Source organism: Arthrobacter sp. SPG23, assembly GCF_000876655.1.
GTDB lineage: Bacteria > Actinomycetota > Actinomycetes > Actinomycetales > Micrococcaceae > Arthrobacter.
In genome coordinates this window covers 1-55,565 of the sequence record NZ_JYCN01000007.1, presented here as the reverse complement: position 1 = coordinate 55,565, position 55,565 = coordinate 1, and the positions used below count along the sequence as shown (strand labels likewise).

Annotated in this window: 54 protein-coding genes, 2 tRNA genes and 1 riboswitch; of the genes, 28 read left to right on the top strand and 28 right to left on the bottom strand. The window is 67.1% G+C overall.

Annotation, left to right across the window (positions count from 1 at the left end; all coding sequences use genetic code 11):
• Positions 1-57: 57 nt before the first annotated feature.
• Positions 58-1,890 (bottom strand): phosphoenolpyruvate carboxykinase (GTP), encoded by a 1,833-nt coding sequence (locus tag TV39_RS03075; protein WP_043478217.1) that lies wholly within the window; start codon positions 1,888-1,890, stop codon positions 58-60.
• Positions 1,891-2,168: 278 nt separating this feature from the next.
• Here TV39_RS03075 and TV39_RS03070 point away from each other — a divergent pair.
• Positions 2,169-2,242, top strand: a tRNA-Arg gene (locus TV39_RS03070).
• 150 nt (positions 2,243-2,392) lie between these two features.
• Here TV39_RS03070 and TV39_RS03065 read toward each other — a convergent pair.
• Positions 2,393-3,121 (bottom strand): FadR/GntR family transcriptional regulator, encoded by a 729-nt coding sequence (locus tag TV39_RS03065; RefSeq protein WP_043478214.1) that lies wholly within the window; start codon positions 3,119-3,121, stop codon positions 2,393-2,395.
• A 173-nt stretch (positions 3,122-3,294) separates the two neighbouring features.
• Here TV39_RS03065 and TV39_RS03060 point away from each other — a divergent pair, with 173 nt between their 5' ends.
• From TV39_RS03060 to TV39_RS03045, 4 genes are all read left to right on the top strand, one after another.
• Entirely contained in the window at positions 3,295-4,752 is a 1,458-nt protein-coding gene (locus tag TV39_RS03060; RefSeq protein WP_043478211.1) for a dihydrolipoyl dehydrogenase family protein, read from the top strand.
• Positions 4,753-4,913: 161 nt separating this feature from the next.
• A complete protein-coding gene (locus TV39_RS03055; protein WP_043478208.1) occupies positions 4,914-5,621 on the top strand; it encodes an ABC transporter ATP-binding protein in 708 nt (235 codons plus the stop codon).
• The gene (locus tag TV39_RS03050) at positions 5,618-7,654 is read left to right on the top strand and encodes a YhgE/Pip domain-containing protein (protein WP_043478205.1); all 2,037 of its coding nucleotides are present in this window, start codon (positions 5,618-5,620) and stop codon (positions 7,652-7,654) included. Before TV39_RS03055 ends, TV39_RS03050 begins: the two co-directional genes overlap by 4 nt.
• The gene (locus tag TV39_RS03045) at positions 7,651-8,268 is read left to right on the top strand and encodes a TetR/AcrR family transcriptional regulator (protein WP_043478202.1); all 618 of its coding nucleotides are present in this window, start codon (positions 7,651-7,653) and stop codon (positions 8,266-8,268) included. The genes TV39_RS03050 and TV39_RS03045 overlap by 4 nt, the downstream gene beginning before the upstream one ends.
• Positions 8,269-8,813: 545 nt before the next feature.
• Here TV39_RS03045 and TV39_RS03035 read toward each other — a convergent pair.
• The 6 genes from TV39_RS03035 to TV39_RS21300 form a co-directional block, all read right to left on the bottom strand.
• Positions 8,814-9,911, bottom strand: a complete 1,098-nt coding sequence (locus tag TV39_RS03035; RefSeq protein ID WP_043478197.1) for an EamA family transporter — start codon at positions 9,909-9,911, stop codon at positions 8,814-8,816.
• 45 nt (positions 9,912-9,956) lie between these two features.
• Positions 9,957-10,793 carry a hypothetical protein gene (locus TV39_RS21305; protein WP_052500472.1) on the bottom strand — a complete coding sequence of 279 codons (837 nt, stop codon included), beginning with the start codon at positions 10,791-10,793 and terminating at the stop codon, positions 9,957-9,959.
• Positions 10,794-10,927: 134 nt separating this feature from the next.
• Complete coding sequence (locus TV39_RS03025) at positions 10,928-11,455, bottom strand: SixA phosphatase family protein (RefSeq protein WP_043478194.1); 528 nt, start codon at positions 11,453-11,455, stop codon at positions 10,928-10,930.
• A gap of 57 nt (positions 11,456-11,512) precedes the next feature.
• Positions 11,513-11,716: a dodecin family protein gene (locus TV39_RS03020; RefSeq protein WP_011690525.1), complete on the bottom strand. Its 204-nt coding sequence runs from the start codon at positions 11,714-11,716 to the stop codon at positions 11,513-11,515.
• A 303-nt stretch (positions 11,717-12,019) separates the two neighbouring features.
• Positions 12,020-12,892, bottom strand: a complete 873-nt coding sequence (locus TV39_RS03015; RefSeq protein ID WP_043478191.1) for a winged helix-turn-helix domain-containing protein — start codon at positions 12,890-12,892, stop codon at positions 12,020-12,022.
• Between the two features lie 542 nt (positions 12,893-13,434).
• Complete coding sequence (locus TV39_RS21300) at positions 13,435-14,052, bottom strand: hypothetical protein (RefSeq protein ID WP_052500471.1); 618 nt, start codon at positions 14,050-14,052, stop codon at positions 13,435-13,437.
• Between the two features lie 397 nt (positions 14,053-14,449).
• Here TV39_RS21300 and TV39_RS03005 point away from each other — a divergent pair, with 397 nt between their 5' ends.
• The 5 genes from TV39_RS03005 to TV39_RS02985 all read left to right on the top strand — a co-directional run bounded on the left by TV39_RS03005 (position 14,450) and on the right by TV39_RS02985 (position 19,595).
• The gene (locus tag TV39_RS03005; protein ID WP_043478189.1) at positions 14,450-15,190 is read left to right on the top strand and encodes a response regulator transcription factor; all 741 of its coding nucleotides are present in this window, start codon (positions 14,450-14,452) and stop codon (positions 15,188-15,190) included.
• 3 nt (positions 15,191-15,193) lie between these two features.
• A complete protein-coding gene (locus TV39_RS03000) occupies positions 15,194-16,726 on the top strand; it encodes a HAMP domain-containing sensor histidine kinase (protein WP_043478186.1) in 1,533 nt (510 codons plus the stop codon).
• Positions 16,727-16,873: 147 nt separating this feature from the next.
• A riboswitch (cyclic di-AMP (ydaO/yuaA leader) is annotated at positions 16,874-17,048 on the top strand.
• Entirely contained in the window at positions 17,048-17,821 is a 774-nt protein-coding gene (locus TV39_RS02995) for a hypothetical protein (protein ID WP_043478184.1), read from the top strand. Its footprint overlaps the riboswitch before it by 1 nt.
• Positions 17,822-17,979: 158 nt before the next feature.
• A complete protein-coding gene (locus TV39_RS02990; RefSeq protein ID WP_144406292.1) occupies positions 17,980-18,528 on the top strand; it encodes a hypothetical protein in 549 nt (182 codons plus the stop codon).
• A 140-nt stretch (positions 18,529-18,668) separates the two neighbouring features.
• Positions 18,669-19,595 (top strand): dolichyl-phosphate beta-glucosyltransferase, encoded by a 927-nt coding sequence (locus tag TV39_RS02985; protein WP_082049454.1) that lies wholly within the window; start codon positions 18,669-18,671, stop codon positions 19,593-19,595.
• A 16-nt stretch (positions 19,596-19,611) separates the two neighbouring features.
• Here the strand turns inward: TV39_RS02985 and TV39_RS02980 are convergent, their stop codons facing one another.
• The 5 genes from TV39_RS02980 to TV39_RS02960 all read right to left on the bottom strand — a co-directional run bounded on the left by TV39_RS02980 (position 19,612) and on the right by TV39_RS02960 (position 22,834).
• Complete coding sequence (locus TV39_RS02980; RefSeq protein ID WP_043478179.1) at positions 19,612-19,980, bottom strand: DUF7793 family protein; 369 nt, start codon at positions 19,978-19,980, stop codon at positions 19,612-19,614.
• 67 nt (positions 19,981-20,047) lie between these two features.
• Positions 20,048-20,752, bottom strand: coding sequence for an HAD-IA family hydrolase (locus TV39_RS02975; protein ID WP_043478176.1), 705 nt, complete (start codon positions 20,750-20,752; stop codon positions 20,048-20,050).
• Between the two features lie 44 nt (positions 20,753-20,796).
• Positions 20,797-21,174: a glyoxalase superfamily protein gene (locus tag TV39_RS02970; protein WP_043478173.1), complete on the bottom strand. Its 378-nt coding sequence runs from the start codon at positions 21,172-21,174 to the stop codon at positions 20,797-20,799.
• A 136-nt stretch (positions 21,175-21,310) separates the two neighbouring features.
• Positions 21,311-21,946: a uracil phosphoribosyltransferase gene (upp, locus tag TV39_RS02965; RefSeq protein ID WP_043478170.1), complete on the bottom strand. Its 636-nt coding sequence runs from the start codon at positions 21,944-21,946 to the stop codon at positions 21,311-21,313.
• A gap of 12 nt (positions 21,947-21,958) precedes the next feature.
• Positions 21,959-22,834, bottom strand: coding sequence for a phosphatase PAP2 family protein (locus TV39_RS02960; protein WP_043478166.1), 876 nt, complete (start codon positions 22,832-22,834; stop codon positions 21,959-21,961).
• Between the two features lie 43 nt (positions 22,835-22,877).
• Here TV39_RS02960 and tadA point away from each other — a divergent pair, with 43 nt between their 5' ends.
• The gene (gene tadA / locus TV39_RS02955; protein ID WP_043478163.1) at positions 22,878-23,381 is read left to right on the top strand and encodes a tRNA adenosine(34) deaminase TadA; all 504 of its coding nucleotides are present in this window, start codon (positions 22,878-22,880) and stop codon (positions 23,379-23,381) included.
• Here tadA and TV39_RS02950 read toward each other — a convergent pair.
• Genes TV39_RS02950 through TV39_RS02940 form a run of 3 tightly spaced genes read right to left on the bottom strand, consistent with a single transcriptional unit; the run spans position 23,362 to position 25,925 of the window.
• A complete protein-coding gene (locus TV39_RS02950; protein WP_082049452.1) occupies positions 23,362-24,486 on the bottom strand; it encodes a glycosyltransferase family 4 protein in 1,125 nt (374 codons plus the stop codon). The two genes, tadA and TV39_RS02950, sit on opposite strands and share 20 nt — an antisense overlap.
• A gap of 8 nt (positions 24,487-24,494) precedes the next feature.
• A complete protein-coding gene (locus tag TV39_RS02945; RefSeq protein ID WP_043478160.1) occupies positions 24,495-24,893 on the bottom strand; it encodes a 6-pyruvoyl trahydropterin synthase family protein in 399 nt (132 codons plus the stop codon).
• 3 nt (positions 24,894-24,896) lie between these two features.
• Positions 24,897-25,925, bottom strand: coding sequence for a dehydrogenase (locus tag TV39_RS02940; RefSeq protein ID WP_043478157.1), 1,029 nt, complete (start codon positions 25,923-25,925; stop codon positions 24,897-24,899).
• 105 nt (positions 25,926-26,030) lie between these two features.
• On the opposite strand from TV39_RS02940, the gene TV39_RS02935 reads away from it, so the two are divergent.
• Positions 26,031-26,117, top strand: a tRNA-Ser gene (locus TV39_RS02935).
• Positions 26,118-26,426: 309 nt separating this feature from the next.
• Complete coding sequence (locus TV39_RS02930) at positions 26,427-27,032, top strand: dihydrofolate reductase family protein (RefSeq protein ID WP_043478155.1); 606 nt, start codon at positions 26,427-26,429, stop codon at positions 27,030-27,032.
• A 78-nt stretch (positions 27,033-27,110) separates the two neighbouring features.
• On the opposite strand, the gene TV39_RS02925 is transcribed toward TV39_RS02930, so the two are convergent.
• A complete protein-coding gene (locus tag TV39_RS02925) occupies positions 27,111-27,752 on the bottom strand; it encodes a hypothetical protein (RefSeq protein ID WP_043478228.1) in 642 nt (213 codons plus the stop codon).
• 29 nt (positions 27,753-27,781) lie between these two features.
• A complete protein-coding gene (locus tag TV39_RS02920; protein ID WP_043478151.1) occupies positions 27,782-28,558 on the bottom strand; it encodes a type 1 glutamine amidotransferase domain-containing protein in 777 nt (258 codons plus the stop codon).
• A gap of 158 nt (positions 28,559-28,716) precedes the next feature.
• Here TV39_RS02920 and TV39_RS02915 point away from each other — a divergent pair, with 158 nt between their 5' ends.
• The 3 genes from TV39_RS02915 to TV39_RS02905 all read left to right on the top strand — a co-directional run bounded on the left by TV39_RS02915 (position 28,717) and on the right by TV39_RS02905 (position 30,416).
• Positions 28,717-29,292, top strand: a complete 576-nt coding sequence (locus TV39_RS02915; RefSeq protein WP_043478148.1) for a hypothetical protein — start codon at positions 28,717-28,719, stop codon at positions 29,290-29,292.
• Entirely contained in the window at positions 29,276-29,719 is a 444-nt protein-coding gene (locus tag TV39_RS02910) for a hypothetical protein (protein WP_043478145.1), read from the top strand. The genes TV39_RS02915 and TV39_RS02910 overlap by 17 nt, the downstream gene beginning before the upstream one ends.
• Positions 29,720-29,828: 109 nt before the next feature.
• The gene (locus tag TV39_RS02905; protein ID WP_043478142.1) at positions 29,829-30,416 is read left to right on the top strand and encodes an adenylate kinase; all 588 of its coding nucleotides are present in this window, start codon (positions 29,829-29,831) and stop codon (positions 30,414-30,416) included.
• A gap of 13 nt (positions 30,417-30,429) precedes the next feature.
• Here the strand turns inward: TV39_RS02905 and TV39_RS02900 are convergent, their stop codons facing one another.
• Positions 30,430-30,774 carry a hypothetical protein gene (locus TV39_RS02900; protein ID WP_043478140.1) on the bottom strand — a complete coding sequence of 115 codons (345 nt, stop codon included), beginning with the start codon at positions 30,772-30,774 and terminating at the stop codon, positions 30,430-30,432.
• A 225-nt stretch (positions 30,775-30,999) separates the two neighbouring features.
• Between TV39_RS02900 and TV39_RS02895 the strand changes: the two genes are divergently transcribed.
• The 4 genes from TV39_RS02895 to TV39_RS22310 all read left to right on the top strand — a co-directional run bounded on the left by TV39_RS02895 (position 31,000) and on the right by TV39_RS22310 (position 33,755).
• On the top strand, positions 31,000-31,218 hold the full coding sequence (locus TV39_RS02895) for a hypothetical protein (RefSeq protein ID WP_043478137.1): 219 nt from the start codon (positions 31,000-31,002) through the stop codon (positions 31,216-31,218).
• 211 nt (positions 31,219-31,429) lie between these two features.
• Positions 31,430-32,068 (top strand): hypothetical protein, encoded by a 639-nt coding sequence (locus TV39_RS02890; protein WP_043478133.1) that lies wholly within the window; start codon positions 31,430-31,432, stop codon positions 32,066-32,068.
• Positions 32,069-32,272: 204 nt separating this feature from the next.
• Positions 32,273-32,989 (top strand): YcnI family copper-binding membrane protein, encoded by a 717-nt coding sequence (locus TV39_RS02885; protein WP_442853478.1) that lies wholly within the window; start codon positions 32,273-32,275, stop codon positions 32,987-32,989.
• Positions 32,990-33,089: 100 nt separating this feature from the next.
• Positions 33,090-33,755: a DUF4232 domain-containing protein gene (locus TV39_RS22310; RefSeq protein ID WP_200890935.1), complete on the top strand. Its 666-nt coding sequence runs from the start codon at positions 33,090-33,092 to the stop codon at positions 33,753-33,755.
• A 36-nt stretch (positions 33,756-33,791) separates the two neighbouring features.
• Here the strand turns inward: TV39_RS22310 and TV39_RS02875 are convergent, their stop codons facing one another.
• Positions 33,792-34,262 carry a DUF4383 domain-containing protein gene (locus TV39_RS02875; protein ID WP_043478128.1) on the bottom strand — a complete coding sequence of 157 codons (471 nt, stop codon included), beginning with the start codon at positions 34,260-34,262 and terminating at the stop codon, positions 33,792-33,794.
• 128 nt (positions 34,263-34,390) lie between these two features.
• Here TV39_RS02875 and TV39_RS02870 point away from each other — a divergent pair, with 128 nt between their 5' ends.
• The 3 genes from TV39_RS02870 to TV39_RS02860 all read left to right on the top strand — a co-directional run bounded on the left by TV39_RS02870 (position 34,391) and on the right by TV39_RS02860 (position 41,916).
• Positions 34,391-35,902, top strand: a complete 1,512-nt coding sequence (locus TV39_RS02870; RefSeq protein ID WP_043478125.1) for an FAD-dependent oxidoreductase — start codon at positions 34,391-34,393, stop codon at positions 35,900-35,902.
• Positions 35,903-36,110: 208 nt separating this feature from the next.
• A complete protein-coding gene (locus TV39_RS02865; protein WP_144406293.1) occupies positions 36,111-41,072 on the top strand; it encodes an ATP-dependent helicase in 4,962 nt (1,653 codons plus the stop codon).
• Complete coding sequence (locus TV39_RS02860) at positions 41,065-41,916, top strand: Fpg/Nei family DNA glycosylase (protein ID WP_043478121.1); 852 nt, start codon at positions 41,065-41,067, stop codon at positions 41,914-41,916. Before TV39_RS02865 ends, TV39_RS02860 begins: the two co-directional genes overlap by 8 nt.
• 21 nt (positions 41,917-41,937) lie before the next feature.
• Here the strand turns inward: TV39_RS02860 and yczE are convergent, their stop codons facing one another.
• Positions 41,938-42,579 (bottom strand): membrane protein YczE, encoded by a 642-nt coding sequence (gene yczE / locus TV39_RS02855; protein WP_043478220.1) that lies wholly within the window; start codon positions 42,577-42,579, stop codon positions 41,938-41,940.
• Positions 42,580-42,640: 61 nt separating this feature from the next.
• On the opposite strand from yczE, the gene yczR reads away from it, so the two are divergent.
• On the top strand, positions 42,641-44,131 hold the full coding sequence (gene yczR / locus TV39_RS02850; RefSeq protein ID WP_043478118.1) for a MocR-like transcription factor YczR: 1,491 nt from the start codon (positions 42,641-42,643) through the stop codon (positions 44,129-44,131).
• Positions 44,132-44,162: 31 nt separating this feature from the next.
• Here yczR and TV39_RS02845 read toward each other — a convergent pair whose 3' ends face one another.
• Complete coding sequence (locus tag TV39_RS02845; protein WP_043478115.1) at positions 44,163-44,855, bottom strand: SRPBCC family protein; 693 nt, start codon at positions 44,853-44,855, stop codon at positions 44,163-44,165.
• A complete protein-coding gene (locus tag TV39_RS02840; protein ID WP_043478112.1) occupies positions 44,848-45,492 on the bottom strand; it encodes a winged helix-turn-helix domain-containing protein in 645 nt (214 codons plus the stop codon). Before TV39_RS02840 ends, TV39_RS02845 begins: the two co-directional genes overlap by 8 nt.
• A gap of 81 nt (positions 45,493-45,573) precedes the next feature.
• Between TV39_RS02840 and TV39_RS02835 the strand changes: the two genes are divergently transcribed.
• Together TV39_RS02835 and TV39_RS02830 are read left to right on the top strand one after the other, a co-directional pair.
• Entirely contained in the window at positions 45,574-46,518 is a 945-nt protein-coding gene (locus TV39_RS02835; RefSeq protein WP_043478109.1) for an RluA family pseudouridine synthase, read from the top strand.
• Positions 46,519-46,592: 74 nt separating this feature from the next.
• Entirely contained in the window at positions 46,593-47,210 is a 618-nt protein-coding gene (locus TV39_RS02830; protein ID WP_043478106.1) for a DedA family protein, read from the top strand.
• On the opposite strand, the gene TV39_RS02825 is transcribed toward TV39_RS02830, so the two are convergent.
• The 3 genes from TV39_RS02825 to TV39_RS02815 form a co-directional block, all read right to left on the bottom strand.
• Positions 47,207-47,512 carry a hypothetical protein gene (locus tag TV39_RS02825; protein WP_043478103.1) on the bottom strand — a complete coding sequence of 102 codons (306 nt, stop codon included), beginning with the start codon at positions 47,510-47,512 and terminating at the stop codon, positions 47,207-47,209. The genes TV39_RS02830 and TV39_RS02825 overlap by 4 nt on opposite strands.
• A gap of 111 nt (positions 47,513-47,623) precedes the next feature.
• Positions 47,624-50,485, bottom strand: coding sequence for a phosphoenolpyruvate carboxylase (gene ppc / locus TV39_RS02820; RefSeq protein ID WP_043478101.1), 2,862 nt, complete (start codon positions 50,483-50,485; stop codon positions 47,624-47,626).
• Positions 50,486-50,708: 223 nt separating this feature from the next.
• Positions 50,709-51,389 carry an NADPH-dependent F420 reductase gene (locus tag TV39_RS02815; RefSeq protein ID WP_043478098.1) on the bottom strand — a complete coding sequence of 227 codons (681 nt, stop codon included), beginning with the start codon at positions 51,387-51,389 and terminating at the stop codon, positions 50,709-50,711.
• Positions 51,390-51,570: 181 nt separating this feature from the next.
• Here TV39_RS02815 and TV39_RS02810 point away from each other — a divergent pair, with 181 nt between their 5' ends.
• Positions 51,571-52,179 (top strand): TetR/AcrR family transcriptional regulator, encoded by a 609-nt coding sequence (locus TV39_RS02810; protein WP_043478095.1) that lies wholly within the window; start codon positions 51,571-51,573, stop codon positions 52,177-52,179.
• A gap of 40 nt (positions 52,180-52,219) precedes the next feature.
• Positions 52,220-53,044, top strand: a complete 825-nt coding sequence (locus tag TV39_RS02805; protein ID WP_043478092.1) for a DUF1684 domain-containing protein — start codon at positions 52,220-52,222, stop codon at positions 53,042-53,044.
• A gap of 13 nt (positions 53,045-53,057) precedes the next feature.
• Here the strand turns inward: TV39_RS02805 and TV39_RS02800 are convergent, their stop codons facing one another.
• Both TV39_RS02800 and TV39_RS02795 read right to left on the bottom strand, forming a co-directional pair.
• Positions 53,058-54,299 carry an acyl-CoA dehydrogenase family protein gene (locus TV39_RS02800; RefSeq protein ID WP_043478089.1) on the bottom strand — a complete coding sequence of 414 codons (1,242 nt, stop codon included), beginning with the start codon at positions 54,297-54,299 and terminating at the stop codon, positions 53,058-53,060.
• Complete coding sequence (locus tag TV39_RS02795; RefSeq protein ID WP_043478086.1) at positions 54,296-55,135, bottom strand: SDR family NAD(P)-dependent oxidoreductase; 840 nt, start codon at positions 55,133-55,135, stop codon at positions 54,296-54,298. Before TV39_RS02795 ends, TV39_RS02800 begins: the two co-directional genes overlap by 4 nt.
• Between the last annotated feature and the right edge of the window lie 430 nt (positions 55,136-55,565).

Below are 55,565 nucleotides of genomic sequence, written 5' to 3'. Positions count from 1 at the left end.
CCGCTCACCTTACGAAAGTGCGGCGCCGCCGTCGTTATGCCTGTTACCAGCTCGCTGCTAGTGCTCAGCCATGCGTTCCTTCAAGGCTTCGAGCTCGGCGCGCAGGGCGTCGGGCAGGGAGTCTCCGAACTTCGCGTACCACTCCTCGATGGAGGCCAGCTCGGCGTCCCATTCCTCGCGGTCGACGCGGACGGCGTCCTCCACGTGGGCGTGGGTCAGGTCCAGGCCGGTGAGGTCGAGCGAGTGGCCCGCCGGCACGAAGCCGATCGGGGTCTCAATGGCGTCAGCCTTGCCCTCGAGACGCTCGATGGCCCACTTGAGGACACGGGCGTTGTCGCCGAACCCGGGCCAGGCAAAGTCGCCGTCGGCCGTGCGCCGGAACCAGTTCACCAGGAAGATGTGCGGCAGGCGCTCCGGGTTGGCCTTGCCTGAGACGCTGATCCAGTGCTTCAGGTAGTCGCCTGCGTCGTAGCCGATGAAGGGCAGCATGGCCATCGGGTCGCGGCGCAGCACGCCGACCTGCCCGGCAGCCGCAGCCGTGGTCTCGGAGGAGAGCGTGGAACCCATGAAAATGCCGTTGGTCCAGCTGCGGGCCTGCGTTACCAGGGGAACCGTGGTCTTGCGGCGTCCGCCGAAGAGGATCGCTGAAAGCTCCACGCCTTCGGGGCTGTAGTACTCCTCGGCCAGCATGTCGATCTGCGAGATCGGCGTGCAGAAGCGGGAGTTCGGGTGGGCGGCTGGCTTGTCCGAATCCGGAGTCCAGGAGTTGCCCTGCCAGTCGGTCAGGTGCGCCGGGGTTTCCTCGGTCATACCCTCCCACCAGACGCCGCCGTCGTCCGTGAGGGCGACGTTGGTGAAGATGCTGTGGCCCTTGGCGATGGCGCGCATGGCGTTGGGGTTGGTGCCCCAGCCGGTGCCCGGGGCGACGCCGAACAGGCCGGCTTCCGGGTTGGTGGCGCGCAGTTCGCCTTCCTTGCCGATCCGCATCCAGGTGATGTCGTCACCGAGGGTTTCGACTTCCCAGCCCTCGATGGTCGGATCGAGCAGGGCGAGGTTGGTTTTGCCGCAGGCCGAGGGGAAGGCGGCGGACATGTAGTACGACTTCTTCTCCGGGGAGGTGAGCTTGAGGATGAGCATGTGCTCTGCGAGCCAGCCCTCATCCCGGGCCATCACGGAGGCGATGCGCAGCGCGTAGCACTTCTTGCCCAGGAGGGCGTTGCCGCCGTAGCCGGAGCCGAAGGACCAGATGGAGCGCTCCTCCGGGAAGTGGACAATCCACTTGTCCGTGTTGCACGGCCATGCGACGTCGGCCTGGCCGGGGGCGAGCGGCGCGCCGAGGGAGTGCAGGGCGGGAACGAAGAACGCGTTCGTTGCGGTGATCTTATCCAGCACCTCGGTGCCGATATTGGCCATGATGCGCATGGAGGCCACAACGTAGGCGCTGTCGGTGATTTCCACACCGAACTTGGGATCTTCCGCGTCGAGGTGGCCCATGACGAACGGGATCACGTACATGGTGCGGCCGCGCATGGAGCCGGAGAACAGGCCGCGAAGCTTCTGCTTCATCTCGGCCGGTGCCATCCAGTTGTTGGTGAAGCCGGCGTCGCGCTCGTTCTCGGAGCAGATGAAGGTCTGCTCTTCAACGCGCGCCACGTCCGCGGGATCGGAGAAGGCAGCGAAGGAGTTCGGGAACAGCTCCGGGTTCAGCCTGGTGAGCGTTCCGGCTTCAACGAGTTCGTCAGTGAGCCGGGTGTATTCCTCTTCCGTACCGTCAACCCAGTGGATCCGGTCGGGCTGGGTAAGTTCTGCAACCTCTTCGACCCATGCCAGCAGGCCAGCATGTGTGGTGGGTGCTTTCTCAAGCAGCGGCAGTCGTGCGAGATCGCCCATTGCGGTTCCCTTCCTCGGGTTCAGTGGTGTGTCCTAAATGCTAGGGCTCTAGACCACTGAAAATTTTGGGTCAGACGTGGGATGTCCGGGGGCCCAAAAAGCAAAAACCGCGGAAAATCAAGGAACCGGATACACCAAATCGGCCCTTTTTGTGAGTAAGGTCACATAGACCGGTCTAGTCACGCACATTACAGGCGTTTCGATTTGGAACTCCGCGGCAACTCGCGTAAAGTAATTCGAGGTTCGGGGGTGAACGAAAAACTCCCGGAGCCGAGAATGCGCCCATAGCTCAGCTGGATAGAGCGTCTGTCTACGGAACAGAAGGTCAGGGGTTCGAATCCCTTTGGGCGCACAGAGACAAAAGATCCGCACCGGTTCGCCGGTGCGGATCTTTTTTTGTTTCAGTTTGTTTCGTCCGCCGGGCCAAAAGGGCCTGGGCCGGACGCCCTGAACGGTCAGCCAGGCGGTCCCGCCCCTGGCTGACCGCCAGCGGCCCGGCGGTTTACTCGTTTATTGCGTCGGTGATGCGGTTGCGGATGCCGTCGAAATGGTGGTTGAGCCGTTCCGCGGCCAGCGACCTGTCCCCCTGCGCCACGGCTTCGTAGATGCGGCGGTGGACGGCGGCCGTTTCCGTGAGGTCCTCTGTGCCGCCGCCAACTTCCAGGTGGATCTGCCGGTACACCTTCCAGAAAACGGCGAGCAGGCTGATCAGCAGCGTGTTGTTGAGTGGTTCGAACAGGCGCCGGTGGAACTCCGAGTCAGCTTCCACAAACGTTTCCCCCGCGGCAGCCAGCTCCTCCATCCGGATCACGGACTCCTCAACCGCCGCCAGCTGGCCGGACGTCATGGTGTCCATGGCGCTTCCGATCAGGCCCGACTCAAGCGCCTGCCTGACGTCCACCAGCTCCAGGGCCTCCCCGCCCTTGTGCCGCAGCGACAGCCTGCCCCGGAAGGTCAGGCCGTCGGCCAGGGCGTCAAAGTTGCTGGGCGCCACGAACATGCCGAATCCGTGCCGGATTTCAACAACGCCAAGCGCCTGGAGGACCTTGAGTGACTCACGGAGGGTATTGCGTCCCACACCCAGGGCGAGGGCCAGTTCGTTCTCCGTGGGGAGCGGATCACCGGCTTCAAGGTCACGCTCGAGGATGAGGTCCATGATGTCCGCCTGAAGGGCACGGAGCCGCGCCTGCGCGCTGAACCGCGCCTGCGAAGCGAAGCCTGAAGTAGTCATGGGTTCCCCTAACCGAGTGTCCTGAACCACCATGCGGAGTGGGTCACAGCAAACAATATTGGATGTCCCACCTTCTGTTAAGTTCCCGCGCTCAGCAGGGACCCGCTTCGCAGTACCATCCCCGTGGCTTTCATCGCGCCGGCCGGCACCGCAGCCGGGCGTAGTCTGGTGCCATGACGCCCAGAGTTGAACGCGAATTCGATGTCATTGTGATCGGTGCCGGAGCCGTGGGGGAAAACGTCGCGGACCGCGTGGTCCAGGGCGGCCTCACCGCGGTGCTGGTTGAGGCGGAGCTGGTGGGCGGCGAGTGCTCCTACTGGGCCTGCATGCCGTCCAAAGCCCTGCTCCGCCCCGGGACCGCCCTCCACGGCGCGCAAACGGTCCCCGGCGCCGAGGAGGCGGTCACACGTACCCTGGATGCCTCCGCAGTCCTGAAACGCAGGGATTACTTCACGTCTAACTGGCAGGATGACGGCCAGGTCAAATGGGTGGAGGACACAGGAATCGAACTGATCCGCGGCCGCGGCCGCCTCACCGGACCGCGGGCCGTCGAAGTAGCCGGGCGGGACGGCGTCACCTACCTGCTCTCGGCGAGGCACGCCGTCGTACTTTCCACCGGGTCGGCCCCCTCGGCGCCGCTGGTCGCGGGACTGGCGGGACTGGACTACTGGACCACCCGCGAGGCCACATCCGCCCGCAGCGTTCCGCGCAGCCTGGCGGTCCTCGGCGGCGGGGTTGCGGGCACTGAGCTGGCCCAGGCCTTTGCCCGCCTGGGTTCGGCCGTGACGCTCGTAGCGCGCGGCGGCCTGCTCAGCATGTACCCGAAGGATGCGGCGAAGCTGGTGCTGGCCGGTCTCCGGGCTGACGGCGTGGACGTCCGCCTCGACACCGCGACGGAGCGGGTCAGCAGAAACGAGGACGGCTCGTTCAACATAAGCCTGGCCGACGGCGACAGCATCAGGGCCGAACGGCTGCTCGTGGCAACCGGCCGCCATCCCGCGCTGGACGGGCTGGGCCTGGAAACCGTGGGACTTGGCGCCGCCGATGGCAAGGTGCCGCCCCTTCGCACGGATACCACCGGCCTGGTTGAGGGCCTGGACGACGCCGGTAGCGGCGGCTGGCTGTACGCGGTGGGGGACGCCGCCGGCAAGGTCATGCTGACGCATCAAGGCAAGTACTCCGCGCGCGCCACCGGAGACGCTATCGCGGCGCGTGCCAAAGGCGAGCTGGACGGGGTGCCGGAGCCGTGGAGCCGCTTCGCGCAGACGGCCAATGACCACGCCGTGCCCAACGTGGTGTTCACCGATCCCGAGCTGGCCAGCGTGGGGCGGTCGGTGGAGCAGGCACAAAAAGACGGCTACAACGCGTCCTCAGTGGAGCTTCCCATCAGCGTGGCGGGGTCCTCGCTGCATTCCGAGCACTACGAGGGCTGGGCCCAGCTGGTGGTGGACGAGGACCGGAAGGTGCTTCTCGGGGCCACGTTCGCGGGACCGGACGTGGCCGAACTCCTCCACGCCGCCACCATTGCCGTGGTGGGCCAGGTGCCCCTGGACCGACTGTGGCACGCCGTGCCGTCCTATCCCACCATCAGCGAAGTGTGGTTGCGGCTGCTCGAGGAGTACGGCCTCTGATACAACAGCGCGAACGGACACTTGAGGCCCCCGATCCACGCTGGTCAGGGGCCTCAAGTGTCCCTTCGCGCTGACTGGTTGCTCACACACCGCCAGTTCTATTTGAACTGACTGGTCAGTTTGGTTAGCCTTGATGCAGACACCCACTGCGAAAGGCTTCCATGCTCTCGGTTCGACAGCTTCACGTGAAAGGCCGGCGGGATGACCTGCTCCCGCCCACTTCACTCCAGGCACGGCGCGGCGAGCTGGTTCTGGTTTCCGGCACGCGCCAGGACCAGCGGACCGCGCTGGCGCTCACCCTGAGCGGGCGGATGAAGCCGTCCACCGGCGAGCTCCTCTGGGACGGCCTGGCGAAGACGAAGCGCCTCCGGAGTGCCAGCTCGCTCGTGGACTCCCCCGGCGTCAATGAGCCCGAACAGCACCTGAGCGTGCGGGACCTCGTCACGGAAGACCTCGCGCTGATCCCGCGGCGCTACCGCGGCGCCCTGCTCAGCACGCCGTGGCTCAAGGTCAACCGCTTCGAGGACATCGCCGGCCTGTGGGCGGAGCAGCTGGCCCCGGCCAGGCGCATCGAACTGCTGACGGCCCTCTCGCTGGCCGACCCGCACACCGACCTCCTCGTGGTCGATTCCCCCGACCGCCACAGCGCGGATCCCGCGGCCTGGCTGCCGCGGCTCCAGGAACTGGCGTACGACGGCGGCCGGCCCCTCGCCGTCGTCGCCACCGTTGCTGCCCTCCCGGACAACTGGACGGGCCCCGCCGCCGAGATCGGCAACGCCGTCCCCCGGCCCTCGGCTCCCGCCGACGTCGCACCCCCGGAAGCAACTGTGGCCGATTCCCCGACCCCCGAAACAGAGGATGCAAAGTGACTGTGCTGCGGCTGGCCCGCTCCGAACTCAAGCGCATGACAGGCGGGCTGCTGCCCAAGCTGACCATCCTTGCCCTGACCATGGTTCCCCTGCTGTACGGGGCGGTGTACCTGTACGCCAACTGGGATCCTTACAGCAACCTGTACCAGATCGACGCTGCGCTGGTGGTGGAGGACACCGGAGCCACCTCCAGCGACGGAACGCAGCTGCAGGCGGGCCGGAAGGTGGCGGACAGCCTCATCGACGGGCACGTGTTCAACTGGCAGTCCGTGGATTCCTCCGAACAGGCCGACCAGGGAGTCAGCAGCGGCAAGTATGCCTTCGCGCTGAAGATTCCGAAGGATTTCTCCGCCAACCTGGTGTCACCCGGCAGCTTCGACGCCGCCAACCAGGCCATGCTGAACGTGACCACCAACGATGCCAACAATTACCTGCTGAGCACCATCGTGGACAAGCTGACCACTGCCGTCCACTCGAGTGTGGCCAAGGAAGTGGGCGAGGAAACCGCCAACCAGCTGCTGACCGGCTTCGGCACCATCCACACCCAGATGGTCAAAGCGGCTGACGGCGCAGGCCAGCTGTCCGACGGCGTCAGCAAGCTCCACGACGGCACCGTCACCCTGCACCAGGGCACCATGCAGCTCAGCAGCGGTGCCGGCGAACTCTACAGCGGCCAGCTCAAGCTGCGCGACGGCGCCAACCAGCTGAACGACGGCGCGGCGCAGCTCAGCGACGGACTCGGCCAGCTCAAGGATAAGACGGCCTCCCTGCCGTCCGATTCGCAGAAACTGGCCGACGGCGCCGCACAGGTTGCGGCCGGAAACGCCACGCTGAACATCAAAGTGCAGGACGTCGTCGGGCAATTGAATGCTGCGGACCAGGGCCTGAGGAACCGCGTGGTGGAGTCCAACGGCAGGCTGATGGCCGCGGGCATCATCACCCAGGCGCAGGCAGACAGCATCCTTGCGGACTTTGACGCAGCTGCGGCATCCGGGCCTGCGGCGGACGCCAAGGCAAAAATCCAGTCCGACGCCGCGCAGATCCAGCAGCTCGCGGACGGTTCGGCCGCGGTGAGCGCCGGTGCCGCGAAGCTCGCTGCGGCCACACCTGCCCTGACCGGCGCCATCGCCCAGGCGTCCGCGGGTGCGGACCAGCTCCACACCGGGACCGCCGCTTTGGCCGCCGGCGAGCAAAGCGCCGTCGACGGCACCGCGAAGCTCGCCGAAGGTGCCAGGACGCTCGACGGCGGCGCGGCGCAGCTTGAGGACGGCGCCGCCACAGCCGCGAGCGGAGCCGGCACCCTGGCCTCGGAACTCGGCAAGGGCGCCGGCCAGGTGCCCAATCCCGATGACGCCCAGAAGAGCAGCCTGTCGAAAGTCATGGCCGATCCCGTGGCCGTCAGCAACATCTCACAGGCGAAGGCCGGGTCGTACGGGGCCGGCCTGGCACCGTTCTTCCTCACCCTGGCGCTCTGGATCGGCATCTTCATGCTGATCCAGGCCATGCGTCCCGTCACCCAGCGGGCCCTGGCTTCCAACGCGCCGTCGTGGAAGATCGCCCTCGGCGGGTGGCTGCCGTTCCTGGCTGTCTCCGTTGTCCAGGCGAGCCTGCTCACCCTGGTGGTGGATGTGGCGTTGGGCCTCAACCCGGCGCACCCTGTGCTGATGTGGCTGTTCATGCTGGCGGCCGCAATGGCCTTCAGCGCCATCATTCAGGGAATCGTTGCCCTCCTTGGCTCCCCCGGAAAGCTGGTGGTGCTGATCCTGCTGGTACTCCAACTGGTGTCATCGGGCGGCACATTCCCTTGGCAGACCACACCCCAGCCCCTGCACGTGGTTCACGAGATCCTCCCCATGGGCTATGTGGTGACCGGCATGCGGCACCTGATCTACGGGGCGGACCTGTCCATGATCCTGCCCACCGTGGCCGGCCTGCTTGGCTACACTGTGCTGGGGGCCGGGCTGTCAACGCTGGCCGTCCATAAGCACAAGTTCTGGACCTTGAAGTCCCTGAAACCGGAGATCGCCGTATGAGCATGCAGGACGCCGGCGAGAAGAAGCTCCGCCCGGCCCGTACCAACGCCACCAAGCAGAAGCTGTTCGACGCTTCCATGGAGCTGATCGGCGAGCGTGGCGCTGCCGGCGTCACCGTGGACGAGATCGCCGCGGCCGCCGGCGTGTCCAAGGGGACCGTGTATTACAACTTCGGCAGCAAGTCCGACCTGATCGCCCAGCTGCTGCGCCACGGAGTGGACATCCTGCACGCCAGGCTGGTGAGCGTGCAGGACTCCTCCGCCGATCCGCTGGCCGCCATGGACGAGATGATCGGCCAGGCGATGGACTTCATGGCCGAGTACCCGTCGTTCGCGAGGCTATGGGTCAGCGAAAACTGGCGGATCCCCAGCGAATGGCAGGACACCTTCGCTGAGCTCCGCGGCCGGCTGCTCGCAGTGATCGGCGGCGCGATCGAGGGCGTAGCCGCACGGTACCCCGTGGACGAATCCATCTCACGGGGCAGCCTGGAGACTGCCATCTTCGGTGCATGTTTCGTGGTGGGCTTGGACCGCCAGACGTATAACCCTGAACGCACCCGTGAACAAAGCGTCGCGGCCATCATGGCAATCATGCGTGGCTACGTCCGGAAGTAGCCTGCATCGGGGAAGATTAGTCACATGCGCCACATGGGTAACAGCGGAAGGATAGCCATCGTTGCGGCCTGCGCCGCTGCGGGCCTCCTGGTGCTGACCGCAATCACGCTCGAAGAGGCCGTGCTATTCACGTTTCTCGGGGCTGTGGCCGTGGGATACCTCGCCTGCGTCATCCAGGTCGTGGCACGGGGCCGCAACCTGGCCCTGCTGGCGGGAGGCGTGGGCACCAGCCTGTTCCTCGGGTTCACCATCGCGTTCCTGCGCATGTGGGGTCTGGCTTTCACCGCCGAGCAGGATTCCCTTGGCGCGACGGTGTCTACCCAGGACTCCGACATCTACTTCTACCTCGCTGCAGTTTCCGGCGCGGGGACTCTCTTGGTTCTGTTCGCCGGAGCGGTATGGCCGGCCGGAAAGCGGCTCCGGTCACGGCGCGGTCAGTCCGGCCGGAGTCCGTCCGGCCGCAGCGAGTCAGGACGGCGCAGGCCCGCAGCCGCCGCCAGGCGTCCGGCGTCCAGGCCTATCCCCCGCCCTGCAGCCGGGACCACCTACGGCCGCCCTCCGGTGTCGCGATCCGGAGCGGTCCGTGTGCCGGCGGCCAAGCGGCCGGCGTCGCCTTCGGCCACTTCACCGGCCCCGCGCGCGGCCCGGCCTGCGCCCAAGTCCGCCGCCCCCAAATCTGCGCCCAAGCCTGCTGCCACGCCGTCGCCCACGTCCCCCGCAAAGGCAACGTCGCGGCGTTGAGCATGCCACCGTCGCTGGCCGGGTGTGGCGCCCTGCCGGCCCGGACGGAGGACGGCGACTGCCACTCCGCCCAGCAGCAGGAGGCCGCCAGCCACCTCTGCTGGTGAAGGCACCTCGCCCAGGACCAGCCACGCCGTCGTCATTCCCACCACGGGGACGAGCAGCGTAAAGGGAACCACCGCGGACGACGGATATATCCCCAGCAGCCAGTTCCAGATTCCGTAGCCCACCAGGGACCCCAGGACTGCCGTGTAGATGGCACTGAGGATGGTGACCACCTGCAGGCCTGCGAGTGTCGCGCCCACGGCTGCCGGCCCGTCGATCAGTAGTGACAGCGCGATCAGGGGCAACGGGACCACAGCGCCTGACCAGACCACGAGCCCCAGGCCGGAAGAGGCTCTGGCCTGCCTTGCAACGATGTTGCCGGCCGCCCAGGACAGCGCAGCAGCCAGGACGATGAGCAGGGGAAGGACGGGCGCCACCAGACTGCGCCCCACTGCCACCACCGCGAGGCCAGCCACTCCGAGGACCACGCCGGCGAACTGCCTGACGCTGGGACGCTCGCCCAGAATTCCGGCAGCCAGCAGAACCGTGAGCAGCACCTGCGCCTGCAGGACGAGTGAGGCGAGCCCCGCCGGCATGCCCAGCGCCATGGCCAGGTAGAGAAGGCCGAATTGTCCGGCACTCATGAAGAGGCCGACGCCGAGGATCGCACGCCAGCTAACGTCCGGCCGGCGGATGAAGAAGATCCACGGAAAGACCACCAGCACGAAGCGCATGGCTACAAAGAGCAGCGGCGGCACTTCCGTGCCGTTGGCATGCAGGCCAAGGTCGATCGCTACGAAGTTGGCGCCCCACAGGACGGCCACAAGGACCGCAAGGGCGGAATGGCGAAGGTTCACGCTCCGGGCTACCGGTTCAGGGCTGGCGCGTCACAGGACGCGGGCTCAAAGATTCCGCGGGCGCTCTCCCGGAGCCCCGTCCGCGCCGCGTTCGGGCACGGCGTCGTGCTTGGCGGCGTCGCGTCGGGCAGCGTCGCGGTCGGTGGCATCGCGGTCTGTAGCGTCACGGTCGGTAGCGTCACGGTCAGGCACTGCGTCATGCGGGGCAGCTTCGCGGGCGGTGACGTTGCGGTCGGTAGCGTCGCGGTCAGCAGCGTCGCGCCCAGCAGCGTCGCGCCGGCGTGTTGCACTTGGTTCGGTGGTGACTGGTTCGGCATGGCCGGGTTCTGCGTGGCCCGGCGTTACCGTGGCCGGGGGTACGTGGCCCGGGACTTGGCCCGGGGCTGCGGTGCCCGGGGCTGCGGCCGGCACGTTGTCCCCGCGTCCGCGGGTTCCAGCTTCTGCACGCGTCTGTGGCTGGGCGGACAGGGTTTCGCCGTGCCGGTCAGCGTCATGGCGGTCAGCGTCATGCCGGTCAGCGTCATGCCGGCTGGTGTCAGGGCGATCTGCTGTGACCACGTCCGGGTCAATCTCATCGGCTTTGCGGAGCTGGTCCTGCGAGGCGGCCCGCACTCGTTCGGCTTCCGCCTGCTTTTCGCGGGCGTCCCGGCGCAGGCGCTCCGCCTCGACCTCGGCCTGCTTGGCATCGGCCTCGGCGCGGGCGGCTTTGGCCTCGCGGTCCCGCGCTCCGAACTCGTCAGCTTTGGCTTTTTCACGCATCTCGGCGGCCCTGTTCCGGTCCGCTTCCACCTTGCGCCGCCGGTTGAAGAACAGCACTGCTGCGATGATCGCAACCACCACCACAACGCCGATAATGATCCCCACAAGCTGTCCTGAGTCCACGATGATCTCCTTCTAACCTGGGCCGCTGACGAATATCTCCAGTAAACATCACAAACCCCGTGCTGACCATGAACACGGCGGCAGAAGGGTCCGGTGTCAGGTCCGCGGGCGGCCTCCCGGTCCTCTGCGCCCCGTTAGTGCGCCCGGGGGACCTTGAAGTGCGTGAGCCGGGCGTCCTGGCCGTCCAGTTCAGCCCAGCTCTTTTCGGTTTCCAGGACCGTCAGGCCGCTGGTGGGAAACCTGGTGGCGGCGTCCATATAGGCATCGTGGTTGGAATCTCGCGATGCCAGGTGCATGGCAAGGTCCTGCACGCCGGGCATATGGGAGATCACCATCAGCGTGGTCACGGTATCGGGAACGTGGTTGATGACCGTCAGCATGCGCAGCGCGGACGCGCCGTAGAGGCCGTCCTCAAGTTTCGGCGTCGGGGCCTTGTCGCCTAATTCAGCGCACACCCAGGTGCACGTCTGCCGCGTACGCAGCGCACTGGAGCAGAGGATGAAATCGGGAACCACACCGTGCTTGAGCAGCCACTTCCCGGCCAGGGGAGCCTCCCGGTGCCCGCGTTCCTCCAGCGGGCGCTCATGATCGGGCACGCCTCCGGGCCAGTCTGCCTTGGAGTGCCGCATGAGGACCAGACGCCGGATGTGATGCTCGCTCATGCCCCAATCCTAGTGCGGCGGCCCTGCCCCTCAGATCACGGCCGCCCTGCACGGGGTTCAGTCCTCCAGTACGAAGGTCACTTCAAGCACAACATGCCACGCGACGACGGCACCGTCCGCGATTTCGACTTTCTGCTCCTTGACCCAAGCCCCCGTGACACCACGGAGTGTCTTGTTGGCGCGCTCGATGCCCTCTTTGATGGCAGCATCGAACGAGGTTTTGGAATTGGAACTCAGAGTTGTAATACGTGCGACAGACATAGTTCCTCCTGATGGTCGGATAAACGATCAGAGCCTACGCCGCACCACCCCAAGCCAACAGGGCCATAGGACCACACCGACACCTCGGCCAACACCCCGCACCAGCCGCGGAGGCACATGCTCGAAGGTCCGAACGCACGAAAGCGGTCTGCCAGCGGTGCAAGGGCGCTGCAGCGCAGCGGCGCATCCCGAAAGCACCGTTGTTGCGTGAGGAACGAGCGCAGGCGCCGAGGGATCGTGCCGCGAAAGCGAAAGCGCCCGCCCCCCCAGCAAGGGAACGGGCGCTTTCGCGGGAAATTAAGACTAGATGGAGTATTCCGGAGCGGCCCAGACCACGACCTCCGGGTGCTCGTAGAACCGGTAGCCCTGGCCGCGGACGGTGCGCACGGTGTTGGCGAGACGGCCCAGCTTGGAGCGGAGGCGGCGGATATGGACGTCGATGGTGCGCTCGTTGGGAACCTCTTCGGCATTGCGCCACAGTCCCTCGAGCAGTTCGTCGCGGCCCACGGTGCGGGTGCCGTTTTCGACGAGGTAGTTGAGGAGTTCGAACTCCTTGAACGTGAGGTTCAGGGATTCGCCGTCGAGGTGGACTTCGCGGCGGGCCAGGTCAATGAGGACGCCGGACGGCCGGGGATCCTGCGGCTGGGGCAGCCGGGTGGCCTCCGTGCGCTGGCGGGAGTTGACGGTGGGGTCACCGAAGGTGGACCGTACGACGTCGAGCGCGGAACCCGGAGCGCTGGCAGGCGCCACAGCAACCGCGGCGTAGCTCTCCGCACCGGAGACGAGGGACTGCGCGTAGGCGCGGATTTCCTGGGCAAGCTTGGCGATGGAGGTCCCGGCTGCTGCCGCAGTTTCTTCATCGATGCCCATGTACAGGACAAATCCGCGGGCGACGTTTTCGTTCGCGACGGGGCGGACGGCGCTGCCGGCGGCCGGGGCGATCACGGGCGTGGGTGCCGTCTGCGGGGCGGTCTCCGCGGCGGGAACGGCGCGAAGCTGGCCGTAGGAGTTGGGGTTGTAGCCCTGCGGCGCGTAACCGGGGGCCGGGAAGCTATTGCCGGGCGCTGCAGGGGCGAAGGCCGGGCGGGCACCGAATCCCTGGCGGAGGCCTGAAGGCTGGCCGCCCTTATTGGCGTTTCGGACGGAGATGTGGACGTATCCAGATGCAACTGACATGGAATGCTTACCTCAATGTGAATGGCCGTCATCGCGGCTCGAATGCTGGCTTTCCCCGCAATGAGATCTGGGGAGGGGCGCCCGACGCTGGGCTAGGGGCGAATGCCTAAAAACTTCTCGGGGTGGGAAAGTTAGGCGTGCATTCGACAACAGCGCATGTCTTCGCCAGCAGGTGGGCTGGTCCAGGATTCTGCGGCTGCAGGTGCTGTTGAGTTCTTGTTCACAATTGAAGTGTGCAACGTAACAATGAAAACTTGCAAGTAACAATGGACACTTCCGTCCGCATCGTGAGATGAAATCCCACATTGTGGCCTAAATCACGATTCTAAAATGCCAATAAAATAACAGGTGTTTTTCAGAACGATCGATCAGATGGTGCTCATTTCCGAATTTTCTTCTCCGGAGGCCCCTCCTTCGAGGCAGAAATTCTGCCAGCATGGATTTGCTGAAATACCAAGACTCACTTAAGGCACATGTCCAGCCCCCGGCCGGGCTACATCAAAATATTCGCCCGATGTGCCCGGCCGGCTCCGCCTGCCGGCTCAATTGGACTGGCCGGTGAGCGTCGCGGGCACCAACTGGACGGACTCCGCCTGGAAGCTGTCGCCATCCTTTCCAGCCACCACCTTTACCATGGCGCCGGACACGATGTCTGCCACGGTCAGTTGGCTGGTGGACGTGCCGCCGGCCTGTTGACGCCTTTGTTGCTGATTGCTCACAGTCACAGCCGAACCGAGTGCATAGGTCCGGCTGAACCCGTCTGTGCTCTTGACTGTCACGGCGTCAGAGCTGACCCCGGTGACCGTCCCCTGCTGTTCCACTTTGGTGACATAGGCGCCGTCCACGAGGGTCACGTACTCGGAGTAGACGGCGGCGGACACTCCACTGCCCATTCCGCCCAGTCCGTCCGGGCCGAAGTTGCCGGGGCCGCCCTGGGGCGGCATCCCGCCGTCGGCGAAGTCGCCCTGCGCGCCACCGCGGCCGCACCGGCCACTACCAGCCCACGCTTCTTTGTCCGCTGCTTCGAACTGCCGTTCGGCCCGGTTCCGGCGAAGGGCCCGGAAGATGCCGGCGCGCCCCAGCCACCGGACGGCCGGGACGAACCCCACCCCGCCGCGGGCGATGACCCGGAAGCAGCAGCCGACGGCGGCGCTCCCCATGCGGAGGCTGGCCCGGCGCTCGCGGAACTGCTTTCGGGGGATCCGACGTTGCTGCTGTCGGGATTGCTCACAGAGCCGTCCGGAACCGGATGGCTTTCCCAAGTCCCGTCCGGTTCGTTCTCCGGAACCGGCGTGCTGTGGTGCTTGTTCATTGCGTACTCCTCTGGCGCGGGGCTTTGTCCACTCCAGAGTCGGAAGCGTTCCTGTGCGCGGGCTGTGCGGGGCAACAGGTCAAGCTGTGACCTTGTGAGGCCCGCTTCACCCCGGCTGGCAGCCGATCCGCACCCGGCGGCCCGCGAAACGCGCGGCGGCCCTTCCAGCTCGCTAGGCTGTGATTCATAGGCTGCGCACAGGAAGCCCATAGCGCGGACTAACCGACAGATCGGAGAGTTGTCGCATGGCCACTTCGCACTCCATGACTAACAACCTTCCCCAGCTCACCCACCCGGACGGCTCCCCCATCCGCGCCCTGGTGGTCGACGACGAGCCCAGCCTCTCCGAACTGATGAGCATGGGCCTGCGCATGGCCGGCTGGTCCGTGGCCGTCGCTGCCGACGGCCCCGAGGCCGTGAAGCTCGCCAAGGAGTTCCGCCCGGATGTGCTGGTCCTGGACGTGATGCTTCCCGGGTTCGACGGCGTCGAACTGCTCACCAGAATCCGCGCCTTCGCGCCGGAGGTGCCCGCACTCTTCTTGACGGCGAAAGACGCCGTCCAGGACCGCATCCTCGGCCTGGCGGCCGGCGGCGACGACTACGTCACCAAGCCCTTCAGCATGGAAGAGGTGCTCCTCCGCCTGCACCGGCTGGTACAGCGCTCCGGCGTGGCCGCCATGGACACCGCTGAACTGGTGGTGGGCGACCTCGTCCTCAACATAGACACCCGTGAAGTGACGCGGGCCGGGGAGGAACTGCAGCTGACGGCCACCCAGTTCGAACTCCTCCGCTACCTCATGGAGAACCCCAAGCGCGTTGTCAGCAAGGCCCAGATCCTGGACCGCGTATGGGACTACGACTTCGGCGGCCAGGCCAACATCGTAGAGCTCTACATCTCCTACCTGCGCAAGAAGGTGGATGCCACGCACCCGCCCATGATCCACACCGTCCGCGGAGCGGGCTACGTCATCAAACCGGCGGATTGAGCGGTGCCCACACTCTCCGGGGAAATCCGCAAAGACCGCCGCCGCTGGCTCGACCCTTCGACGTGGCACCTGCGCACCCGGCTGGTCCTGGTGGCCATGGCGCTGCTGGTGGCCATCTGCGGCGCCATTGGCCTCTTCAGCTATGCCTCCATGGATTCCTTCCTGACCAGGCAGCTCGATGAACGGCTGGGGCAGGCCTCACGGCTATCGAACGAGGCAGGACGACCACGGCCCAGCAACCCGTCCGGCAGGCAGGACGGGTTCGAAGGCCCGGGCCAAGGAGTCGGGACGCTCATCGCGCGCATTGACAACGGGAACGTCAGCAGCGCCGGGTTCCTCGCCAAAGACGCCACCGTGGCGTCCCTCTCCCCCGAGGACAATCAGATCCTCTTGGCACTCCAGCACGACGGAACACCCGTCGATCGGGCCCTGTCCACCGGCTCCTACCGCCTGGTGGCGGTGGAGGCGGTGGACAGGGACGTGGTTGTCACCGGACTTCCGCTCAACGAAAAACAGAACACGCTCAGCTCTTTGGTCTGGACGATGGTGATCGTCTCGATGGGCGGCCTCGTCCTGATCGGCCTTGCCGGAACAGTGCTGATCCGACGCACCATGAAACCCCTCGAGCAACTGTCCGAAGTCGCCACGCAGGTTTCGCAACTGCCGCTCGACGCCGGTGAGGTGGCCCTCGCAGTCCGCGTCCCGCCGTCGAACGCTCATCCTGGAACTGAAGTGGGCAGCGTGGGCCACGCCCTCAACCTCATGCTGGACAACGTCTCCAAGGCACTGGAGGCCCGGCAGCAGAGCGAGACCAAAGTGCGCCAGTTCGTGGCCGACGCCTCGCACGAGCTGCGCACGCCGCTCACGGCTATCCGCGGCTACACGGAGCTGATGCGGATGACCGAGGACTTCACCCCCGACGGCAAGAAGTCACTCGCCAGGGTGCAGAGCCAGTCCGAACGGATGACCACCCTGGTGGAGGACCTCCTCCTGCTGGCCCGGCTGGACGAAGGCCAGCCGCTGAAGATCAGCGACGTGGACCTGACACAGCTGGCAGTGGAAACCGTCAGCGACGAAAAGGTCATGGCTCCGGACCGCATCTGGCAGCTCGAACTGCCCGAAGAGCCCGTGGTGGTGCGCGGCGATGCCAAGCAGCTGCACCAAGTGCTGGCCAACCTGCTCTCCAATGCACGCAAGCATACGGAGCCGGGCACCACCGTGGTCACCGGAGTGATGCGCTCGGCCGACGGCAGCGCCGTGGTAACAGTGACGGACAACGGTGCTGGGATTCCGCCGGAGTTCGTGGACCGGGTGTTTGCACGCTTTGCCAGGGCGGACGCTGCCCGCACCAGCCCGGCTGGATCCGCTGCGCGTTCGGGCGCTGCCGGGACCGCCGCAGCCGAGGGGACAAGCGGCCTGGGCCTGTCGATTGTGCAGTCAATCGTGGAGGCGCACGGCGGAACCGTGGAAGTGAACTCCCGCCCGGGACGTACTGAGTTCGCACTGCGCCTGCCAGTGGAATCGCCGGACGCTTAGCGACTTCGGCTTGGGGTGAAAGGTTCAGCGCACGCGCAAGCCAACGCGCCGTCGTCGTGATCCTCGTTACCTAAATGTGACTTAAGCGCCGGACTCCTGTACGGTTTTTAGAGTGCGGCCACCGTTCCGGCCGCATATCCGGATGGACGCCAAACTCTGCCGCTACCCGGATTTCCTCATGATCAGGCAGAGGCGGGGGACCCAGGTCTCCGGGCATTCTGCATTGCCGCCCTTGGGGTGAAGCCGACACGTGAAGTTCCGTGCGGCCGGATGACCTCATCCGAACCCGACAGCTAACTCCGCCGGCATCGAGAGGCAACCATGACTAAATCCACACCAGAAGTACGTCCTGAGCCCGCTTCCCACAAGTCCGCAGCGCCTGCGCACCATTCACGCCACCGTGCTGAACCAGCCGCCACGGCGTCCCCGCTGTCCCGGTTCACTGCCGGCCTGCAGGGCTCCGGCCGCCGTGCCGCCGTAGTAGCCACCGCCTGCGCCGTGCTGATTGGCGTCGGCGCCGCCGGCCAGGCTTCCGAACCCGTAGCCCCCGCAACATCGGCAACGGGTTCAGGAACCACAGCGACAACGGCCGACGCCGAATCGAAGCTCGCGTTCGAAAAGATCCTCGTTTCCGCCATGCCCGCACCGGCCTCTGTCAGCGTGACCGCGCAGTCGTCGGAGGAGAAGCCGGCGGAGAAGGCACCGGAAGCACCTGCAGCGGCCCCCGCACCGGCACCTGCAGCAGCCCCCGAACCGGCTCCTGCCCCGGCACCGCCCGTCGCCGTTGACGATCCCGCAGCTGCCCAGGCATATGCTGCCTCGCAGCTCGGCACGTACGGCTGGGCGGCTGACCAGATGCAGTGCCTCACCACGCTCTGGACCAAGGAATCGGACTGGAAGACCACCGCCACGAACGCCAGCAGTGGCGCGTACGGCATTGTCCAGTCGCTGCCGGCCGAAAAGATGGCCAGCGCCGGGTCCGACTACCTCACCAACTTCCGCACCCAGATCAACTGGGGCTTGAACTACGTGAAGGAACGCTACGGCTCCCCCTGCGGCGCCCTGGACTTCCACTACGCCAACAACTGGTACTAAGCCGGCACCTGTAGCCATCTTGGTTCGCAACAGCGGAGGCCCCGAATCCACCCGGATTCGGGGCCACCGCTTTTTGGCGTGTATGCCTCCGCTGCGTCCGGGAACCTTCGTGCTCCGTTTCGGGGCCACAAGGTTTTCACAAGGTCCAGGAGTGACTCTTGGTCGCCGCCGCTTTCAATCGTCTTCCAAGCGGCTGCCGGCGCCAGCGCCGTCATCAAGATGCAGGGAGCACAACAATGAAAAAATGGTTAGTTCCGACGGCCGTCCTGGCCTCAATCTTCGCGGCCGCCACCCCGGCCGCCGCCGCGCCTTCGGGGCCGCCGATCACGGTCGACGGACCCGCCACATTCACCAACTGTGGATTTCCTGTCATCGGTGAAGTCACCGGCAAGGCCAAGAACATCACGACTCCCTCCGGTGACATCATCAGCACTTCCCCGGCGCTGAAGATCACCCTGAAGGGGCCGGATGGAAAGACCGTGAAGTTGGTCATCACGGGCGTCCTTTTCTTTTCGTTTCCAAGCGAAAATGTGATCGAGGTGAAGGCAACCGGCAACAACCTTCTTCAGCTCCCGTCTCCTGACGGGCTTTTCCTCACGCGGGGAAATGTGAATTTCTCTGTGGACTCCCAAGGCAACGAATTGCGGAGATTCTCAGGATCCGGGACAGCCACGAACATCTGCTCGTTGCTCGCCCCTGACGCATAAACCGCGGCGGCGGTGCTCCCACCAATGACGGTGGGAGCACCGCCGTCGTTTCCGTTCCGGCTTCCGTGCCCGGCAAATCCCACAGCGGCCACACAGCTTTGGCCTAAATCCTTCATATGCGGCGGCACCATAGTTGAACCATGACGCCCACAGACCTGGCCACGGGACCCCTGCTGCACCCGCAACCGCGGGCCGCCGTCGACGCCCGGCCGGGCTCTCCCGCCCCGACGCTCCCTGTCCCGGGATACGCACGCCGCGCGCCCATCGCAAGGGCGATCACGGCGCATGCAGCGACAACATTGCCTGTCCTCGATGTGGTCATCCCGGTGTACAACGAGGAACAGGTCCTGGAGCACTCCCTCCGCCAGCTCCACCCCTATCTGGCCGGCACGTTTCCGCACGCCTTCCGGATCACGGTGGCGGACAATGCCAGCACTGACGGCACGCTCAAGGTCGCCGAGCGTGTGGCCCGGGAACTCCGCGAGGTTGCTGTGGTCAGGCTCGCCTCCAAAGGCCGCGGCAATGCCCTTCGGACGGTGTGGCTGGCCTCGCCCTCACCCGTACTGGCATACATGGATGTGAACCTTTCCACCGACCTCGCAGCCCTCGCTCCCCTGGTGGCACCGCTCGTGTCCGGGCATTCGGACCTTGCGATTGGCACCCGGCTGGCAAGAACTTCCCGTGTTGCCCGCGAACCATGGCGCGGGTTCATCTCCCGCGGCTACAACTTCCTGCTGCATGCGCTGATGGGTGCGCACTTCAGCGATGCACAGTGCGGTTTCAAGGCCATCCGTGCAGATGTTGCCCGGCACATCCTGCCGCACACGGCGGATAGCGCCTGGTTTTTCGACACCGAGATGCTGGTCCTGGCCGAAAAGTGCGGACTGCGAGTGCACGAGGTTCCGGTGGACTGGACCGACGGTGGAGACGCCGGCGTTGACCTCATGCAGACCGCCCTCGCCGACCTGCGCGGCATGGGCCGCCTCGCCCGCGACCTGGCAACAGGCCGCATTCCGGTTGCGGACCTGCGGGCGGAACTCGCACCGGGTGCGCCATACCTACGGTGACGGCTAGAGGTGACGGCTAAGGGAACCGGAGCCACCGCATGGCTTCCTCCGGGCAGGTGAAGTAACGCGTCGGAGCGGCCGGAGAGTGAATACGGAGGAAGAAATTGGCGAGAGCCCGGTCCACCGGGGACGATCCAAGGAGCGCCACCCTGGCAACAGTGCTGGGACTGGCAAAGACGCGCCGGGCACCGCGACTCATGGTGGCCGTCGCAGCCATGTCCACCAGCATCGGAAACGACCGTCCGCGGCTCAACTCGTTGACGGCCGACATCACGGCCACGGCAGCTTCCTCGCAAATGGCCAGGCCTGGAATCCAACGCACATGCAGGACACCGCCCCGCAGCTGGACAGTGCCCCTGTCGCCGTCGATCGGAATTTCGGTCATCCCTATCCCCCAAGATAAGAGCCAGCCGTCTTCACTGAGACTACTGGACATGGAGCCGGGTTGGGCCTCAGAAGCGGAAGGAAATCCGCCTGACCCCTGCAGCGTCCACGTTCGTGGTGACGGAAACTGCGGTGTAATCGGTGATGTGCAGGACACCGTCCGGCAGCGGACCGGTGTTGGGTCCGATGGCAATGGTCCGAATCCCGGCGGCAACTCCAGCCGCAATGCCCGCCGGGGCGTCCTCAAAGACCAGCGCATCGGCCGGGTCCACGCCGAGGAGTTCGGCGGCCCGGAGGTAGCCTTCCGGATGCGGCTTGCCCCGGGTGACACGGTCGGCCGTGACGGCAATGGCGGGCACGGCCAGGTTCGCGGCGCCCATTCGGATATCGGCGAGGATCCGGTCGGCGGAGGTCACCAGCGCCACGGCATCCGCCGGAAGGCTGCGCAGCAGTTCAGCGGCCCCGGGGAGGGCCACAATACCGTCAGTCCGGACCCGCTCCATTGCGCCCAGTTCCGCGGTGAGGGCTACAACATCGGTGCCGGCAGGCGCAAAACGGCGTACTGTATCCCCGGCCTGGACGCCGTGGGAAGTCCGGAGGATCTCGGCGATGTCCAGGTCGTATCGGGCGGCAAATTCGCCCCACACCTGCTCTACAACGGCCGTGGAATCAACCAGGGTGCCGTCCATGTCGAACAGTACGCCCCGGGCGGTAACGGTGTCGGCTGCCGAGGCGTCGGTAACCTGTGCGGTGGCGTCGGTGTGAAAGCTCATGCTTCCATCCTGCCCCACACTGCAACGGTGACCGATCGTGTGGCTCAGCCGTTCGGGCGGTGGGGGATGTACTGGACGGCCCATTTGTTGCCGTCCGGGTCCGCGAAATGGACGAAGTGGCCCCAGTCCTGAACGTCCACGTCACTGACGTCAACGCCGTTGTCCTTGAGCTGCTTGTGCGCGGCCTGGATGTCGCTGACTACCAGCTGCAGGCTGGGAGCGGTGCCCGGCGGAGCGTCATTGAGGCCCTCACCGATGGCGATCGAGCAGCCAGAGCCCGGCGGGGTCAGCTGGACGAAGCGGATGCCCTCCACGGGCCGTTCGTCGTAGTCGGCGTTGAAGCCCACCTTGTTGACGTAAAAATCCTTGGCACGGTCCACGTCGGACACAGGAACAAACACCAGTTCAAGTTTCCAGTCCATGGGCCACAGGCTAGCCGTGGCCGCCGGAAACCGGAAGGGGGCGATCGCTTCCCGGGAACGCGGGTGCGGGACGGGGACTGCGTTCCGGAACGCAGTCCCCGGCCCGCAGCCACGGCTTGAAGATTCAGCCCGGCAACTAGCCGGCGATGCCGTAGAGACGGTCTCCGGCGTCGCCGAGGCCCGGCACGATGTAGGACTTCTCGTTGAGCTTCTCGTCAATGGAGGCCAGGACAATGGTCACGTTGGCGTCGGAAAGCTCTTCCTCCAGCTTGGCCAGGCCCTCCGGCGCGGCCAGCAGGCAGATGCAGGTGACGTCGGAGGCGCCTCGCTTGAAGAGGAACTTGATGGCCTCGCGCAGCGTGCCGCCGGTGGCGAGCATGGGGTCCAGGACAAAGATCTGCCGGTCCGTGAGGTCCTCGGGGAGCCGCTCGGCGTAGGTGATGATGTCCAGGGTCTCTTCATCGCGGGCCATTCCCAGGAAGCCGACCTCGGCAGTGGGCACCAGCTTGGTCATGCCCTCGAGCATGCCCAGTCCGGCACGGAGGATGGGAACCACCAGCGGCGTGGGCTTGGTGAAGGCGGTGCCGATGGTGGTGCTGACCGGCGTTTCGATGGTGACGGGCTCGGTGCGGACGTCCCGCGTGGCCTCATAGGCGAGGAGCGTGACGAGCTCCTCGGTGAGCTGCCGGAAGACCGGGGAAGGGGTGTTCTTGTCCCGCAGAACGGTGAGCTTGTGAGCGACCAGCGGGTGGTCCACGACGAGTGTGCGCATGGGTCAAAACTATCACCCGGAGGTAGTGTCCCTGCGTGAGCCGTGGGCCTGCCCGGGGCTGTCCTTGCCCTCGGAGTGGTCCTCGGCACGGTGTGCGGCATGGTGGGCCGCAAGTTCGTCCCGGAGCACCGGGTGGTCGAACGTCGGGGCAGGACCGGCATGCTCGCGGTGCCGCATCACGTGGAATAGCCTGTGGGCAAGGATCACGATTCCCACCCAGGCCATGCCAAGGAGCCATCCGGCGATGACGTCAGTCAGCCAGTGGTGGCCGAGGAACACCCTGCTCAGGCCCATGGCGATGATGAAGAGGGAACCGGCCGTGATCATGGACACCCGCGCCACGGTCCGCTGGATCTGTAGGCAGGCCAGATAGACCACCAGTCCGATCACGACGGTGGTGTTGAGCGTGTGCCCGCTGGGAAATGACGGCGAATCTTCGTAAGGCGGAACAGCGTCTGCATGGTCCGGGCGGGTGCGGCCAAAGAGCTTCTTGCCAAACGTTGTTGCAGTGACCGAAGCAGCCGCGGCGCCGCCTACCAGAATGAGGGGCCGCCATGTGCGCCCTGCCCACGTCAGCCACGCCGTCAGGATGCTGCCGAGGATCGGCATGCCGATCCCGCCGCCAATATTGGTGAAGGCGGTGACCGCGGAATTGAGCCAGGGGGTCCGGAGGTCCTCCGATAGCGCCAGCGCCGGCTTGTCCAGGTTGGCGAGGCCGGCCTCATCCACCACGTTGTCGTAGACTTCGGCGCCGAGGAACGCCAGCGTCACAACGATCACGCCGCCAATCAGCATGGTGATCCAGAGGGCTGCGTACGGCACCACCCACCGCCCCCACCGGTCGGTAATGCGGTCAGTCAAGGTCTTCACGTCGTCTCCCGGGCTCATACGTCGCCTGCGCCTTCCTAATCTTCGAAACTATCATTGAGCCATGACCTCCCCGGAGCCCCGCCATGCCGAATGGATGGGCCTTGCCCTCGCCGAGGCGCAGCGCGCCCTGGGCACCGAGGACGTGCCCATCGGCGCCGTCGTTATCGGGCCCGGCGGCGATGTCCTGGGTACCGGGAGGAACGAACGGGAGGCGAACGGTGATCCCACCGCGCATGCCGAGATGGTGGCGATCCGCGAAGCGGCCGCCAGGCTGCAGGCGCTCCCGCAGGGCGACGGCTGGCGGCTGTCGGACTGCACCCTGGTGGTGACGTTGGAACCGTGCGCCATGTGTGCCGGCGCCATCGTCCTGGCCAGGATCCCCCGCGTTGTGTTCGGAGCGTGGGACGAAAAGGCGGGAGCTGCCGGATCGGTGTTCGACATCCTTCGCGAACGCCGCCTCAACCACTGGGTGGAGGTCTACGCCGGAGTCCGCGAGCAGGAGTGCGCCGCGTTGCTCCGGGACTTCTTCGCAGGTCACCGGCAAGTCAGCCAGCCCCTGCAATGAAGCGCAGCACGGTCCCGGCCGTGACATCCCAGCCGGGCAGCCGGTTCCGCGCGGCCAGCGCCGCTTCGCGCCAGCGGCGTCGCAAATCCGGTTCGCTGAGCCAGCGGCGCAGCACGGCTTCCAGCGGGGCTGGGTCCGCGCCGAGCACGACGGCGGTGCCCGGCAGGGCGGCTGCCCCGCCGCCGTCGGGAGCTTCTGAGCCACCCGGTGACCCGGCGGCGAGCGCCTCTACGGCGCCGGTGCCGTCCCGCACCACCACCGGGATGCCGCGGGCGAGCGACTCGGTAACCACCATCCCGTACGCTTCAGCCTGTGAAACGAGCACGCTGAGATCCGCCCGGCTCCACTCCGCGTCGAGGGCCTGCCCGGTGAGCTCACCTTGGACTGAGACCCGGTCCGTCAACCCCAGCGACAGGATCGCGCCGCGGACGGCCTGCGCGTAGGCGGGGTCTGAGGAATCGGAGCCCACCAGGGACGCGGTCCAGGGCAGCTCCCTGGTCGCAGCGAGCGCCTCCAGCAGCATGAGCTGGTTTTTGTTCGGCAGGAGGGCTGCCACAGCAACGAAATGCGGCGGATTCGATCCGGCTGCCAGCGCGGCGGCCGAGGTCCCCGGCAACGCCACATGGATCGGGGCTGTGCTGTGGCTGCCTGTGCTGTGGCTGCCTGAACTGTGCCTGCCGCGGAGCTCGTCGGCCGCCGTCGAACTGGCGCAGATGACGCCCGCCGCGGCAGCCAGTGCGCGGCCCTCCAGGTCCGGGTGCCCCGGCAGCGGCATGTGCACCAGGATCCAGGCCGGCCTCCCGACGGCGGCTGCCTCTTCCAAGGCCTGCGGCGCGCCCAGCGCAACCAGTCCGTCCACGATGGTCACCGGTGTCCGGGACGTTGCGCCCATGGAGCCGACGCCGTCGAGCAGCCGCCGGGCCAGCCGCCGTCGTTCATCCTCGCTGCCCACCGGCCAGTTCCCCTCAACGCGGCAGATGTCCACCTCCGCCCCCAGGGCCCTGAGTCCCTTGGCCAGTGCGGCGTTGTAGGCGTTGCCTCCCGAGTTGTGCCGCACATTGCCCGGAACGACCAGCCGGACCGCCGGGCTGCCCGGCTTAATCATGGAAGGCGCTACTCGGCGTCGAAGTCGAGTGCGAACGACGCCCAGGCGTCCGGGTTCTCCCGGAGGGTGACGGCCAGTCCGGCCAGCTCCCGCCCGTCTTCGCTGCCACGGACTTTGGCTGCCACGGCCTCGGCGATGTACTGTGCGAGCGCTTCGGTGGTGCTCAGCTTGCCGGCAAAGTCGGGGTGCTCGTCCAGGTTTTTGTAGTTCAGGCCGGCCAGCACTTCTTCAATGAGCCCGCCGGCGGCGCCGATGTCCAGGACGATGGCGTCGTCGTTCAGCGCACGACGCCGGAAGGTCACCTCCGCCACAAAGGTGGCCCCGTGCAGGCCCTGGGCGGGCCCGAAGGCTTCCCGGGGAAGGCTGTGGGCAATCATGAAGTGGCGGCGGACGGTCAGGCTGAACAAGGGCTACCTCTTGTCTTCGGCGGTGCGTTCGGAAGGGTATTCGATCACGTGGCAGAGGGCGTCCAGGCGGCCCTCGGCCAGCGCGTGAACGACGGCGGGAAGTTCCGCAAACGGCGACGCCCCCGTGAGGAAGGTGTCATAGACGGGATCGCTGAGCAGGGACACGGCGAGCGCCAGGCGGTCGGCGGTGGTCCGGCGGTGGCGGCGGGCGCGTGCCACGACTCCCACCTGGCTTGCGCGGATGGACAGCCGGCGGGCGTGGAAGTCCTCCCCCAGCGGGATGGTGACCTTGCGGTCGGCGTACCAGGACATCTCGATGACGTCCCCTTCGTCGCCCACCAGCTGGAGAGCGCGTTCGAGGCCCTCCTGGGAGGCCGAACAGTGGAACACGATGTCGCAGTCGGCCAGGGCGCCGTCCGGGTGGCTGAATTCGACGCCAAGGGCATCGGCGAAAGCCCGCTTTGCCGGATCGACATCCACCAGCTGCAGCCGTTGCAGCGGGAACGTCCGCAGGAGGGTGGCCACCATGCCGCCCACCAGGCCGGCGCCGACGACGGCGACGCGGTCGCCGAGCCGGGGTCCGGCTTCCCACAGCGCATTGACGGCCGTTTCGACGGTTCCCGTGAGAACTGCCCGGCGGGCCGGGACGTTCTCCGGGACCACGGTCAGGGACTCGACCGGAACAATGTAGCGGTCCTGGTGCGGGTGCAGGCAGAACACCGTGCGGCCCACCCAGCCCTCCGGGCCGTCCTCCACTATTCCCACGGAGAGGTAGCCGAACTTCACCGGCGAGGGGAAGGATCCCTCCTGCAGGGGAGCCCGCATTTGTTCGGCAACCCGTGGCGGCACCTTGCCGCAGTGGACCACGGTTTCGGTGCCTTTGCTGATTCCGGAGTACAGGGCGCGGACCAGCGCCTCACCTGGGCCCGGCGCGGGAAGGTCCTCGGTGCGGAGCTCGCCTTTTTCGTGGCCGACGGTCCAATAGGCCCGGGCCCGGGAAGGGTGTTGGGAGTGCTGCTGGGAATTGATCATCTTGCTTATGAATCTAGTCCCCGTGACTGGCGCGGGGAAGACTTTGCTGCTTGGCGCGCCCCCGTTTTGGGGAAGCGAGCCATGCTCCGGTAACCTATTCAGGTTGGTGACGTGTCCGAGCGGCCGAAGGTGCAACACTCGAAATGTTGTTTGGTGTCAAAGCCAACGTGGGTTCAAATCCCACCGTCACCGCGGATAAGAAAGGCCCCGGTTCCCTTGAAAAAAGGGAACCGGGGCCCTTTGCTTTGTCTGGAGACCAAAGGTGGTCCCGTGGTGCTTGGAGCGAGGACGTAGGGCCCGATAGCTGCCTGCTTCCAAATCCGCGGAATCGTCTCGTTGTCGGTCAGCATTGCTTTTGCGGGTCAAGCCGTGGCGCCCGGATACGGAGCCCGCCCCCGGCTGCCCCCGGCTGAGGCGGTCGGCCATTATGCCGGCCCGTGCTATGATCCCCAGAATCCCAACACGACCTCATGCAGGTCGTCATCACTCAGGAGGTTCGCAGTGCCGGACACCACCTGCCACATGTCGATCTCGTTGGACGGCTTCGTCGCCGGGCCGGACCAGAGCCGCGAGGACCCGCTGGGCAAGCGGGGGCTGGAGCTGCACGGCTGGCACATCGGCGACCCCCGAGCCAACGATGCCGACAAGGTCGCGAACGAGTGGCTCATGCGCCCGCGGGGCGCGTACGTGATGGGTCGGAACATGTTCGGCCCGATCCGCGGGGACTGGGATGAGGAATGGACCGGGTGGTGGGGAGCCGAACCGCCGTACCACGCGCCGGTGTTCGTGCTGACCCATCACGCACATGACCCGATCCAGCTGGACGGCGGGACGACCTTCCACTTCGTCACCGAGGGCTTCGACGCGGCCTACTCCGCAGCGTGTCAGGCCGCCGGGGACAAAGGCGTGGACATCGCCGGCGGGGCCTCGACCGTCCGACAGGCACTGATGGCCGGCGTGATCGACGAGCTCACCCTCGACATCGCACCGGTCCTGCTCGGTTCGGGCGAGCGCATCTTCGACGGCGTTGAATCCTTCGGCTTCGAACCCGCAGAGGTGCTTCACTCACCGCTGGCCACCCACATCCGCTACCGCCGCGTCAGCTAACCGCACTGCCGTCCTCCTGCGCAGCAGGACGGTCACTCACCGCTGGCCGCAGCTTGCCCGCCAGCCCAGCCTCGACGCCTAGAGGGGGCCGTAGCCCGCGTTGCCGTAGGGGTCGCGCCAGGTGGCCAGATCCTCTTCCACAGCCGCACGGAGGGTCGGGTCCGCCTGGACCCGTCGTCGGAAGGACTGCCGGGCCCGGCCCATCACCACCGAAGGGACCAGAATGCAGACCGCCAGAAGAGCCACAATGAGCACGTAAGCGCCGACCAGGGCGACGAGCGTAGCCGTGCCCCTGGCGGCGCTGGCAGGCAATCCCGTGGCCAGGATCCCGCCCACGAGGGCGGCCAGCAAGGACACCATCACGACGCCGCCGCGGGCCGTGCCAGGGCCCCGCGTGATGAGGAGACTGTCTGTATTGGGCAGTGACGTGCGTACCCGCTTCCAGGAATACCGGCCAAGCACCATCAGCGCAGCACCCGTCAAACCGAGGACCAGGACCCAAACAGGGTTCCCTGACATGACGGTGATGAACCCGCCACCCAGGATCAGGAGGGGTCCGGAGCCGATCGCGCTGCTCCAGGCTGCCGCCAGGGCGCCTTGGGCGTCGGCTAGTTGCCGCAACCGGGAAGGTGCAGTTGGCGGGCTGATCCGGGCCAGTTCAGGGGAGAGCCAGTAATCGAGGGGATGCGCGGGCTGGGCGGCGGGGAAGCTCGTAGGCACTTGCTCTCTCACGTCAGGGGCTGCAGGCGTTAGTGCTCTGCTTCTGCAGCAGCCTTCTTGGCGTTCTTCTCGGCGTCCTTCTCGGCGCGCAGAGTTTCCGTTTCGTGCTGTTCCTCGGCTTTTTCCTGGTGGATGACCTCTGCGAAGAGCTTCTCCATTTCCTTGGCCACGCCGGCGGCTGAGGCGGGGTTCTGGCCGGTGACCAGCCGCTCGTCAACCACGACCTTCTCCTCAAAGACACCCGCGGAGACGTGGGTGGCGCCCTGTTCCCCAAGGCGGTCTGCCAGGAAGAACGGGATGACCTTGTCCTTCCCTGCGGCAACCTCCTCGTCGTTGGTGAAGGCCGCCACCTTCCGGCCCTCGACGAGGCGGAACCCGTTCTCCAATTCCACGTTCAGCAGGCCGGCCGGTCCGTGGCAGACCGCGCCCACCAAGCCGCCGGCGTTGTAGACGCTGGCCACGAGGTTCTGCAAGCCTTCGCTGTCCGGGAAGTCCCACATGGTGCCGTGGCCGCCCACCAGATAGACGGCGTCGTACTGGGCGGGATCAACGACGTCGACGCGGGCTGTGTTGTAGAGACCCGCGCGGGTGGTCTCGTCCTCCGTGAAGGCGACCTGGACGGGGTCGTTCGAGTCCACCTCGTCGCGCGGGGGCTGGCCGCCTTTGATGGACGCAAAGTCGACGAAATGCCCGGAATCCTTGAAGACCTTCCAAGGATGTGCAGCCTCGGCCACGTTGTAGCCGGTCTTCTCTCCCGTATCGCCGATCTCGGAAACGCTGGTCAGTACCATGAGGATTTTCTTCATGAAGTGTTCCTTTCGTCCACCTTCCACCCTACGCCCAGCCCAATTCCGGGCCTCCCTCCCCGTCCGGGGCGGTGGCCGTCGGCGGCCTCATTCTTCGCTAGTGTGAGGGCTACGCGCCCAAACAGCGATCTCCACGTTAGAAGGGACAAAACAGACCTTTGGCCGGCACTCAACCCAAACAGCTTCCAGACGTACCCAAATACTGGTACGGGCACGGAATTGAGGGGTGGAACAACAAGTCGATCATCCACGCCTACACCCCGGAAGAGTGGGGCCTTGGAGGCAACAACCCCTCAGGCGGCAACTACCGCGCCAGGACCTTCACAGGGCTTAGCGTCGTCACCGTGCTGATGACGATCCCGGCCATCCTCGCCCCGCTGGGTGTAGTTTTCGGGCTCATAGCCCTACTCATATCCTTCCCGGACCCGGGAGACATTGGCATGGGCCTGATAACCATCGTTGGTTCCCTCCTATGCACGGCCCTGTTCACCGGCGGCTGGGTCCTTAGCATCAAGGCACTCCGCGAAGAGTGGCAGGCCCGCAAGCTCCGGAAAGCCAAGGGGCTGCCAAAGCCCTTGTACGCGGTGACCGACGATCAGGCACGAAGATGGTTCGAGGAGCACCCCGGAACCCTGGAGATCACCCGGGAGAACTTCCCGAACAGCACGAGCCCCTTCCCTGGAGAGCCGGGATTTATTGCACCGGAAAGGACCGACCGTGGTCCACAACCGTGAGCGGGAGCGGCGCCAGGATGCCGTATACGCCGAACACAAGAAGGCTGTCGCTGCCGGTGAGAAGCGGGTGCTCCGCAAGACCAGCACCGGCGAGCTGCACAGCTATCCCAGCGACGAGATCGGCTTCACGCCCGGCCGTGGCCATGCCCAGGTCAGCACCTGGTGGGGCATGGGGGTTGTTGCCGTCTTCGCCGGACTGATGACCGTCTTCTCTGTGGCGCTTTTCCTGGGTCCACTCGGACGTGGAGAGGCCCCGTTCTGGGGCGCACTGTTCCTAACTGCCCTGTCGGGAGCCTTCGCTTACTACGCGTACAGGCTGTCCCGGGACGAGTACCGGGCCACCCAACTCCGTAAGCGCCGCGGCTCACCGAAACCCGGAACCGGCAACGTCGACGTTAGTCTCTTGGAGCCGGGTCAGAAAGACTGACTGATGAACTGCGAGCGCGGCGGGGCCTTCCCTTGTGCTGCCGCCTCCATGCGGACACGATAGGGGGACACCTTTCAACGGCACCCGGGGAGCGGTCTCAACGATGCGAATGCTGATTATGGGCCCTCCGGGGTGCGGCAAAGGAACTCAGGCCGAACGGTTGTCGCAGCGCCTCGGCATCAACGGAGTGTCCACCGGCGAGGTCTTCCGCGATCACGTGAAAGACCTGACGCCGCTGGGTCGCGACGTCAAGGCTCACCTGGACGCGGGCAACCTCGTCCCCGACGACCTTACGAACCGCATGGTCCGTGACCGCCTTGCCCAGGCCGATGTCCGGGACGGCTTCCTCCTGGACGGCTATCCGCGCAACACCTCGCAGCTGGCTGAACTCGACATCATGCTTGCCGCCGACGGACATGCCCTGGACGTCGCACTCCAACTAACGGTCGACGACGCCGAACTTTCCCGCCGCCTGCTTCACCGCGCCACCGTGATCGGACGCACCGACGATACCGAGGAGGTCATCCGGCACCGCCTCAAGCTCTACTACCGCGAGACGGAGCCGGTGGCCGCGGCCTACTCAGCGCGCGGGATCCTCCTGAGCGTTGAAGGCACCGGCCACGAGGACGAGGTCTTCGACAGGCTGCTTGCAGCACTCCGCTCCTCGTTCCCGGATGCCATGACCGACCCGCTGTGACGCTGCGCGGACCTTACGGCACGTCCGGGCGCTGGTCGCCCTTGTGACCGCCACCCCGCAGGTTCTCCTGGACCTTGCCGAACAGGTCCTTGATGGTGGACTCCGTGTTGGTCAGCATGTCCGGCTGGACGTACACATTCTGCGTCGGCGGCAGGCTGTAGTGCGACTGCAGCCCGCCAGCTCCGTCAACCCCGTCCAGCGCAATAGTCACTCCGCCCTCCTTGCGCGCAATGGCACCGATCCTGCCGAACACCAGCGTGAACTCGTCCGGCTGGAAGCTGACAGTGTGCCCGATGTGCGTCCGGTTCAGCTCGCCCGCCGCAACAGCTTTCTCATTGCCCGTACCTGCGTAGTCCATGGTTGTCTCCTCGGATTGGTGGCTGCTATGCCAGCAGTCTAGGCCCGGCTCCGGACACGGCATAGGGACTGCTGGGCGCCTGCACAGTTCCCTGCAGCCAGCATCAGCACTTCATCCATTGAACGCGCCCCGGCCCGGCGGCTTAGATGAATCATGTCGGCGCTGACCACCAGTTGCCGGCACCGGGAATCAAGCAGGCTTCAGGAACGGCAACGGGGACGATACGTGACTTCGCAGAACAAATCGGTGATCAGCACCAGGGGCTGGGACGACGTGCAGGTGGGCGACAGCGTGCAGCTGAGCCGCAACGGCCGCATCGAGTACACCGGGCAGGTGGACGACCGCACTGCGGACGGCGATGTCGTGTGGATCAAGTCCAGCCTTGGCCGCCGGCGGCTCTTCCACGTGGCCGACGGCTACCAGCTCACCGGGTGCACCTCGTGACCGGCGCAACCAACACAGCGCTGCAGGCCGACCCCGGCACCTTCCACTGCGAGGATGACTGCCACTACTGCTCCGGACCGGAAACGGACTAACCAGGCGGTCGCTACTTCCCTATTAGAATGACAGGGATCCGTCACGCTGCCGCTGCGCCACCACGGCGGCCAGAGCGCGGACCGACGCCGGCAACGAACCGATCCCGAGGGAGGACTCCGTGCACACCCACCACGCCCGGACTCCTTTCCATTCCCTCCGCGCGGCCATGGTCGCTGCGATGATCGTGACCCTTGCAGCAGCAGCCCACGTGGTTGGCGGGGGTGACCTGCCGGCGCCCGGCATCATGGCGGCGGTCCTGGCCCTCACCGGCATGGCGGCCACCGCGGCCACCCGGTTCAAACTGCGCTTTCCCGCGATGGCCGCGCTCCTGGTTACCGGGCAACTGGTCCTCCACGAGGCTTTCAGCGCCTTCAGCTCTCCGGCCGGAGCGGGACCGGACAGCGCCACGGGGCACCACACCGCCTCTGCAGCGTTCCCCGGTCTCACGCTGGACGCCGCCAGCAGCGCCGCCACCCACCTGCACCAGTACGACTCAGGCTGGGTTGCCGGCCTCATGCTGGGCGGACACGCCCTGGCCACCCTCGCGTGCGCGCTGATGCTGGCCAAGGGCGAGGCAGCGCTCTGGTCCCTCGCGGCGTGGCTCCGCCCGCTCCTCCGGCTCCCCCGTGCGGCAATGCCCGACGCCGTCGCGGCACCCGCCGCCGCCGGCTGGCCGGAGGATTCAGCTCCCCTCCCCCGGCGCAACCTCAGGGCTGACTGCCTGCGGGGCCCGCCCGCCGCCGTCGTACTTTCCTGACACTCTTCCCGGCCCCGCCCGCCTGCTGATCCGCTGTTCCCGGCGGTCCCCGTCCGGCGCCGGACACCTCCTCCATGCTCTTTGCGCACCGCCTTTGGCGCGTTCGTGCACCCCTGAAAGGCCCCTCTTGTGAACAAGCCCTCACCCACGTCCCTCCGCCGTACCCTCTCCGCAGCTGCTGTGGCCGGCGGTACCGCAGCCCTCATGCTGGCCGGAGTCACGGCCGCCTCCGCGCATGTCGGCGTCACACCGGACAAGACCGACGCGAACTCCTACGCCCTGCTCACCTTCGGGATCCCGCACGGCTGCGACGAGTCCGGCACCACCAAGGTGACCATCACGCTGCCCGAGGAACTCAACGACGCCCAGCCCACGGTGAACCCGAACTGGACCGTGGAGAAGGTCGTGGAGCAACTGCCGGAGCCCAAGAAGCTGGACGACGGCGCCACCATCACCAAGCGCACCAGCCAGATCGTCTACACCGCCAAGGCGCCCTTGAATCCCGAACTCCGGGACGCCCTGGTGCTCTCCGTCAAGCTCCCAGACGCCGCCGGCAAGACCCTCCATTTCCCCACCTTGCAGAACTGCGAACAGGGGCAGACGGACTGGTCCGAGATCGCCAAGGACGGCCAGGATCCGCACTCCCTCAAGGCGCCGGCACCCTCGCTCACCGTCACGGCCGCCGCCGCGGACGCACATGGCGGACATGCGTCGGCGTCCGCAGAAACAGGGGCGGACGCTTCGCAGGCCTCCTCCGTTTCGGCTTCCACACCGGACGACGGCGCGCAGGCGCGGAGCTGGGCGGGCCTGGTGGCCGGTTTCGGCGGACTTGCCCTGGGCGGGGTGGCGCTGATGCGCGGCCGGAACCGGAAGCCCGCAGAAGCCCGCGTGTCAGGATCCGCTGCGGCCCCTAAGAAGTAGCGCACAGGACTGATGCCCGGAAATCACAATCCGGGCATCAATCCGCGGCAGCGGTCGTGGCATCGTTGACTCAGGCAACTGCGGGCATAAAGTTTGAGCCATGAGGTCTCAGCCAATCAAAAACGGACTTGCCATCACGACGGCGGTTGCGGCCGCCGCGTTCCTGCTCACCGCCTGCGGGCCCAGCCAGCCGCAGCCCCAGGCAACCTCCGGGACTGCCTCCACGTCCAGCACCCCGCCCGCCTCGTCGACTGCCTCGTCGACTGCCTCCGAGAGCCAGTCGCCCAGCACTCCGGCGCCGTCATCGTCGCAGTCGCAGCCGCCGTCGTCTTCGGCCGCCGCGCAGCCCGGGCTGTGCAAGGCCGCCAACCTGACGGCGTCGTCGGATTCCACCGGTGGCGGTGCAGCGGGCAGCGTCTATTCCAAGCTCATCCTTACCAACTCCGGCACCGAACCCTGCCTCCTGCGGGGATTCCCCGGCGTCTCCCTCACCGCGGACGCCAACGGGGCCCCTATTGGAGCCCCCGCCCGGCAGGACGGGGCCTCCCCCGTTGCGGACGTCCTCCTAGCCCCGGGGCAGGCGGGCGCGGCGGACATGCGCTACACGCAGGCGGGTAATTACCCCGAGTGCGACCCCGCACAGGCTGCCGGCTACCGGATCTATCCGCCGGAGGAAACCGCCTCCCTGTTCCTCGCCGAGCCCCGGACCGCCTGCAACAACGAAGCGATCGAACTGCTGACCATCGGAGCATTCCACGCCCGCTAGGAACGTAGCCTCGGCAGGAATTCAAGCGCCAGGAACTTAGGCCCGGGATTCCCGCAGCTTTGCGGGCGCATCGCGGGAGAACGCCACCCCGAACCCGATCAGTGCCATGCCCAGAATCAGGTGCAGCCAGTTGTCGGCGCTGTTCACGGGGAGGATATTCACGGGAGAATCCTGTGCCAGGAACTGCCCGAGGGTCCACAGCACCATGTACGACACCCCTGCGCCGATGAGGAAGTTCCGGGCGGGCAGCGGACGCCGTGACATCAGCATGCCGGCGAGTCCGGACAGCAGGTGGATAAGGTTGTGCAGCACGGACACTTGGAAGACCCCAAGGAGCATTGCCTCCGAGCCGTGCCCGGCAAACGCCAGCGAGCCGTAGTTTTCGGTGATGCCCGGGATAAAACCCAGCACTCCCACGACAAAAAGCGCCGCCCCGGCAATGAGGGACGACTTCTGGACGTTCTTCCGAAGGCCAAATCGGGCGCTTGCGGCTTCGGTGGTCTTCATGGTCCCGCTCCTGTTCCCCGGTCACGCCGCTCGTGACATGATAAGTCTACTTATGAAATCCTTCGGAGTCCCGCCGACGAGGTCCCGGAAACGGGTGCCGGCGGAATTGGGGAAAGGCAGGCAGGACCATGACCTCGCTCTGGTTGGACCGCAACCACTCCTTCCGCAGCGACCAGTTCCACCCCCGCAGCACGTTTGACACCGTGGTGGCAGGGGCCGGGCTGACCGGACTGGTGGCCGCGCTGCTCCTGGCCCGCGCCGGCAAGAAGGTGCTGGTGGTGGAAGCCCGGAGCCCGGGAGCCGTGACCACCGGCAACACCACGGCCAAAGTCTCCCTCCTGCAGGGAACCGTGCTGTCGGCGCTCCAGCAGCAGTATTCACCGCGGGTGGTGCGTGCCTACGTCGAGATGAACCGCGAGGGCCAGGCCTGGCTGCTCCGATACCTGGCGGACCGGGAAGTGGCGTTCCAGCACCGCGATGCCTACACCTACGCCACCTCCGCCGACGGCACCGATGCACTCCGCCGGGAGCTGGCCGCCGCCCGGGCCGCCGGGATTGATGCGGAGTACGTCCACGATCCCGGGCTGCCCTTTACCGTCACAGGTGCCATCCGCCTCGGCGGCCAGGCGCAGATTCATCCAATGGAAGTCATCGATTCCCTGGTGGAGGATGTCCGCTCGCACGGCGGCCAGATCGTCTCCGGCGTGCGGCTGAACGGGCTCCGGGGACTCCGCGCGGGCGGCGGGCCGGATCCCTTGGAAGTCCAGACTGATCATGGTCCGGTCCGCGCGCGGGAAGTGGTGCTGGCAACGGGCACTCCGGTCCTGGACCGGGGGCTCTACTTTGCCAAGCTCAAGCCGCTCCGTTCCTACGCGGCGTCGTTCGAATTGCCCGGGACAACTGACGTCCCGGACGGCATGTTCCTTTCCGTTGAACAGCCGATCCGATCCCTGCGGGATTATCCGGGCGACGGCCGGCGGCTCCTCCTGGTGGGAGGCAACGGCCACCCCGTGGGCCACGCCAAGTCGGCACAGGCCTACCTTGACACGTTGATTGCGTGGACAACGTCGCAGTTCCCGGGCGCCAGTCTCACCCATTCGTGGTCGGCCCAGGACTACCAGGCCACGAACCTGATGCCGTTCTTCGGCAACCTCCCGCGCGGGCGGGGCCGCGTGTATTTCGCCACCGGCTACAACAAATGGGGCATGACCAACTCCGTGGCCGCCGCCCTGGACATCACCGCCGACATCCTGGGCACCCGCCTCCCCTGGGCCAGCATCATCCACCATAGGGTCACATCCCCTCCCGGGGCCGTCTCCGCGGTCTCCCTCAATGCGTCCGTGGCGGCTACTGCGGCCAAGGATTGGGGGCAGGTGGGGCTCAAGCGCCTGGATGAGTCCCGGGAGCAGCCGCCGGAAGGTGCAGGGATTGTGTCCCGCCGCGGCCGGAGGCCTGTGGCGGTGTCCACCGTGGACGGCACCCGTTGCACGTTGTCCGCCGTCTGCACCCACCTGGGTGGAATCGTGCGCTGGAATGACAGCGAAAAATCGTGGGACTGCCCGCTGCACGGCTCCCGGTTCAGCAGCGACGGCACGGTGCTGGAAGGACCCGCCGTCCGTAACCTGCGACAGCTTGACTGACGACGCTGAGGCGGCTTCGCTGCCGCCGGGCGACACCGCCCGTAGTGTCGCCAGGGGTGCCGCCAGGGGTGCCGCCGGGGGTGCCGCCAAGAGTGTCGGTGCCGTAGGGCATGATGGAGGAATGCAGGGGAAGGAGTCCGCCGGCGGCATGCCGCCAGGCGACACACCGTCAGGAGCGCCGGCCGCCCGGCGTTCCTCCGCGCCGACCATGGACAGGTTCAGCCAGGCCACCAGGGAGTGGTTCCTCGGCGCGTTTTCCGCGCCCACGCCCGCACAAAACGGCGCCTGGAACGCCATCTCTTCCGGGTCCCATGCACTGGTGGTCGCCCCGACGGGCTCCGGCAAAACGCTCGCAGCGTTCCTCTGGGCGCTGGACCGCCTCCAGTCATCCGCTCCCGCCGAGCCGGAAGCCTTGCCGGGCCTGGACCCGGCCGCCAAAGGCAGGAAGCCAAAGACGCCCGCGCGGAAAACCCGCGTCCTGTACATCTCGCCGCTGAAGGCGCTTGGCGTCGACGTCGAACGCAACCTCCGCGCGCCGCTCATCGGCATCACCCAGACAGCAAAGCGGCTGGGACTGCCCGCTCCGCTGATCACCGTGGGCGTCCGTTCGGGAGATACGACGACGGCGGACCGCCGCGCGCTGCTCAGCCACCCGCCGGACATCCTCATCACCACGCCCGAATCCCTCTTCCTGATGCTCACGTCCAAAGCCCGGGAAACGCTGGACGAGGTGGACACGATCATCGTGGACGAGGTCCACGCCGTTGCCGGCACCAAGCGCGGCGCGCATCTGGCCGTATCACTTGAACGCCTGGACGCCCTCCTGCCCAAGCCGGCGCAGCGGATCGGGCTCTCCGCGACCGTGGAACCCCGCGAACTCGTGGCACAGTTCCTGGCGGGCACCGCGCCGGTGGAAATCGTGGCCCCGCCGTCAAAAAAGAACTGGGACCTCACGGTTTCCGTGCCGGTGGAGGACATGTCCGACCTGCAGGGGGCTGCCGGCGCCTTCGACTCCGGGCCTGCTTCGGGGCTGCAGCCGCAGGCATCCATATGGCCGCATGTGGAGGAAAAGATCGTGGACCTGGTGATGGCCAACCAGTCCACCATCGTGTTCGCCAACTCCCGCCGCCTCGCAGAACGCCTGACTGCGCGCCTCAACGAAATCTACGCCGAACGCCAACTGGTGGCCGCGGGCGGCGGCTGGGGAGAATTCGGCGCCGGGGCCCCGGACTTTGAAACGGTGCCTGCCGGCGGGCCGGCGGGCGGCACACCGACGTCAACGGCGACCCCGGCGCACATGATGGCACAGGCCGGGAGTACCGCAGGCGCCGACCCCGTGCTGGCTCGGGCACACCACGGCTCCGTGTCGAAGGACCAGCGGGCGCTGATCGAGGACGACCTCAAGTCGGGCCGGCTGCGGTGCGTTGTTGCCACGTCCTCCCTTGAGCTTGGCATCGATATGGGCGCTGTGGACCTGGTGGTCCAGGTCGAGTCGCCGCCGTCCGTGGCCAGCGGGCTGCAGCGGGTGGGCCGGGCCGGGCACCAGGTGGGCGAGGTGTCGCAGGGTGTCCTGTTCCCCAAGCACCGTGCCGACCTCGTGCATACGGCCATCACCGTGGAACGCATGCTGGGCGGCAAGATCGAACGGCTCAGCGTTCCCGCCAACCCGTTGGACATCCTGGCCCAGCAGACCGTGGCCGCCACGGCGCTGGGCTCCATCGACGTGGAGGAATGGTTCGCCACGGTCCGCCGGTCCGCCCCGTTCGCGTCCCTCCCCCGCTCGGCGTTCGAGGCCACGCTGGACCTGCTGGCCGGCCGCTACCCTTCGGACGAATTTGCCGAGCTCCGGCCAAGGATCATCTGGGACCGCAATGCCGGCACCATCGAAGGCCGCCCCGGGGCGCAGCGGCTGGCCGTGACATCCGGCGGCACCATTCCGGACCGCGGGCTGTTCGGCGTCTACATCATCGGCACCGAGGTGGAAGGCTCGGCGTCGCCGTCCGCCGACGGAAAGGCCGCCAGCCCCGGCGCCTCCGCCGCCAAGGGCGGGCGCCGCGTGGGTGAACTCGACGAGGAAATGGTCTACGAATCCCGCGTTGGGGACATCTTCGCCCTGGGTGCCACGAGCTGGAAGATCGAGGACATCACGCACGACCGTGTCCTCGTTTCCCCGGCCTTCGGCCAGCCGGGCAAACTCCCCTTCTGGAAGGGTGACTCGCTGGGCCGGCCGGTGGACCTGGGCCGCGCGCTGGGCGCTTTTATGCGTGAGCTCTCAGCGTCCGACGTCGGCCCCGCCACGGAACGCTGCAAGGCCAGCGGGCTTGATGATTTCGCCGCGAACAACCTGATCCAGTACCTCGCCGAACAGAAGCTGGCCACCGAAGTTGTCCCCAGCGACACCACCCTGGTGGTGGAGCGGTTCCATGACGAACTGGGCGACTGGCGGGTGGTGCTGCACAGCCCGTTCGGCATGCCGGTGCACGCGCCCTGGGCCCTTGCGGTGGGGCAGCGCCTGCACCAGCGCTACGGGATGGACGGCTCCGCCATGGCCGCGGACGACGGCATCGTGCTGCGGGTGCCCATGATGGAGGACGAGCCGCCCGGAGCCGAACTGTTCCTCTTCGATCCGGAGGAACTCGAACAGATCGTGACGGCGGAGGTGGGCGGCAGCGCCCTCTTTGCCTCGCGCTTCCGTGAATGCGCCGCCCGTGCCCTGCTGCTGCCCCGGCAAAACCCGGGAAAGCGCCAGCCCCTGTGGCAGCAGCGCCAGCGGTCCGCGCAGTTGCTGGACGTGGCCCGGAAGTACCCTACCTTCCCGATAGTGCTGGAAACGGTGCGCGAGTGCCTGCAGGACGTTTACGACCTCCCGGCGCTGAAGGACATCGCGGCGTCCATTGAGCGGCGCGAGCTGCGGATCCTGCAGACCACCACGCAGCAGCCTTCGCCGTTCGCCAAGTCCCTGCTCTTCGGCTACGTGGCCCAGTTCCTCTACGAGGGCGATTCGCCGCTTGCCGAGCGCCGGGCAGCCGCGCTGGCCCTGGATTCAACGCTGCTCAATGAGCTCCTGGGCCGGGTGGAGCTGCGCGAGCTCCTGGACGCCAAGGTTATTGAAGCCACCGAACGGGAGCTGCAGCGCCTTGCCCCGGACCGACGGGTGCGCGGCATGGAAGGCGTCGCGGACCTGCTCCGCCTGCTCGGCCCGCTGACCCCCGTGGAAGTCGCCGCGCGGCTGGAACGTGCCGAACCCGTGGTTGAGCCAACCCCGGTAGTTGAGCCCGTCGAAACCCTCATGGCCGACGCCGTTGCCCACCTTGCCGCCCTGCAACGGGCCAACCGCGCACTCCGGGTGAACATCGGCGGCGTGGAACGTTTTGCAGCCGTGGAGGATGCGGCCCGCCTGCGTGACGCCATCGGGGTGCCCCTGCCCATGGGTGTGCCGCTGGCGTTCATCGAGCCGGTGGCCGACCCCCTTGGCGACCTTGTCTCCCGCTACGCCCGCACCCACGGGCCCTTCACCGCAACGGAAGCCGCGGCCCGGCTGGGACTCGGCGTCGCCGTCGTCGGCACCGCGCTCAAGCGGCTCGCCGCGGACGGACGCGTGGTGGAAGGCGAGTTCCGCCCGCATGCCACACCGCCCCAGCAGGCGCCCGCGCCCGAAACTCCGGAGCCGGGCGAGGAGGATGCCCCTGCGCCGCACGCCGCCGCCGTCGCGCCCCTGGCCGGCAGCAGTGAATGGTGCGATGCCGAGGTGCTGCGAAAGCTGCGCCGCCGGTCGCTGGCGGCGCTGCGGGCCGAAGTGGAGCCCGTGGATGCCGGCGCCTACGGACGCTTCCTCCCGGCCTGGCAGAACGTCCGGATCCCCGGGCACGGCCGGGGCCAGTCAGCCCTGCGCGGCCTGGACGGCATCATCACCGCCGTCGACCAGCTTTCCGGCGTGCCGGTTCCGGCTTCGGCGTGGGAGCCGCTGGTCCTCGCCAGCCGCGTCAGCGACTACCAGCCGGCCATGCTGGATGAGCTGATGGCCGCCGGCGAGGTCCTCTGGTCCGGCGCCGGCGCGCTGCCGGGCAATGACGGCTGGGTGAGCCTGCACCTCGCGGACTCGGCCGAACTGACGCTGAATCCCGCGCCGGACTACCAGCCGGGGGACGCGCAGCAGCGGCTGCTGGAGCACCTTCAGAACAACGGCGGCGGCTACTTCTTCCGGCAGCTAACGGACATTGCGGGCGGCATGGACTCCGTGCTGAGCGACCAGGATGTGGTGTCTGCCCTGTGGGACCTGGCGTGGGCCGGCCGTATCACCGGCGACACCTTCGCTCCGGTCCGGGCCATGATCGCCGGGGGCCACACGGCGCACCGCCAGGTTGCCCGGGCGCCGCGGGCACGCGCGCCCCGCATGAGCAGGCTGGGACGCGCCCACGGGACGGGTCTGATGGGATCTGCCGGGCTGACCGGCGGACGCTACGGCTCCGTGACCGGCGCCGCTCCCACCCCGCCGCTGGCGGCCGGCCGGTGGTCCGCCCTGCCGCTGCCCGAGCTTGACCCCACCATCCACGCCCGTGCCACGGCCGAGCTCCTGCTGGACCGCTACGGTGTCGTGACCCGAGGGTCCGTCATGGCGGAGAACATCCTGGGCGGCTTCGGGCTGATGTACAAAGTCCTGGCCAGGCTGGAAGAGGCAGGGCGTTGCCGCCGGGGTTACTTCATTGAACACCTCGGCGCCGCGCAGTTCGCCGTTCCGGCCACCGTGGACAGGCTGCGGTCTTATTCCGAAGACTCCCAGCTGGCCAAGCCGGAGCCCGTTGCCCTGGCCCTTGCCGCCACGGACCCGGCCAACCCCTACGGTGCGGCCCTGCCGTGGCCCGCGCTGAGTGTGGAAGCCGGCAGCGGCCACCGTCCGGGCAGGAAAGCCGGAGCCCTGGTGGTGATGGTCGACGGCGCCCTGACCCTGTACGTGGAACGCGGCGGCAAGACGCTGCTCGCCTTCGATGAAGACCCTGACGTGCTGGCCGCCGCCGCGGCAGCCCTGGTGGGCGTGGTCAAGCGCGGCGCCGTGGACAAGCTGATCATGGAGAAGGTCAACGGCCACGGCATCCTGGACACTCCTGCCGCCGCCGCCCTGACACACGCCGGCGCGTACTCCACTCCGAAGGGACTGAGAATCCGTGCCTGAAGGCGATTCCGTCTGGCGGGCGGCGGCCCAGCTGCATGCCGCCCTGGCCGGGCAGCAGCTCACAGCCTCCGACTTCCGGGTGCCCCGGTTCGCCACCCTGAAGCTGGCGGGGTGGACCGTGGACGAGGTGGTGCCCCGCGGCAAACACCTGCTCATGCGGCTACGTGGCCCGGCGGAGGAGCGGCTGACTATCCACTCCCACCTGAAGATGGAAGGCGCCTGGCAGGTCTACCCGCCCGGCGGCCGCTGGCGGAAACCGGGGTTCACCGCCCGGTGCGTGCTGCGCACTGCCACGGCGGACGCCGTCGGGTTTTCCCTTGGCATCCTGGAAGTGGTCCGCACCGCCGACGAGGATTCCGTCGTCGGCCACCTCGGGCCGGACCTGCTGGGTCCGGACTGGGATATGGCGGAGGCTGAACGGCGGCTGCGGGCAGCCCCTGACGTCCCCATCGGCGTGGCCCTGCTGGACCAGCGCAACCTCGCCGGTATCGGCAACATCTACCGCTGCGAGGCCTGCTTCCTGTCCGGCATCCATCCCGCGGCACCGGTCTCCGATGTAACGGACCTGCCCGCCATGATGGCCACGGCCAAGCAGCTGCTGGAGGCCAACCTGGGGCCGGGCCGCCGGACCACCGTCCTCAACCCGCGGGGAATGCCCGTCGGACGGATGGCCGGACGACCTGGATACTGGGTATACCGCCGCGAGCACCAGCCGTGCCTCAAATGCGGTACGCCCATCCGTCACGGCGTCCTGGCCAAAGGCCACCAGACAGGCACCGGCACCGAGGAGCGGGACATCTACTATTGCCCCACCTGCCAGCCGCCGCCGGGGCCCAACGCCTGAGCCACCGGGTCCCGAAACGGATCAGGAGGCCGGCTCAGGCACCGGGCCAACTCCGGCGGCGTCCCTGTCCGCAACGGATTTCCCGGCCTCCGGCACCGTGAACCGTGGCAGCAACAACTGCACCAGCGGGCCGATAGCCAGGGCATACACCACCGTGCCCACGCCCACGGATCCGCCCAGCAGCCAGCCGGTGGCAAGGACAACCACTTCGATCCCCGTCCGGGACGTCCGCACCGACCACCCCGTCCGCCGCGCCAGGCCGGTCATCAGCCCGTCGCGGGCGCCCGGGCCGAACCGGGCGCCGATGTAGCAGGCAGACGCGATCCCGTTCAGCAGCACAGCGCCCGCCAGCATGCCGATCTGGCCGCCCAGATGCGAGAACTCCGGAATCAGCGCCAGCCCCACATCCGCGAACACACCTACCAGTACGGCGTTGCACAAGGTGCCGAACCCGGGCCACTGCCGGAGCGGAATCCAGAGGAGCAGGACGAGGAAGCTCACGATGACCACCACGGCGCCGATCGAGAGGCCGGTCTTTCCGGCCAGGCCCTGATGGAATACATCCCAGGGGTCAAGGCCAAGGCCGGCACGGATGAACATGGCCAGCGAAATGCCGTACATGGCCAGGCCGGTGAACAGTTGGAGGAGTCTGCGGGTCATCATGAGAATCATCGTCCGCCATAACTGGCCTTGTAATCCATATCCAGTTTGAGATACTGGCTACATGTCCGGCTCCCTGAACCCCACCGCCTTGACGCGGCTCCTGGGCGGGTGGAACCGCGGCGCGGCGCCCGCCTACCGCGAGCTGGCCGACGTCGTCCGCCTCCTGATCCTGGACGGACGCGTCCCGCTGGACATGGCACTGCCCAGCGAGCGCGCCCTGGCGGCAACCCTGGGAGTCAGCCGGACCACGGTGACGGCTGCCTACGCCAGCCTGCGTGAGCAGGGTTTCCTCAGCAGCCGGCAGGGCAGCCGCGGCCGGACCTGCATCCCCCGCCGCATCCCCGCAGGCGCAAGCGGGCCGGCATTCACCGAACTGTTGAGCCCAACTTCCCTTGCCGGGGCGCCCGGGCTGGCAGCACCGCCCGGCCTGCTCGATCTCGCCTACGCGTCCCTGCCTGCCAGCGGCGAGGTGGTGCACCGGGCCTTCGCCGCCGCACTGACGGAGCTCCCGGCACTGCTTCCGGGTTTTGGCTATGACGCCATCGGCATTGCACCGCTGAGGGAGGCGATTGCCGCGCGCTACACGGCGGCCGGAGCCCCCACCACGGCGGACCAGATCCTGGTGACATCGGGGGCGCAGCATGCCCTGAACATCGTGCTCCGCACACTGGCCGGGCGGCAGGACAAAGTGCTCGTGGACCACCCCACCTACCCGCACGCACTGGATGCCATCCGCGCCAGCGGCTGCCGGCCCGTGCCGGTCGCCCTCCCGCACGGTCGCGGCTGGGACGTGGCCGGAATGGAAGCCGCCATGATGCAGCAGCGGCCGAAGATGGCGTACGTGGTGCCGGACTTCCACAACCCGACGGGCCGGCTGATGTCCGATCCCCAGCGCCGCCGGCTTGTGCGGGCGGCGGCGACCGCGGGAACCGTGCTGGTGGTGGACGAGACCCTGCGTGAATTGAACCTCGACGCCGTGGAAAGCGCCCCGCTGGCGGCCTTCAGCCCTGCAGTGGTCACCATCGGCTCCCTGAGCAAGTCGCACTGGGCCGGGCTGCGGACCGGCTGGATCCGGGCGGGCAGTTCGCTGATCCAGCGCTTCGCGGCCGCCCGTACCACCATGGACCTGGGCGGACCGGTGGTGGAACAGCTGGCGGCCGCTCACCTTGTCCGGTCACTCGACGAGCCGCTGCCGGCCCGGCTGGCAGCCCTCCGCGAGAACCGGGCAGCGCTACTCGATCTGCTCGGCAGGGTCCTTCCCGGCTGGCAGCCGGAACGGCCCGACGGCGGGCTGAGCGTCTGGTGCCGGCTCCCCGCACCGGTCAGCACCGCACTGACGGTCATCGGGCCCGACTTCGGGGTGAGGCTTGCGGCCGGCCCAAGGTTCGGCGTGGGCGGGGCTTTCGAGCATTACCTGCGCATCCCGTTCACGCTCCCGCCCGCTCAGTTGGAGACGGCGGTGCTTGCCCTGCGCTCAGCCCAGGACAAGCTCGAGGCCGCACCCCGGCTCCACCGCAGCCTCCGGCGCACGCCCGCCGGCGCCATCGCCTGACGCCGGCCAGCCGCGTGTCGCCGGCCGGGTCCTACGCGTAGACCTTCCCGAGGTAGCCGCCCCAGGCCCTGGCCGTAGCCTCGGAATCCCCGGCGCCGCTGAAATCGTGGACGGTCATGCCCACCGGCGCTCCGAAGGCGTTGCGGCCAAAGAAGCGGTACATGGTGTCCTCGGTCCGCAGGCCCAGGAAGTTCTCGTTGGAGAAGTCCACCTGCCCCGTGAGCCGCCCCACGCCGTCGAGGTTTACCTCAAACTTGTCCCCCTGCGACGCGGCATCGACGCCGAGGGCCTTCTTCAGCCGGACGAAACCGTCCGGCCCCTGCGAGGCCGCGGGGCCCTGGATGTCCGTGAAGACCACCGGCCGGCCGTCGAAGTACTGCAGGTACTGGCCCAGCGTGTGGAGGTAGAACTCCGTGTGCTTGCTGGCGCCGTCGTACTGCTGGTCCCAGTTGTCCGCGAAAATGCCGCTGTGCACATAATGCAGCCTGGCCCGGCCGCCCTCTAGCGGTTCCAGGACGTGCTCCAGCTGGTTGAACCAGCCGTCCGGCCCCTCCATGCGGGACACCAGGTGCTGCGGGTATTCCTCCACAGTCTTCACGTCCGGCCACTGGTCCGTGGGGAACATCCACCCGGGGGTGCCCTTGGTGACGGCTTCCCACACCCGCTCCGGGGTGCCCGGCAGTTCGGTGTCGTAAACAATCTCGAATTTGCGGTTGTCAGTCATTGTCCTGCTCCTGTTCATTTTCCCCGGACGGGGTGGTTGTGCGTTCCTTGAGTGCCGGTTCCTTGAGTGCCGGGTGAAGCGCTACGACGAGGCGGTGCTTCCGCCCGCCCGCACCGCCGTCGTCGTGGTACTTGTCCACGAGCCGGGTGACCGCAAAGCCGAGCTCTTCGGCGAAGGCGGCCCGGTCCGCGGCGGTGCGGAAGCTGATCTCGCCGTCGATGGCGAACGTGGCGAGTTTCTGGCGTGCGGCCGCTGCCCCTGCGATGAGCTTCCCCACCTCCTGGACCATGCGGCCGGCGAGCGCCAGCAGCCAGAAGGCGGAGAACCGGTCCGCGAAACGGTGCGGATCCGGCGCCACAGAGGCCAGAGCCACAGGGGAAATCAGGTACGACGCCGCGGTGGCCTGCAGCACGCGCTCCGTGACGTTACCCTTCCGCCGCTCCTCCACAAGCTCCACAAGCCCGTGCCGTTCCAGCGCTTTGAGGTGGTAATTCACCTTCTGCCGCGGCAGCCCCAGCTTGGCGGCGAGCTGCGTGGCCGAGCCGGGCTCCGCCAGCTGCCGGAGGATGCGGGTCCGGATGGGGTCCAGCGAGGCTTCCGCCGCGGCCGGGTCCTCGATCACTTCGATGTCCAACATGGTTTAAGTATCGGTACCGACAATTTTATTTGTCAAGAACTTTTTAACCGTCGGTGGTGCGCAAAGTAGAATGGACCGGTGATGCAATCCCCCCTCCCCGTGCGCGACGGCGTGAACGCGACCCGCCTGCGCCTCCCGGACGAGGGGCCGTGGGACACCGCAATGGACTACATGATGCACCGCTGGGGCCACATCGACCCGCAGGGCATCGAGGACCGCTTCGACGCCGGCGAGATCGTGGGCGAGGGCGGCGTCCCGCTGGACCGACGCACCAGGCTCGAGGACCACACCTTCATCTGGTACTACCGCACCCTCCCGCCGGAGACCCGGCTTCCCGTTGAGCTCAGCATCCTGCACCAGGACGATCACATCCTGGTGGTGGACAAACCCCACTTCCTGCCCACCACGCCGGGCGGCACCTACATCCAGGAATCGGCCCTGGTGCGGCTCCGGAACCAGCTGAACCTCCCGGACCTGATCCCCATGCACCGCCTGGACCGGATGACGGCCGGCATCCTCCTGCTCTCCACCAACCCCGAGACCCGCGGCAAGTACCAGGTGCTCTTCGAGAAGCGCCAGGTCCAGAAGGAGTACGAGTGCGTGTCCGCCGCGGAACCGGCTGCCGGGCATCCCGCCGTCGACTTCCCGGTGGTGGTCAGGAACCGCATGACCAAGTCCCGCAGCTACCTCCTGGCCGAGGTGGTCGATGGCGAACCCAATGCGGAAACCCGCATTGAACGGATGAAAACGTTCGACGGCGGCACGTCAGCAAGTGCCCCGCAACGCCGTGCGCTGTACCGCCTCGAGCCGCACTCGGGAAAGACCCACCAGCTCAGGGTGCACATGGCGTCGCTCGGACTGGGGATCGTCAACGATGCCTTCTACCCCGAGCTGCTGGACAAGGCCCCGGACGACTACACCAAGCCGCTCCAGCTGCTGGCCCGCGGGATCAGTTTTGTAGACCCCATCACCAAGCAGCCGGTGGAGTACCGCAGCCGGCTTCGGCTCAGCGAGGCCCCGGCGTAATACCGGCGTAATACCGGCGCAGTCCGGCCCGGGGCCGGAAGTCCCGGGGCGCGAAAATGAGATACCTTGTGCCCATGGACCTTGCCAACGTTGACACCTGGGGCGCCGCGATCTATTTCTGGATCATCCCCATCGTCCTTGGCGATGCCATCTTCCCGCCCATCCCCTCCGAAATGGTGGTGATCACGGGCGGGGCGCTCGCCGCAGAAGGCCGCGCCAACTTCCTGCTCGTGGGAATCCTTGCCGCGCTGGCGTCGTGGATCGGCGACGTTGTAGTGTTCCAGCTGTTCAAGCGCCGCCTCAGCCATGTCCTGGACCGGTGGCGCTGGGGCCGCACGTTCCACAGGGGCATCCACTCGGCCATCGCGAAGGCGGGCCGTTCCACCACGTACGGTGCCATCATCGGCGTCCGGTTCATTCCGGGCGGACGGCTGGCGACGTCGGCCGCTGCCGGAATTGCCGACGTCACCACCCGGGCATTCAGCTTCTGCGCCGCGCTGGGCGGAGTTCTCTGGGGCACCTGGCTCACGGCGCTCGGCTATTTCACCGGATCCGCCACCAAGCTGCCGTTCTGGGCGAGCTCGCTGATCGGCGTCGCCGTCGGGCTGGTGATCGGCGCCGTCGTGGGCATGATTGTCACCCGCCGCCGAGGCAGCCGGTCCCCCGTGGACGAACCCGGCGATCCGGCTTAGACCGGAGCCCAGCGGCCGCGGTTGCGGCGGAGCACCAAAAGCGCGCCCGTCACCGCAACGTTCTCGACGGCGTCGCGCATCATCGCCGCCGACTCCCGCGCCTGGTTGTTCTCACCGGTGTATTCCGTTGGCTCCACCAGGAAGCGGAGGTTCAGCTCCGGCACGCCGCCTGCAATCTGGAGCTGGTTCGATTCCACGTGGTGCCTTGTTCCAAGGGCTTCGACAGCAGCGGCCATCACGGCCTCGGGAGGATTTCCAGGCTTCAGCCCGGTGATCTTGAGTCTGGTCTGGAACGAAGGCATGAAAACAACCCTAACGTCAGCGCGAACGGGCAGATAACGCCCGCAGATCCTCGTCCGCAGGGCCTTATCTGCCCGTTCGCGCTAACCGTCGCTGGCGCCGGACGAGTGGGACTAGCCGGTGTTGCGGAGGCCTGCTGCCACTCCGTTGACCGTGATGAGCATGGCCCGCTGGAGGCGCTCGTCAATCTCGGCCCCGGACATGCTCTCGCCCTCCGAACCTTCGGCCCGGATGCGGCGCATCAGTTCCACCTGGAGGTAGCTAATGGGGTCGAGGTATTGGTCTCGGATCTCCAGGGAGCGCTTGAGGGTGGGCTGCGCGTCGAGGAGCACGTGTTCACCGGTGAGCTTCTGGATCTCTGTGACCGTGAGTTCGTATTCCTCCCGGATGGCCCGGAACAGGTGGTGCAGCTCCTCCGGAACCAGGGTGGAGACGTAGTAGCCGGCGATGTCCATGTCCGTCTTGGCCAGGGTCATTTCCACGTTGGACAGCACTGAGCGGAAAAAGTGCCAGCGGTCCATCATTTCCGTGAGCTGTTCCGTGTTGCCGGCTTCGCGGGCGGCCTTCAGCCCGGAGCCGACGCCGAACCAGCCCGGCACGATCTGCCGCGACTGGGTCCAGCCGAACACCCACGGGATGGCGCGCAGCCCGCCCAGCCCGGCGCCGGAGTCCGGACGCTTGGACGGACGCGAGCCGATGTTGAGGGAGCCAAGCTGTTCCACTGGCGTGGACGCCATGAAGTAGGCCGGCAGGTCCGGATCGTCGATCAGCGAGCGGTAGCGTGCGAACGCGGCATCGGAGATGGTCTCCATGACGTGGCCGTAGCGCTCGCGCTGGTCCTCGGACGTACGCGGCGTGCGGTGCAGGGCGGAACCCTGCATGACGGCAGCGAGGGAAAGCTCAAGGTTCTCGCGTGCCAGTTCGGGCAGCGAGTACTTGTCCGAGATGACTTCGCCCTGTTCGGTGAACTTGATTTCGCCTTCCAGGACGCCGTTCGGCTGGGCCATGATCGCGTCGTACGTGGGTCCGCCGCCGCGGCCCACGGATCCGCCGCGGCCGTGGAAGAGCCGGACCCGGACGCCGTGCTTGGCCGCGACGTCGCGCAGCTTCCGCTGGGTTTTGTGGATTTCCCACTGGCTGGTCATGACGCCGGACTCCTTGTTGGAGTCCGAGTAGCCAAGCATGATTTCCTGCACGTCGCCGCGCAGCCTGACGAGTTCCCGGTAGGAAGGATCGGACAGCAGCTGGTCCACGATCTCGGCAGAAGCCCGCAGCTCCTCCACCGTCTCCAACAGCGGAGCGAAGCCGATCTTGGCGTACGGCGCGTCACCGAAGAGGCTGACGAGCCCTGCTTCGCGGGCCAGCACGGCAGCGGCCAGGACGTCGTCGGCGCCGCGGGTCATGGAAATGATGTACGTCTCGATGACATCCGGACCGTAGGTCTTCAGGGCGCGGCGGATCTCGCGGAAGACGTCGTACGTGCCGTCGGCGACGCCGTCGAGCTTAATCGGGTGGCCCGACAGCGGACGGCGGGACCCCAGTTCCGCCCCCAGCACCTCCAGGCGCTCGGCGCGGCTGAGTTCGGAGTACCGCACGCCGGGGCCGCCGAGGCGGTCCATAAGCTGCCCGACGGCGTCGTGGTGGTGGTCGGCGTGTTCGCGGATGTCCAGGGTGGCGAGGTGCAGCCCGAAGGAAGCAATGGCGCGGCGCACCCGCGCGAGCGCACCGTCCGCGGCCAGGCCGGCGTGGTGGTTGCGGAGTGATTTCTCCAGCAGCCCGAGCTCAGCGAGGACACCGGCCGTCGAAGTGTAGTCCCGACCGGGCTCATGCGAGGAACCGGCCGCCACGCGCTTGGCCGTGTTGAGGAGCTTGGCCTTGATGCAGGTGAGCTTGAGCCGGTACGGCTCCTGGGCATTGAGTTCCAGAACGCGGCGGTCGAGTCCCGGCAGGTTCTTGAGGTCCGTATCGATCGAGTCCAGCAGTTCCTGGTCCGCCCCGGCCAGCGCGGTGGAGTTGGACAGGATGGCGATGAGCTCGTCGATCATGGCGATACTGATCCGGACGGCGTGCTGGTTCTGGATCTGCAGGATCTCGCGGGTGACGCCGGCAGTGACGTTGGGGTTGCCGTCGCGGTCGCCGCCGATCCACGAGCCGAAGCGGATGGGGGCCTTCTGCGACGGCAGCGTGACGCCGTGCTCCCCCAGCAGCTCGGAGAGGTCCGAGAGCATTTCGGGCATGGCGTCGGTGAGGATGCTGTTCAGGTAGTAGATGGCATTGCGCGCCTCGTCCACCGGAGTTGGCCGGACCTGGCGGAGCTCGTCCGTCTGCCACATCTGGTCGATCACTTCGGCGAGCTGGCGGTCCTGGCGGCGGCGGGCCGAGGTGCCTTCCTCGGTGGAAACTGCCAGGACGTCGGACAGCCTGCGGATCTTATCCAGGACGGAGCGCCGGGAAGCCTCCGTGGGGTGGGCCGTGAAGATGGGACGGACGTCCAGTTCGTTGACTACTTCCTGCAGCACGGACTGGCCGGCTTGGCCGGCGATCTCCTGCACGGCCTTGGCCAGCCAGCCGTCCTTCTCCTGCCGGGTCCGCAGTCCGCGGACCCGGTGGACCTGCTCGGCGGCATTAGCCAGGTGGAAGTAGAACGCAAAGGCACGTACCAGGTCGGTGGCCTGGTCAATGGGCAGGGAGCCCAGGAGTTCGCGGACCTGGGCGACGACGTCGTGCGAGCTCCAGGGGCCGGTGGCATCCGCGCCTCCGCGGGCAGCCTCCTTGGACTCCTTGGTCAGGAGCCGGACCTGCTCCACGAGGTCGAGGAGCTCGGGGCCGTGCTGGCGGACCAGCGACTCACCCAGCAGCGTGGAGACGCGCCGGACGTCCGCCCGGAGCTCGGACGCGAGGTCGGTGCTGGCATCGGCGCCGGGAAGGTCAGTGCCTGCGAGATGGGTGCCTGGATTTACTGCAGTGTCAGCCATGGAAACTATCTTTCGAGGGTTCGGACTTGGCTCGTACACTGCGCTGGATACTGTGAGCCGGGTTACGTGTTCCTATGGGATGTTACCCGGCACTGTTGCGGGGTGGGAATTTGTCTCAGATAGTGTTCGCGCCCTTGACGTCCGCCGCGGCGCCTGTTTTATTAGGCGCCGCCCCCGGTCTTTGAGACGCCGCCGCCGGTGGTCCGGCGCCTCAAAAACCGACTCAGCGTGCGATCTTGAAGTTGAAGTTCGCCGTTCCCAGGGCGCCCCAGAGCCGCAGCCAGATGGGCAGGAGCATCTCAGCGCCGCGTGCCGTGGTGATATCGCCCAGGTCAATGACGTCCTGATGTCCAAGGCTCTTGAGGAGCGTAGTCACCTCACGTTTTGCCTCGGGATCGTTGCCCGAGACGAACACGGAGTGGTCACCTCCTGCCGCACGGCCGGGGTCGACCATCAGGCTCGCGTTCATGGTGTTAAGGGTCTTGACCACCTTGGCGTCGGGGAACGCCCGCTGGATCTGCTCCCCGAGGCTGTCCGTGTTGACCGGGTTAAGCGTAGGGGGCATACCGTGCGAGAAGTCGAGCGGATTGGCGATATCCACGATGATCTTGCCGGCAAGGTTTTCCGCACCGGCGGCCGAGAGCGCCGCAACGGAACGTGCGCCTTCCGTGGCGTTGACGATCAGCTCGGCGCCAGCCGCGACGTCAGCGTACGCAGCCAGGTGGACGTGGGGGTGCTCCGGAAGCCACTGGCCGAAGGGGGGAGCGCCCATGGCGTCCGGTTCCGTCCGGGCCAGGGTGACCTTCGGATCGCGGGTCCCGATGACGATTTCGTGGCCGAGTTCCGCCAGCGCTCCGGCCATGGTCCTGCCGACCGTGCCGGTTCCCAATACAGCAATTTTCATGGCGTCTCATCCTGATCTCTTAGTTGCGGCGCTTGGGTAGACAGGTTCGTCTACTGGTAGCAGCGACGCTATCAGACAGATCTGTCTACGGCAAGCAATCACCAAGTGGCGATCGCGGCTTCGAACGTGGGAAACTCCACAGCTGCAGGCACAGACAGACTTGTCTGTGTACCATAGAGTCATGACGACGCCAGCACCCGTACCGCAGGCTGTCCGAACTCCCGCCGGACCCGCCAGGGAAAAGATCCTGGCGACCGCCTTCAGGCTCTTCTATGCCCACGGCCTGCGCGCTGCCGGCATCGACACCATCATCGCGGAATCCGGGATCTCCAAGGCCACGTTCTACAAGTACTTTCCTGCCAAAGACGAACTGATCCTCGCCTACCTGGACAAGGTGGATGCCATCTGGACGGGTCAGCTCCACGCAGCGGCGGAGGCCGCGGGTCCGGACCCGGCGGCGCAGCTCGCCGGGCTGTTCGACGCCCTCGCTTCCGCGTGCCGCCGCGACGGCTACCGGGGCTGCGCCTTCATCAACGCCGCCGCCGAGTCAGCGTCCGGGACGCGGGTTCATGAGCGCACCGTTGCCCATAAGAAGGCCGTGCTGGAGTGGATGCAGGGGCTGGCCGCCGATGCAGGCGCCGCGCGGCCGGACCGGTTGGCACGAAGCCTCTCGCTGATTCTGGACGGAGGCCTGGCCAGCGGTGTACTGGACGGGGACCCGGAAGCCGCCGTCACCGCCCGGGAGGCTGCCTCCCAGCTGATAGCCGCCAGCCTGGGCACCCCGAAGTAACCTTTCCCCCTCAGCAACCAGGACCAACGAACGAGGAACCATGGACTCTTCCACTGACGCACAACTCGAGCGCTGGAACCGGTTCCGCGCCAACCGCAACAAGGCACTGGCCAGCGAGCACGGCTGGCTGACTCTCACGTCGTTCCAGTGGCTGGACCGCCAGCCGGCCGCCGTCGACCTCGCCCCCGGACTCTGGTCAACGGACGGCACGACGGCGTTCCTCACCGCGGCGGCGACCGATGGGCTGACGCTGGTGGAGACGGGCGAAGCCGTGGACGGCACCATCTCGGCCGCGCTGGCGGACGAGGAGTCGCTGATGTGGGTGCAGTTCGGCGGCGACGACGGCACGCAGGTGGTGGTGGAACTGGCCATGCGCGCGGACAGGTACGCCATCCGCACCCGGGATTCCAGCTCGCCGGTGTTCACGGAGTTCGACGGCGTGCCCACCTTTGAGTACCGCCCCGACCTGGTGATCGATGCCGAGTTCCGCCCCTACCCGACGCCGGTGGACGTTCCGATCGGAACCGCCAACCCGCTGGTGGACGGCGTGCACCGCACTGTGGGCGAGCTGGTATTCCGGCTGCCCGGCAAGGACCACGAGTTCCACCTGCAGGCCGAAGAGGAGAAGCTCGGCGCCCTGACTGCCACGTTCCACGACGAAACCAACGGGGACTCGACGGACGAGTGGCGCAAGGTGTCCACGGCGCGGCCCAGGCCGGACGGTTCGGTGGTCCTGGACTTCAACCGAGCCATCAACTACCCGAGCGCCTTCACGCCCTACGGGACCTGCCCCATGCCCGTGAAGAACAACAGCCTTGACTACCGGATAGAGGCCGGCGAGAAGGACCCGATGATCGCCGACTGAGCGCGAACTGGCCTTAGACGATCGCCGACACCCCGGTGACGGCGCGGCCCACGATCAGCGAGTTGATCTCGAAGGATCCTTCATAGGTGTAGATGGCCTCGGCGTCGGCGAAGATCTTGGCCATCCGGTAATCCGTGACGATCCCGTTTCCGCCCAGGATGGACCGCCCCATCGCCACGGTTTCGCGCATCCGGGAGCTGGTATACGACTTCGCCAGCGCCACCTGGGCCATGTCCGCCATGCCGTCCTGCTGCAGCTGGGCGATCCGTACCATCATGCCCATGCTGGCCACGGCGTTGCCCAGCATGGTCACCAGCTGCTGCTGGATGAGCTGGAATTTGGCCAGCGGGCGGCCGAACTGCTGGCGTTCGACGGCGTGCTGCCGGGCAACGTCGAACGCCGCCAGCTGCTGGCCAACCGCCTGCCACGCCACCATGATCCTGGACCCGCGCAGCAGTTCATTGGTGTCCTCGAAGCTGCCGATGCCGGCGAATCGGTCCGCCTCCGCCACCCGCACATCCCGAAAAACGATGTCCGCGTTCTGCACCGTGCGCAGGGCGATCTTGTTCTCGATCCGGCTTCGGCTGAGGCCTGGGAGTTTCGCGTCCACGATGAAGCCCCGGATGGCGCCGTCGTCCTCGTCCCGGGCCCACACGAGCATGTAGTCGCAGAACGTCCCGTTGCCGATCCAGCGCTTGGCGCCGTTAAGGATCCAGCAGTCGCCGCCGTCGTCGGCTCCCCCGGTCACGCGGCGCGCCCGTGTCTCCATCCCGCCGGCCACATCGGAGCCGTGCTCCGGTTCGGTCAGCGCAAAGGCGCCGGTAGTGCGGAGGCTGGCGGCGTCGTCGAGCAGGCGGCCCTTCTGTTCCTCGGAACCGAACCCGTACAGGGACTCAACGAAGAGGTCATGGTGCACCAGGAAGAACGTGGCGATGGACGTGTCCACCCTGGTGATTTCGGCAATCACCAGGCCCGCGAACAGGTGGCTGTAGCCGCGCTGGGCGGGGGCACTCAGCTCGAGGGCGGCGAGTTTGGGCAGGATGTGCGCGGGAAATTCGGCGTTGTTCCACCAATCCGTGGCGAAGGGCGCGATCTCCGTCGCCAGGAATTCCCGCAGCTCCTCCAGCTTCCGCCGCTCCCGGTCGCTGAGCAGCGATTCGAACCCGAAGAAGTCGGCCGTGGGCAGTGAATCCACGGCGTTCGCAGCCGGAGCCGGCTGCGCCGGAACCGTGCCCTGACCCGGCGCCGCCGTCATTTCGGTCCCATCCGGATGGCGCCGTCGAGGCGGATGGTTTCGCCGTTGAGCATGGCGTTGTCCACGATGTGCGCGGCCAGGTTGGCGTACTCGGCCGGCCGGCCCAGCCGGGACGGATGCGGCACCTGCTTCCCCAGCGAGTCCTGCGCCTCCTGCGGCAGTCCGGCCATCATGGGCGTCTCGAAAATCCCGGGCGCGATGGTGACCACGCGGATCAGGGACCGGGCCAGTTCACGGGCGATCGGCAGGGTCATTGCGGCCACGGCACCCTTGGACGCGGCGTAGGCGGGCTGGCCGATCTGCCCGTCGAACGCGGCCACGGACGCGGTGTTGATGATGACGCCGCGCTCCGGGCCGCCGAGGTCGGTCACGGCGGGCTCGGTGGCGGCCATGGCGGCGGCCGCGAGCCGGATCACGTTGAAGGTGCCCACGAGGTTGATCTGGATGACGCGGTTGAAGGTGTCCAGCGGCAGCACACCCTCGCGGCCCAGGACCTTACCCGGGGTGGCGATGCCGGCGCAGTTCACCACGATGCGCATCGGTCCCAGGCCAACGGCGGCGTCGACGGCGGCCTGCACCTGCTCCTCGCTGGTCACGTCGGCCGGGACAAACACGGCAGTCTGGCCGGACGCACCGGAAGCGGCCCCGGCGGACGCACCGCCGGCACCGGACACGCCGGAGCCGCCATTCAGCTCCGCCGCATACGCCTCCCCCTGCGACGACGGCAGATCCACCAGCACCACCGAGGCCCCGGCGTCGAACAGGCGGCGCGCGGTTGCGGCGCCCAGCCCGGAGGCTCCTCCCGTAATGAGCGCGACAGTACCTTTGATGTCCATGCATCCTCCTTGATGTGGAACCGAACCCGGCGTAACGCAGTTAATGCATGTTAACTGGAATGGGCGCAAACCGCACGCCCGCGGCCACCTGTGAGGCGCATCCGCCCGCCGCCCCGCTGATATGTAGGTCTGGTTGTCAAGAGAGCAGGGATGAGCGGCTTCTGGGTTTTGGTTCCCGGGGGCCGCTCATCGTGTGCCGGCCGGTTGTGGTGACCGTGGTGGCGAGTCCTTTGCGACTGCAGTGTCAGGCTGACATTCGCGGGTTGGTTACCGCATGACGATCTGTTCGGCTGGAGCATGTCGGGTGTCTAGGATCGAGCGTCGACGGTTTGACCCCGTCTGCTCATAGCGGGCTCTCGAGTTAGCTCCTGCGTGCTGCCGCCACTCTCACCACGTCCGGGGGGCACGTTCGGGTCAGGCCGCGGTCATG

Coding starts and splice junctions, on each gene's coding strand:
- upp (WP_043478170.1), bottom strand. CDS start 21,946: ATGCGCACACTCGTCGTGGACCACCCGCTGGTCGCTCACAAGCTCACC.
- TV39_RS02835 (WP_043478109.1), top strand. CDS start 45,574: ATGCAATCCCCCCTCCCCGTGCGCGACGGCGTGAACGCGACCCGCCTG.
- tadA (WP_043478163.1), top strand. CDS start 22,878: ATGACCTCCCCGGAGCCCCGCCATGCCGAATGGATGGGCCTTGCCCTC.
- TV39_RS03065 (WP_043478214.1), bottom strand. CDS start 3,121: ATGACTACTTCAGGCTTCGCTTCGCAGGCGCGGTTCAGCGCGCAGGCG.
- yczR (WP_043478118.1), top strand. CDS start 42,641: ATGTCCGGCTCCCTGAACCCCACCGCCTTGACGCGGCTCCTGGGCGGG.
- TV39_RS02975 (WP_043478176.1), bottom strand. CDS start 20,752: ATGAGCTTTCACACCGACGCCACCGCACAGGTTACCGACGCCTCGGCA.
- TV39_RS02920 (WP_043478151.1), bottom strand. CDS start 28,558: ATGAAGAAAATCCTCATGGTACTGACCAGCGTTTCCGAGATCGGCGAT.
- TV39_RS21300 (WP_052500471.1), bottom strand. CDS start 14,052: ATGGGGAGCGCCGCCGTCGGCTGCTGCTTCCGGGTCATCGCCCGCGGC.
- TV39_RS02885 (WP_442853478.1), top strand. CDS start 32,273: ATGCTGGCCGGAGTCACGGCCGCCTCCGCGCATGTCGGCGTCACACCG.
- TV39_RS03025 (WP_043478194.1), bottom strand. CDS start 11,455: ATGAGCGAGCATCACATCCGGCGTCTGGTCCTCATGCGGCACTCCAAG.
- TV39_RS02810 (WP_043478095.1), top strand. CDS start 51,571: ATGACGACGCCAGCACCCGTACCGCAGGCTGTCCGAACTCCCGCCGGA.
- TV39_RS02980 (WP_043478179.1), bottom strand. CDS start 19,980: ATGACCGAAATTCCGATCGACGGCGACAGGGGCACTGTCCAGCTGCGG.
- TV39_RS02840 (WP_043478112.1), bottom strand. CDS start 45,492: ATGTTGGACATCGAAGTGATCGAGGACCCGGCCGCGGCGGAAGCCTCG.
- TV39_RS02865 (WP_144406293.1), top strand. CDS start 36,111: ATGGACAGGTTCAGCCAGGCCACCAGGGAGTGGTTCCTCGGCGCGTTT.
- TV39_RS02805 (WP_043478092.1), top strand. CDS start 52,220: ATGGACTCTTCCACTGACGCACAACTCGAGCGCTGGAACCGGTTCCGC.
- TV39_RS02795 (WP_043478086.1), bottom strand. CDS start 55,135: ATGGACATCAAAGGTACTGTCGCGCTCATTACGGGAGGAGCCTCCGGG.
- TV39_RS02875 (WP_043478128.1), bottom strand. CDS start 34,262: ATGAAGACCACCGAAGCCGCAAGCGCCCGATTTGGCCTTCGGAAGAAC.
- TV39_RS02815 (WP_043478098.1), bottom strand. CDS start 51,389: ATGAAAATTGCTGTATTGGGAACCGGCACGGTCGGCAGGACCATGGCC.
- TV39_RS02870 (WP_043478125.1), top strand. CDS start 34,391: ATGACCTCGCTCTGGTTGGACCGCAACCACTCCTTCCGCAGCGACCAG.
- TV39_RS03005 (WP_043478189.1), top strand. CDS start 14,450: ATGGCCACTTCGCACTCCATGACTAACAACCTTCCCCAGCTCACCCAC.
- TV39_RS02800 (WP_043478089.1), bottom strand. CDS start 54,299: ATGACGGCGGCGCCGGGTCAGGGCACGGTTCCGGCGCAGCCGGCTCCG.
- TV39_RS02985 (WP_082049454.1), top strand. CDS start 18,669: ATGACGCCCACAGACCTGGCCACGGGACCCCTGCTGCACCCGCAACCG.
- yczE (WP_043478220.1), bottom strand. CDS start 42,579: ATGATGACCCGCAGACTCCTCCAACTGTTCACCGGCCTGGCCATGTAC.
- TV39_RS02825 (WP_043478103.1), bottom strand. CDS start 47,512: ATGCCTTCGTTCCAGACCAGACTCAAGATCACCGGGCTGAAGCCTGGA.
- TV39_RS03015 (WP_043478191.1), bottom strand. CDS start 12,892: ATGTCAGTTGCATCTGGATACGTCCACATCTCCGTCCGAAACGCCAAT.
- TV39_RS02830 (WP_043478106.1), top strand. CDS start 46,593: ATGGACCTTGCCAACGTTGACACCTGGGGCGCCGCGATCTATTTCTGG.
- TV39_RS02960 (WP_043478166.1), bottom strand. CDS start 22,834: ATGAGCCCGGGAGACGACGTGAAGACCTTGACTGACCGCATTACCGAC.
- TV39_RS02845 (WP_043478115.1), bottom strand. CDS start 44,855: ATGACTGACAACCGCAAATTCGAGATTGTTTACGACACCGAACTGCCG.
- TV39_RS22310 (WP_200890935.1), top strand. CDS start 33,090: ATGAGGTCTCAGCCAATCAAAAACGGACTTGCCATCACGACGGCGGTT.
- TV39_RS03045 (WP_043478202.1), top strand. CDS start 7,651: ATGAGCATGCAGGACGCCGGCGAGAAGAAGCTCCGCCCGGCCCGTACC.
- TV39_RS02970 (WP_043478173.1), bottom strand. CDS start 21,174: ATGGACTGGAAACTTGAACTGGTGTTTGTTCCTGTGTCCGACGTGGAC.
- TV39_RS02995 (WP_043478184.1), top strand. CDS start 17,048: ATGACTAAATCCACACCAGAAGTACGTCCTGAGCCCGCTTCCCACAAG.
- TV39_RS02950 (WP_082049452.1), bottom strand. CDS start 24,486: ATGATTAAGCCGGGCAGCCCGGCGGTCCGGCTGGTCGTTCCGGGCAAT.
- TV39_RS02905 (WP_043478142.1), top strand. CDS start 29,829: ATGCTGATTATGGGCCCTCCGGGGTGCGGCAAAGGAACTCAGGCCGAA.
- TV39_RS02940 (WP_043478157.1), bottom strand. CDS start 25,925: ATGATCAATTCCCAGCAGCACTCCCAACACCCTTCCCGGGCCCGGGCC.
- ppc (WP_043478101.1), bottom strand. CDS start 50,485: ATGGCTGACACTGCAGTAAATCCAGGCACCCATCTCGCAGGCACTGAC.
- TV39_RS03060 (WP_043478211.1), top strand. CDS start 3,295: ATGACGCCCAGAGTTGAACGCGAATTCGATGTCATTGTGATCGGTGCC.
- TV39_RS03075 (WP_043478217.1), bottom strand. CDS start 1,890: ATGGGCGATCTCGCACGACTGCCGCTGCTTGAGAAAGCACCCACCACA.
- TV39_RS02900 (WP_043478140.1), bottom strand. CDS start 30,774: ATGGACTACGCAGGTACGGGCAATGAGAAAGCTGTTGCGGCGGGCGAG.
- TV39_RS03020 (WP_011690525.1), bottom strand. CDS start 11,716: ATGTCTGTCGCACGTATTACAACTCTGAGTTCCAATTCCAAAACCTCG.
- TV39_RS03055 (WP_043478208.1), top strand. CDS start 4,914: ATGCTCTCGGTTCGACAGCTTCACGTGAAAGGCCGGCGGGATGACCTG.